General features: G+C 71.0%; 62 protein-coding genes, 1 tRNA gene and 1 pseudogene (1 of these 64 running past the window's edge). 44 read left to right on the top strand and 20 right to left on the bottom strand.

The features are described from left to right. Window positions 1-152: 152 nt before the first annotated feature. Window positions 153-692, bottom strand: coding sequence for a peptide-methionine (S)-S-oxide reductase MsrA (gene msrA / locus AMR74_RS11955; RefSeq protein ID WP_053772284.1), 540 nt, complete (start codon window positions 690-692; stop codon window positions 153-155). Window positions 693-1,151: 459 nt separating this feature from the next. On the opposite strand from msrA, the gene ribH reads away from it, so the two are divergent. From ribH to AMR74_RS11875, 16 genes and pseudogenes are all read left to right on the top strand, one after another. Beyond that, window positions 1,152-1,556: a 6,7-dimethyl-8-ribityllumazine synthase gene (gene ribH / locus AMR74_RS11950; RefSeq protein WP_053772283.1), complete on the top strand. Its 405-nt coding sequence runs from the start codon at window positions 1,152-1,154 to the stop codon at window positions 1,554-1,556. Between the two features lie 25 nt (window positions 1,557-1,581). Beyond that, the gene (locus tag AMR74_RS11945) at window positions 1,582-2,736 is read left to right on the top strand and encodes a pyridoxal phosphate-dependent aminotransferase (RefSeq protein WP_053772282.1); all 1,155 of its coding nucleotides are present in this window, start codon (window positions 1,582-1,584) and stop codon (window positions 2,734-2,736) included. Window positions 2,737-2,866: 130 nt separating this feature from the next. After that, window positions 2,867-3,370, top strand: a complete 504-nt coding sequence (locus tag AMR74_RS11940; protein ID WP_053772281.1) for a universal stress protein — start codon at window positions 2,867-2,869, stop codon at window positions 3,368-3,370. 98 nt (window positions 3,371-3,468) lie between these two features. Continuing rightward, window positions 3,469-3,897 (top strand): DUF5788 family protein, encoded by a 429-nt coding sequence (locus tag AMR74_RS11935; protein WP_053772280.1) that lies wholly within the window; start codon window positions 3,469-3,471, stop codon window positions 3,895-3,897. Between the two features lie 78 nt (window positions 3,898-3,975). Next, window positions 3,976-4,278, top strand: coding sequence for an Asp-tRNA(Asn)/Glu-tRNA(Gln) amidotransferase subunit GatC (gene gatC / locus AMR74_RS11930; protein WP_053772279.1), 303 nt, complete (start codon window positions 3,976-3,978; stop codon window positions 4,276-4,278). Next, window positions 4,278-5,582: an Asp-tRNA(Asn)/Glu-tRNA(Gln) amidotransferase subunit GatA gene (gene gatA / locus AMR74_RS11925; protein ID WP_053772278.1), complete on the top strand. Its 1,305-nt coding sequence runs from the start codon at window positions 4,278-4,280 to the stop codon at window positions 5,580-5,582. Before gatC ends, gatA begins: the two co-directional genes overlap by 1 nt. Continuing rightward, the gene (locus AMR74_RS11920; RefSeq protein ID WP_053772277.1) at window positions 5,579-6,085 is read left to right on the top strand and encodes a DUF5797 family protein; all 507 of its coding nucleotides are present in this window, start codon (window positions 5,579-5,581) and stop codon (window positions 6,083-6,085) included. Before gatA ends, AMR74_RS11920 begins: the two co-directional genes overlap by 4 nt. A gap of 77 nt (window positions 6,086-6,162) precedes the next feature. After that, window positions 6,163-6,609, top strand: a complete 447-nt coding sequence (locus AMR74_RS11915; protein WP_053772276.1) for an SHOCT domain-containing protein — start codon at window positions 6,163-6,165, stop codon at window positions 6,607-6,609. Window positions 6,610-6,703: 94 nt separating this feature from the next. Then, a complete protein-coding gene (locus AMR74_RS11910) occupies window positions 6,704-6,949 on the top strand; it encodes a YhbY family RNA-binding protein (RefSeq protein WP_053772372.1) in 246 nt (81 codons plus the stop codon). Then, window positions 6,946-7,768, top strand: a pseudogene (locus AMR74_RS11905) (mechanosensitive ion channel family protein). Before AMR74_RS11910 ends, AMR74_RS11905 begins: the two are co-directional and overlap by 4 nt. A gap of 65 nt (window positions 7,769-7,833) precedes the next feature. Continuing rightward, window positions 7,834-9,171 carry a Trk system potassium transporter TrkA gene (gene trkA, locus AMR74_RS11900; RefSeq protein WP_053772275.1) on the top strand — a complete coding sequence of 446 codons (1,338 nt, stop codon included), beginning with the start codon at window positions 7,834-7,836 and terminating at the stop codon, window positions 9,169-9,171. Between the two features lie 5 nt (window positions 9,172-9,176). Beyond that, window positions 9,177-10,679 carry a TrkH family potassium uptake protein gene (locus AMR74_RS11895; protein ID WP_053772274.1) on the top strand — a complete coding sequence of 501 codons (1,503 nt, stop codon included), beginning with the start codon at window positions 9,177-9,179 and terminating at the stop codon, window positions 10,677-10,679. A 114-nt stretch (window positions 10,680-10,793) separates the two neighbouring features. Continuing rightward, window positions 10,794-12,329, top strand: coding sequence for a TrkH family potassium uptake protein (locus AMR74_RS11890; protein ID WP_053772273.1), 1,536 nt, complete (start codon window positions 10,794-10,796; stop codon window positions 12,327-12,329). A gap of 174 nt (window positions 12,330-12,503) precedes the next feature. Then, a complete protein-coding gene (locus tag AMR74_RS11885) occupies window positions 12,504-12,944 on the top strand; it encodes a universal stress protein (RefSeq protein ID WP_053772272.1) in 441 nt (146 codons plus the stop codon). A gap of 57 nt (window positions 12,945-13,001) precedes the next feature. After that, complete coding sequence (locus AMR74_RS11880) at window positions 13,002-13,874, top strand: universal stress protein (protein WP_240471158.1); 873 nt, start codon at window positions 13,002-13,004, stop codon at window positions 13,872-13,874. Window positions 13,875-13,967: 93 nt separating this feature from the next. Beyond that, on the top strand, window positions 13,968-15,668 hold the full coding sequence (locus AMR74_RS11875) for an acyl-CoA mutase large subunit family protein (protein WP_053772271.1): 1,701 nt from the start codon (window positions 13,968-13,970) through the stop codon (window positions 15,666-15,668). 62 nt (window positions 15,669-15,730) lie between these two features. Here the strand turns inward: AMR74_RS11875 and AMR74_RS11870 are convergent, their stop codons facing one another. Beyond that, on the bottom strand, window positions 15,731-15,967 hold the full coding sequence (locus AMR74_RS11870) for a hypothetical protein (RefSeq protein WP_053772270.1): 237 nt from the start codon (window positions 15,965-15,967) through the stop codon (window positions 15,731-15,733). A gap of 151 nt (window positions 15,968-16,118) precedes the next feature. Here AMR74_RS11870 and AMR74_RS11865 point away from each other — a divergent pair, with 151 nt between their 5' ends. The 4 genes from AMR74_RS11865 (at window position 16,119) to AMR74_RS11850 (ending at window position 18,857) form a co-directional block, all read left to right on the top strand. Then, window positions 16,119-16,883: a 4-phosphopantoate--beta-alanine ligase gene (locus AMR74_RS11865; protein ID WP_053772269.1), complete on the top strand. Its 765-nt coding sequence runs from the start codon at window positions 16,119-16,121 to the stop codon at window positions 16,881-16,883. A gap of 55 nt (window positions 16,884-16,938) precedes the next feature. Further along, on the top strand, window positions 16,939-17,388 hold the full coding sequence (locus AMR74_RS11860) for an Lrp/AsnC family transcriptional regulator (protein ID WP_053772268.1): 450 nt from the start codon (window positions 16,939-16,941) through the stop codon (window positions 17,386-17,388). A 90-nt stretch (window positions 17,389-17,478) separates the two neighbouring features. Further along, on the top strand, window positions 17,479-18,633 hold the full coding sequence (locus AMR74_RS11855) for a DUF63 family protein (RefSeq protein ID WP_053772267.1): 1,155 nt from the start codon (window positions 17,479-17,481) through the stop codon (window positions 18,631-18,633). Window positions 18,634-18,674: 41 nt separating this feature from the next. Beyond that, entirely contained in the window at window positions 18,675-18,857 is a 183-nt protein-coding gene (locus AMR74_RS11850) for a hypothetical protein (RefSeq protein ID WP_053772266.1), read from the top strand. Window positions 18,858-18,926: 69 nt separating this feature from the next. Here AMR74_RS11850 and AMR74_RS11845 read toward each other — a convergent pair whose 3' ends face one another. Beyond that, window positions 18,927-19,145, bottom strand: a complete 219-nt coding sequence (locus tag AMR74_RS11845) for a hypothetical protein (protein WP_053772265.1) — start codon at window positions 19,143-19,145, stop codon at window positions 18,927-18,929. A gap of 662 nt (window positions 19,146-19,807) precedes the next feature. Between AMR74_RS11845 and coaBC the strand changes: the two genes are divergently transcribed. The 10 genes from coaBC to AMR74_RS11795 all read left to right on the top strand — a co-directional run bounded on the left by coaBC (window position 19,808) and on the right by AMR74_RS11795 (window position 30,431). Beyond that, a complete protein-coding gene (gene coaBC, locus AMR74_RS11840) occupies window positions 19,808-20,977 on the top strand; it encodes a bifunctional phosphopantothenoylcysteine decarboxylase/phosphopantothenate--cysteine ligase CoaBC (protein ID WP_053772264.1) in 1,170 nt (389 codons plus the stop codon). Window positions 20,978-21,173: 196 nt separating this feature from the next. Next, the gene (locus AMR74_RS11835) at window positions 21,174-22,418 is read left to right on the top strand and encodes a monovalent cation/H+ antiporter subunit E (RefSeq protein ID WP_082356873.1); all 1,245 of its coding nucleotides are present in this window, start codon (window positions 21,174-21,176) and stop codon (window positions 22,416-22,418) included. Beyond that, a complete protein-coding gene (locus tag AMR74_RS11830) occupies window positions 22,415-22,720 on the top strand; it encodes a cation:proton antiporter (protein ID WP_053772262.1) in 306 nt (101 codons plus the stop codon). The genes AMR74_RS11835 and AMR74_RS11830 overlap by 4 nt, the downstream gene beginning before the upstream one ends. Then, on the top strand, window positions 22,717-23,049 hold the full coding sequence (gene mnhG, locus AMR74_RS11825; protein WP_053772261.1) for a monovalent cation/H(+) antiporter subunit G: 333 nt from the start codon (window positions 22,717-22,719) through the stop codon (window positions 23,047-23,049). Before AMR74_RS11830 ends, mnhG begins: the two co-directional genes overlap by 4 nt. After that, window positions 23,046-23,636: a DUF4040 domain-containing protein gene (locus tag AMR74_RS11820; protein WP_053772260.1), complete on the top strand. Its 591-nt coding sequence runs from the start codon at window positions 23,046-23,048 to the stop codon at window positions 23,634-23,636. The genes mnhG and AMR74_RS11820 overlap by 4 nt, the downstream gene beginning before the upstream one ends. Beyond that, a complete protein-coding gene (locus tag AMR74_RS11815; protein WP_053772259.1) occupies window positions 23,633-24,343 on the top strand; it encodes an MnhB domain-containing protein in 711 nt (236 codons plus the stop codon). The genes AMR74_RS11820 and AMR74_RS11815 overlap by 4 nt, the downstream gene beginning before the upstream one ends. Further along, window positions 24,343-24,855 (top strand): cation:proton antiporter subunit C, encoded by a 513-nt coding sequence (locus tag AMR74_RS11810; RefSeq protein ID WP_053772258.1) that lies wholly within the window; start codon window positions 24,343-24,345, stop codon window positions 24,853-24,855. Before AMR74_RS11815 ends, AMR74_RS11810 begins: the two co-directional genes overlap by 1 nt. After that, window positions 24,848-26,476 (top strand): proton-conducting transporter transmembrane domain-containing protein, encoded by a 1,629-nt coding sequence (locus AMR74_RS11805; protein WP_053772257.1) that lies wholly within the window; start codon window positions 24,848-24,850, stop codon window positions 26,474-26,476. The genes AMR74_RS11810 and AMR74_RS11805 overlap by 8 nt, the downstream gene beginning before the upstream one ends. Beyond that, entirely contained in the window at window positions 26,473-28,635 is a 2,163-nt protein-coding gene (locus AMR74_RS11800; protein WP_053772256.1) for a proton-conducting transporter transmembrane domain-containing protein, read from the top strand. The genes AMR74_RS11805 and AMR74_RS11800 overlap by 4 nt, the downstream gene beginning before the upstream one ends. Further along, complete coding sequence (locus AMR74_RS11795) at window positions 28,632-30,431, top strand: Na(+)/H(+) antiporter subunit D (RefSeq protein ID WP_053772255.1); 1,800 nt, start codon at window positions 28,632-28,634, stop codon at window positions 30,429-30,431. The genes AMR74_RS11800 and AMR74_RS11795 overlap by 4 nt, the downstream gene beginning before the upstream one ends. A 24-nt stretch (window positions 30,432-30,455) precedes the next feature. Here AMR74_RS11795 and AMR74_RS11790 read toward each other — a convergent pair whose 3' ends face one another. The 3 genes from AMR74_RS11790 to AMR74_RS11780 form a co-directional block, all read right to left on the bottom strand. Further along, complete coding sequence (locus AMR74_RS11790) at window positions 30,456-30,815, bottom strand: hypothetical protein (protein WP_053772254.1); 360 nt, start codon at window positions 30,813-30,815, stop codon at window positions 30,456-30,458. Window positions 30,816-30,914: 99 nt separating this feature from the next. Continuing rightward, a complete protein-coding gene (locus AMR74_RS11785; protein ID WP_004598213.1) occupies window positions 30,915-31,268 on the bottom strand; it encodes a helix-turn-helix transcriptional regulator in 354 nt (117 codons plus the stop codon). Window positions 31,269-31,342: 74 nt separating this feature from the next. Beyond that, the gene (locus AMR74_RS11780) at window positions 31,343-32,176 is read right to left on the bottom strand and encodes an NRDE family protein (protein ID WP_053772253.1); all 834 of its coding nucleotides are present in this window, start codon (window positions 32,174-32,176) and stop codon (window positions 31,343-31,345) included. Between the two features lie 107 nt (window positions 32,177-32,283). On the opposite strand from AMR74_RS11780, the gene AMR74_RS11775 reads away from it, so the two are divergent. From AMR74_RS11775 to AMR74_RS11755, 5 genes are all read left to right on the top strand, one after another. After that, window positions 32,284-33,354 (top strand): glucose 1-dehydrogenase, encoded by a 1,071-nt coding sequence (locus AMR74_RS11775; RefSeq protein WP_053772252.1) that lies wholly within the window; start codon window positions 32,284-32,286, stop codon window positions 33,352-33,354. Then, on the top strand, window positions 33,341-33,973 hold the full coding sequence (gene gfcR, locus AMR74_RS11770; protein ID WP_053772251.1) for a transcriptional regulator GfcR: 633 nt from the start codon (window positions 33,341-33,343) through the stop codon (window positions 33,971-33,973). The genes AMR74_RS11775 and gfcR overlap by 14 nt, the downstream gene beginning before the upstream one ends. A gap of 73 nt (window positions 33,974-34,046) precedes the next feature. Further along, on the top strand, window positions 34,047-34,391 hold the full coding sequence (locus AMR74_RS11765; RefSeq protein ID WP_053772250.1) for a glutaredoxin family protein: 345 nt from the start codon (window positions 34,047-34,049) through the stop codon (window positions 34,389-34,391). A gap of 198 nt (window positions 34,392-34,589) precedes the next feature. Next, entirely contained in the window at window positions 34,590-35,159 is a 570-nt protein-coding gene (locus AMR74_RS11760) for a DUF7110 family protein (RefSeq protein ID WP_053772249.1), read from the top strand. Window positions 35,160-35,254: 95 nt separating this feature from the next. Further along, window positions 35,255-35,968, top strand: coding sequence for a diphthine--ammonia ligase (locus AMR74_RS11755; RefSeq protein WP_053772248.1), 714 nt, complete (start codon window positions 35,255-35,257; stop codon window positions 35,966-35,968). Between the two features lie 19 nt (window positions 35,969-35,987). Here AMR74_RS11755 and AMR74_RS11750 read toward each other — a convergent pair whose 3' ends face one another. Next, window positions 35,988-37,241, bottom strand: coding sequence for a Glu/Leu/Phe/Val family dehydrogenase (locus AMR74_RS11750; protein ID WP_053772247.1), 1,254 nt, complete (start codon window positions 37,239-37,241; stop codon window positions 35,988-35,990). A gap of 70 nt (window positions 37,242-37,311) precedes the next feature. Beyond that, on the bottom strand, window positions 37,312-38,187 hold the full coding sequence (locus AMR74_RS11745; protein ID WP_053772246.1) for an HpcH/HpaI aldolase/citrate lyase family protein: 876 nt from the start codon (window positions 38,185-38,187) through the stop codon (window positions 37,312-37,314). Window positions 38,188-38,274: 87 nt separating this feature from the next. Here AMR74_RS11745 and AMR74_RS11740 point away from each other — a divergent pair, with 87 nt between their 5' ends. Then, window positions 38,275-38,760: a MaoC family dehydratase gene (locus AMR74_RS11740; RefSeq protein ID WP_053772245.1), complete on the top strand. Its 486-nt coding sequence runs from the start codon at window positions 38,275-38,277 to the stop codon at window positions 38,758-38,760. A gap of 15 nt (window positions 38,761-38,775) precedes the next feature. Here the strand turns inward: AMR74_RS11740 and cyaB are convergent, their stop codons facing one another. Further along, window positions 38,776-39,342: a class IV adenylate cyclase gene (cyaB, locus tag AMR74_RS11735; protein WP_053772244.1), complete on the bottom strand. Its 567-nt coding sequence runs from the start codon at window positions 39,340-39,342 to the stop codon at window positions 38,776-38,778. 175 nt (window positions 39,343-39,517) lie between these two features. Here cyaB and AMR74_RS11730 point away from each other — a divergent pair, with 175 nt between their 5' ends. Beyond that, complete coding sequence (locus tag AMR74_RS11730) at window positions 39,518-40,453, top strand: FKBP-type peptidyl-prolyl cis-trans isomerase (protein ID WP_053772243.1); 936 nt, start codon at window positions 39,518-39,520, stop codon at window positions 40,451-40,453. A gap of 139 nt (window positions 40,454-40,592) precedes the next feature. Next, complete coding sequence (locus AMR74_RS11725; RefSeq protein ID WP_053772242.1) at window positions 40,593-40,853, top strand: hypothetical protein; 261 nt, start codon at window positions 40,593-40,595, stop codon at window positions 40,851-40,853. 24 nt (window positions 40,854-40,877) lie between these two features. Here AMR74_RS11725 and AMR74_RS11720 read toward each other — a convergent pair whose 3' ends face one another. From AMR74_RS11720 to AMR74_RS11705, 4 genes are all read right to left on the bottom strand, one after another. Then, window positions 40,878-41,498 (bottom strand): RAD55 family ATPase, encoded by a 621-nt coding sequence (locus AMR74_RS11720; RefSeq protein ID WP_053772241.1) that lies wholly within the window; start codon window positions 41,496-41,498, stop codon window positions 40,878-40,880. Between the two features lie 104 nt (window positions 41,499-41,602). Then, window positions 41,603-42,301 carry a nucleotide-binding protein gene (locus AMR74_RS11715; RefSeq protein ID WP_053772240.1) on the bottom strand — a complete coding sequence of 233 codons (699 nt, stop codon included), beginning with the start codon at window positions 42,299-42,301 and terminating at the stop codon, window positions 41,603-41,605. Between the two features lie 99 nt (window positions 42,302-42,400). Further along, window positions 42,401-42,775 (bottom strand): YlbF family regulator, encoded by a 375-nt coding sequence (locus AMR74_RS11710; RefSeq protein WP_053772239.1) that lies wholly within the window; start codon window positions 42,773-42,775, stop codon window positions 42,401-42,403. Window positions 42,776-42,844: 69 nt separating this feature from the next. Then, a complete protein-coding gene (locus tag AMR74_RS11705; RefSeq protein ID WP_053772238.1) occupies window positions 42,845-43,504 on the bottom strand; it encodes an alpha/beta hydrolase in 660 nt (219 codons plus the stop codon). Between the two features lie 105 nt (window positions 43,505-43,609). Here AMR74_RS11705 and AMR74_RS11700 point away from each other — a divergent pair, with 105 nt between their 5' ends. Both AMR74_RS11700 and dph2 read left to right on the top strand, forming a co-directional pair. Beyond that, window positions 43,610-44,311, top strand: a complete 702-nt coding sequence (locus tag AMR74_RS11700) for a hypothetical protein (protein WP_053772237.1) — start codon at window positions 43,610-43,612, stop codon at window positions 44,309-44,311. A gap of 93 nt (window positions 44,312-44,404) precedes the next feature. Beyond that, on the top strand, window positions 44,405-45,448 hold the full coding sequence (gene dph2 / locus AMR74_RS11695) for a diphthamide biosynthesis enzyme Dph2 (protein ID WP_053772236.1): 1,044 nt from the start codon (window positions 44,405-44,407) through the stop codon (window positions 45,446-45,448). A 41-nt stretch (window positions 45,449-45,489) separates the two neighbouring features. Here the strand turns inward: dph2 and AMR74_RS11690 are convergent, their stop codons facing one another. The 3 genes from AMR74_RS11690 to AMR74_RS11680 all read right to left on the bottom strand — a co-directional run bounded on the left by AMR74_RS11690 (window position 45,490) and on the right by AMR74_RS11680 (window position 46,616). Then, window positions 45,490-45,705, bottom strand: coding sequence for a hypothetical protein (locus AMR74_RS11690; protein WP_053772235.1), 216 nt, complete (start codon window positions 45,703-45,705; stop codon window positions 45,490-45,492). Continuing rightward, a complete protein-coding gene (locus AMR74_RS11685; protein ID WP_053772234.1) occupies window positions 45,702-45,902 on the bottom strand; it encodes a hypothetical protein in 201 nt (66 codons plus the stop codon). The genes AMR74_RS11690 and AMR74_RS11685 overlap by 4 nt, the downstream gene beginning before the upstream one ends. A gap of 264 nt (window positions 45,903-46,166) precedes the next feature. Next, complete coding sequence (locus AMR74_RS11680) at window positions 46,167-46,616, bottom strand: TIGR00725 family protein (RefSeq protein ID WP_053772233.1); 450 nt, start codon at window positions 46,614-46,616, stop codon at window positions 46,167-46,169. Between the two features lie 138 nt (window positions 46,617-46,754). On the opposite strand from AMR74_RS11680, the gene AMR74_RS11675 reads away from it, so the two are divergent. The 3 genes from AMR74_RS11675 (at window position 46,755) to AMR74_RS19140 (ending at window position 50,127) form a co-directional block, all read left to right on the top strand. Further along, complete coding sequence (locus tag AMR74_RS11675; protein WP_053772232.1) at window positions 46,755-47,411, top strand: HAD family hydrolase; 657 nt, start codon at window positions 46,755-46,757, stop codon at window positions 47,409-47,411. Window positions 47,412-47,520: 109 nt separating this feature from the next. After that, complete coding sequence (locus AMR74_RS11670) at window positions 47,521-49,887, top strand: ATP-dependent DNA helicase (RefSeq protein WP_053772231.1); 2,367 nt, start codon at window positions 47,521-47,523, stop codon at window positions 49,885-49,887. An 87-nt stretch (window positions 49,888-49,974) separates the two neighbouring features. Continuing rightward, on the top strand, window positions 49,975-50,127 hold the full coding sequence (locus tag AMR74_RS19140) for a hypothetical protein (protein WP_167551912.1): 153 nt from the start codon (window positions 49,975-49,977) through the stop codon (window positions 50,125-50,127). Window positions 50,128-50,137: 10 nt separating this feature from the next. Here the strand turns inward: AMR74_RS19140 and AMR74_RS11665 are convergent, their stop codons facing one another. The 4 genes from AMR74_RS11665 to AMR74_RS11650 form a co-directional block, all read right to left on the bottom strand. After that, window positions 50,138-51,313 (bottom strand): M24 family metallopeptidase, encoded by a 1,176-nt coding sequence (locus tag AMR74_RS11665; RefSeq protein ID WP_053772230.1) that lies wholly within the window; start codon window positions 51,311-51,313, stop codon window positions 50,138-50,140. 92 nt (window positions 51,314-51,405) lie between these two features. Beyond that, window positions 51,406-52,017 (bottom strand): translation initiation factor IF-2 subunit beta, encoded by a 612-nt coding sequence (locus AMR74_RS11660; protein WP_053772229.1) that lies wholly within the window; start codon window positions 52,015-52,017, stop codon window positions 51,406-51,408. A gap of 224 nt (window positions 52,018-52,241) precedes the next feature. Continuing rightward, a tRNA-Met gene (locus tag AMR74_RS11655) sits at window positions 52,242-52,316 on the bottom strand. Window positions 52,317-52,496: 180 nt separating this feature from the next. Then, complete coding sequence (locus AMR74_RS11650; protein WP_053772228.1) at window positions 52,497-52,733, bottom strand: hypothetical protein; 237 nt, start codon at window positions 52,731-52,733, stop codon at window positions 52,497-52,499. A gap of 99 nt (window positions 52,734-52,832) precedes the next feature. Between AMR74_RS11650 and AMR74_RS11645 the strand changes: the two genes are divergently transcribed. Beyond that, a protein-coding gene (locus AMR74_RS11645) for a long-chain-fatty-acid--CoA ligase (protein WP_053772227.1) crosses the window boundary here: on the top strand, window positions 52,833-53,608 show its start. The gene runs 841 nt beyond the window's last position; only the first 776 of its 1,617 coding nucleotides appear in the window; the start codon lies at window positions 52,833-52,835; its stop codon lies beyond the right edge, outside the window.

Below are 53,608 nucleotides of genomic sequence, written 5' to 3'. Positions count from 1 at the left end.
ACGAGGGAGCGAACGCAGTGAGCGACCGAGTGAAGCGCGCAACGAGCCGCGCGAGTCCTCGCGACTGGGGCTTCGGCGGTGTTCACCGGCGGTCCGCGTTCAGCTATTTATAAGTGAGCGACTGGATCTTCGGCGGTGTTCCGTCCCGTCACTTACGCCTTCACCTTCTCGCGGAAGCGCTCGCGGACCTTCTCTACCTTCGGCTGCGCGTGCATCGTACAGTAGGCGTCGGCCGGGTTCTTCTCGAAGTAGTCCTGGTGTTTCTCCTCGGCGCGGTAGAACGTCTCCAGCCGCTCGAGTTCGGTGACGACGTCGTCGTCGTAGCCGCCCTCCTCGTCGAGCGCCGCGATGTACTCCTCGGCGAGCCGGCGCTGCTCGTCGTCGTGATACAACACGATCGACCGGTACTGGCTCCCCACGTCCGGCCCCTGTCGGTTCAGCTGGGTCGGGTCGTGGACGGTGAAGAAGATCTCGAGGATCTCCTCGTAAGAGAGCGCCTCGGGGTCGTACTCGACCTGAACGACCTCGGCGTGGCCGGTGTTGCCGGTACACACCTCCCGATAGCTCGGGTCCTCGACGTGGCCGCCGGCGTAGCCGGAGGTGACGCGCTCGACGCCGTCGAGTTCCTTGAACGCCGCCTCGACGCACCAGAAGCAGCCGCCGCCGACCGTCGCGGTCTCGGTGTCGGTCATGGACTCGTGTTGGCGTCGGAGACGTATTAATGGCGCGTGGCCGGAAAGCCGAGACTCGACTCGTTCGTTTATTCATAACCGATCGCTGCTAACTCGTCGGGGAACACCTCGAAGCCCCAGTCGGGAGGCGGACGCACGCTCGCTGCGCTCCTCGGTCGCTCACTCTGTTCGCTCCCTGTGGTGCTTGCGTCGCCTGCGCCCGCCTCCCGACTGCCCCTTCGAGCCCCACCCGACCGCACCGCAACCGCACCTCACACCTCCCCAGCCTCGTCGGCCTCCCTGCGGTCGGCCGACTCCCTCGCGCGTGCTGCTCGGCCGCGGTGCGACCTCGCAGGCACGCGCCACCGCAGGTCGATTCATGACCGATCAGTCGACCGCCCCAGTCCGTCCCGAACGCGTTCGCCCGGCAACCCTGCGGTCGAACGGTAGACCTTTGCCGTCGCCCGCTCCACGTCGCGTATGGTCTCGCTGGGACTGGTGGTGGCGCGGTTCAACGACTCCGTCACGGAGCCGATGGCCGAGGCCGCCCGCGAGGCGGCCGCCGACCGCGACGCCGTCGTCGTCGACGAACTGAGCGTGCCGGGCGCGTACGACAGCCCGCTGGCCGCCGACCGGCTGGCGCGCCGAGACGACGTCGACGCCGTCGCGGTCGTCGGCGCCATCGTCACCGGCGACACGGACCACGACCGCGTCATCGCGAACGCGACCGCCGAGAAGCTCACCGACGTGAGCCTCGACCGGGACACGCCGGTCACCTTCGGCGTGAGCGGCCCGGGGATGTCCGGCGCGGAGGCGCGCGAGCGGATCGACAAGGGGGCGGACGCGGCCGCGGCCGCGATCGACCTCGCGACGGAACTCGACTGACGGACACGACGATCACACACGACACATGAGCGACGCATACGACTTCTCGGAGCGGATCGGACGCGTAGAGCCCAGCGCGACGCTGGCGATATCGAACCTGGCGGCGGAGAAGGAGGCCGAGGGCGCGGACATCGTCGACCTCTCGGTCGGCGAGCCCGACTTCGACACCCCGGCGAACGTCGTCGCGGCCGGGAAGGCGGCCCTCGACGCGGGCCACACGGGGTACACCTCCTCGAACGGCGTGCCCGAGCTGAAGGCGGCGATCGCGGAGAAGCTCCGCGGCAACGGGATCGAGGCCGACGCCGACGAGGTGATCGTCACCCCCGGCGGCAAGCAGGCGCTGTACGAGACGTTCCAGACGCTGATCGACGAGGGCGACGAGGTCGTCCTGCTCGACCCGGCGTGGGTCTCCTACGAGGCGATGGCGAAGCTCGCCGGCGCCGACCTCTCGCGCGTCGACCTCGCGCCGCACGGCTTCCAGCTGGAGCCCGCCCTCGACGAGCTCGCCGAGACCGTCTCGGACGACACCGAGCTGCTCGTCGTCAACACCCCGTCGAACCCCACGGGCGCGGTGTTCTCGAAGGCGGCCCTGGAGGGCGTCCGCGACCTCGCCGTGGAGCACGACGTGGCCGTCATCTCGGACGAGATCTACGAGCGCATCGTCTACGACGCCGACCACGTCTCGCTCGCGAGCCTCGACGGGATGGCCGACCGCACGGTGACGATCAACGGCTTCTCGAAGGCGTACTCGATGACCGGCTGGCGGCTCGGCTACCTCCACGCCACCGACGAGTTCGTCGGCGAGGCGGGGAAGCTCCACTCCCACTCCGTCTCCTGTGCCACGAACTTCGTCCAGCGCGCGGGGATCGAGGCCTTGGAGAACACCGAGGCGTCGGTCGAGGAGATGCGCGACGCCTTCGCCGACCGCCGGGACCTCCTCGTGGACCTGTTCGACGAGCACGGCGTCGACGTCGACGTCGGCGACGGCGCGTTCTACATGATGATCCCCGTCGCGGACGACGACCAGGCGTGGTGCGAGGCGGCGATCGAGCAGGCGGCCGTCGCCTGCGTCCCCGGCAGCGCGTTCAACGCCCCCGGCTACGCCCGCATCTCTTACGCCGCGAGCGAGGAGCGACTGCGCGAGGCGGTCGACCGCCTCGTCTCGAACGACCTGCTGTAACCCCGCCAGCCCGCCCGCGGACGCCGCGGTCTCACCCGCTCGCCGACCGGACGAACTCGCGGATCGGCCGCGAACGGGGGCTGCGATGCGTTTTTCACCCCGCTCCTCGAAGTTTCAACTTGGTGGTACGATGTACGACAGGATACTGTACCCGACCGACGGGAGCGCCGGATCGGAGGCGGCGGCGGCGCACGTGGGGGCGCTCGCGTCGCAGTTCGGCGCGAGCGTGGACGTGTTACACGTGATCGACACCCGCGAGGGCGGGCTTGGCCTGAGCGGGGCGTTCCTCGACGACGACCCGCAGGCGATGAGCGGGCGGTCGCCCGACGAGGGCTACATCGGACGGCACGGGCGCGGGCCCGACCCCGAGGAGGTCGAGGCCGGGCTCACCGACCACGCCGAGGCGCTCATCCAGGCCTCGACCGGCGAGGTCGACCTGACGACCGCGGTCGAGTCGGGGACGCCCCACTCGGTGATACTGCGCTACGCCGACGAGGCCGACGCCGACCTCGTGGTGATGGGGACGCACGGCCGGACCGGCGTCGAGCGGTACCTGCTCGGCAGCGTCGCGGAGAAGGTCGTCCGGCTCTCGGACGTGCCGGTGATGACGGTGCGGGCGGACGAGGACGAGTGAGGCGGCGGACCGGACGACCGAAGCGGACGCGGGACGCCGGCGGGCCGATCCGACCGGCGGCCGATGATTTTTCCCGGCTCCGTCGCCCACGCGAACCCATGAGCGACCCGGAGCGAACGGCGATCGACGACGGCGTTCGCGAGGCCCTCCTCGACCGCGTGAACAGCCCCAGCGCGACCGTCGGCGCGAGCGTGCCCGACGAGGTCGAGATAGACGGGAGCGCCGTCGACCTGTCGGCGTTCATCGTCGAGACCCGGAAGGTCGACGCGGTCCCGCCCGCGCTCGACCGGAAGGTGACTGCGGCGCGCGAGTCGCTCAGGGCCGAGCGGGCGCGGCGCGTCGAGCGGCTGGAGAGCGACCCCCTCGGCCGCGAGACCGCCGAGGCGCTCGCCGACGAGGTCGTCGGCATCGACCGCGCGCTCAACGCCTTGGAGGGCATCCACCGGCCGGGGTTCGCCGACGAGCACCACGCCGACACGCTGGCGGGCCACGAGCGCTGGCTCGCGTTCGTCGATCAGGTCCGGTGATTCCGGGTCCCGCCACGACCCGGCGTCGCCGGCCCCCTTCCGAAACCCTTACTCGCCGCCCGCGTGGTACGTTCGGGTATGAGCGACACCGCAGCGTCGGACGACGGCGAGGCCGCCGTCGACGCCGAGGAGGTCAGACACGTCGCCGATCTCGCGCGGGTGCGGCTCGCCGACGAGGAGGTCGACGAGTTCGCGGCGCAGTTCGGCGACATCTTGGAGTACTTCGCCGCGCTCGACGAGGTCCCGGAGACGGAGCGCGAGGAGGAGCTCGTCAACGTGATGCGCCCGGACGAGGTCCGCGAGGGGCTCTCCCAGGAGGAGGCGCTCGCGAACGCCGAGGAGACGGAGGACGGCTTCTTCGTCGGCCCGAAGGTGTCGTAATGGCGGCCGATATCAACGCCTTCGTCACGGAGGCGACGATCGAGGGCGACGCGGACGCCGACGGCCCGCTGGCGGGCAAAACCGTCGCCGTGAAGGACAACATCTCCACCGAAGGGATCCGGACGACCTGCGGCTCGGAGATGCTGGCGGACTACGTCCCGCCCTACTCCGCGACCGTCGTCGACCGCCTGACCGAGGCGGGCGCGACGGTCGTCGGCAAGACGAACATGGACGAGTTCGGGATGGGGACGACGACCGAGACCTCCGCGTTCGGCCCCACTCGGAACCCGGTGGACACCGACCGCGTCCCGGGCGGCTCCTCCGGCGGCTCGGCGGCCGCGGTCGCGGCGGGCGAGGCCGACGTGGCCCTCGGCTCCGACACCGGCGGCTCGGTGCGCTGTCCGGCCGCCTTCTGCGGCGTCGTCGGGATCAAGCCCACCTACGGGCTCGTCTCCCGGCACGGCCTGATCGCGTACGCGAACTCCCTCGAACAGATCGGCCCGATCGCGGACACCGTCGAGGAGGCGGCGGCCGTCCTCGACGCTATCGCGGGCGACGACCCCAACGACGGCACGACCCGCGACCTGCGCGAGGTCGAGGGCGTCGACCCCGACGCGAGCTACGCCGCGGCCGCGGACGGCGACGTCGCGGGCCTGACGGTCGGCGTGCCCACGGAGCTGTTCGAGGGCGCCGACGAGCGCGTCGTCGAGACGGTCGAGGCCGCGATCGACGACCTGGAGGCGCAGGGCGCGGAGACGACCGAGATCTCGCTCCCCTCCGTCGAGCACGCGGTCCAGGCCTACTACGTGATCGCGATGGCGGAGGCCTCCTCGAACCTCGCGCGCTTCGACGGCGTCCGGTACGGCCACCGGAGCGACGCCGACGGCAACTGGAACGAGTCGTTCGCGGAGACCCGCGAGGAGGGGTTCGGCGCGGAGGTCAAGCGGCGGATCCTGCTCGGCACGTACGCGCTCTCGGCCGGCTACCACGACAAGTACTACGAGAAGGCGCAGGACGCCCGCGCGTGGGTCCGTCGGGACTTCGAGGACGCCTTCGACGACGTCGACGTGGTCGCGTCGCCGACGATGCCGGTCCTCCCCTTCGAGCTCGGCGAGAGCCTCGACGACCCGCTGCGGATGTACCTCGCGGACGCGAACACGACGCCGGTCAACCTCGCGAACCTCCCCGCGATCTCCGTGCCCGCGGGCGAGGCGGACGGGCTCCCGGTCGGGCTCCAGCTCGTCGGCCCGAAGTTCGGCGAGGAGGCCATCGTCCGCGCCGCGAGCGCGGTCGAGGTGCGATGAGCCTCACCGACGAGGAACGCGACCGGCTCGCCGACGTGGTCCGCCTCCAGCCGACGAAGAACGGCGAGCTCCAGGACGCGTGGGAGATGGAGAGCGGCAGCGAGGTCCACGGCTACCTGGAGACCCACCTGAAGGAGTACTACTACCGCGACGACGACAGCCTGATCCGCGCCACGGCGGAGGCCAACGACCTCGTCGACGTCGAGCCGGGCGTCGAGCCCGACGCGGTCGCTCGCGGCGGCGTGCCGGAGACGATCCGCGTCCCCGAGCTGGAGTCGCGCGTGGTCGACGTGCTCGCCGGGCCCGACGAGCGCTCGCAGTCCGTCGTCAGCGTGCTCAACGCGCTCCGAGAGGCGTACGACGCCGACCCCGAGGTCGACGCGGTGCGGCGCGCGCTCCGCAGCCTCGAACGCAAGAACGTCGTCGAGGTCGTCTACCGCACCGTGCCGACGTTCCGGCTGGCGGTCGACCGCGACGAGATAACCGTCGAAATCGAGTCGTAGGCGTCCCGTCCCCCAGGCGGTCCGGTCGTCGCCGGTCGGCGATACGACTTTGTACCGCGACGGAGACCGTCACGGCGATGGCCGACGACGAGACCCTCCGCGACCGGCTCCGCCGCAACGCGAGCGGCATCGCCGCCACGACGGTCACCGGGACGTGGCTCGCCGCCCTCCTGCTCGGGTTCGACTGGTGGCTCGGGTTCATGCTGTTCGGCTACATCGTGATCGTTCCGGTCGTCTCGATGCTGTTCGACGAGGAGGGCGGAGAGTCCGACTTCGAGGAGTACGAGACCGATCCCCTGTGGGGCAGACACGGGGAGACGGCGGAGAGCGACGACGAGCCCGCCGACACCGCTGACGCCTTAGAGCGCCTGCGGACCCGCTACGCGAACGGCGACCTCACCGACGAGCAGTTCGAGCGGAAGCTCGACCGGCTGTTGGAGACCGAGACCCCCGAAGACGCCGCCGAGTGGGCCGAGCGGAACCGGGCCGCCGACCGGGAGCGCGACGTCGAACGCGAGCGGTGATCGGGGCGACGGCGTCGCGGCGGGCGGCGTCGCGGCGGCGAGCCCGGCGCGACCGAACCTCAAGCTTCAATGCGCGCGACCGACTCGACCGCGTATGAGCGACCAGGAACTGCGGAAGGAGGCGCACGACCTCGACGTCACCGTCTGGGTCGGGAAGCACGGCATCGACTCGGTCGTCGACGAGCTGGCCGACCAGCTGGACGACCGGAAGCTGGTGAAGGTGAAGTTCCTCCGCGCGGCCCGCGGGGGCACCACGACCGACGAGCTCGCCGAGGAGCTCGCCGACGCGGTCGGCGCCGACCTGATCGAGACGCGCGGGAACACGGCAGTGCTCCACTGACGAGCGCCGCCGCGGGGCCCTCCGGCGTCGTCGCGGTCGCGGGGACGCTCCGACCGTACCTCGGGCAGGTGACGGAACTCGTCGTCGACGCCGCCATCTTCCTCGTCGCCGTCGCGACGTACCTGCTCTAGGAGGCGGCCGTCACCCCCCGTGAAGCGGGTCTTCGACAGGCGGGGGCTCGACGAGCACGCCAAGCGCCCGCTCCAGAAGATCCTGGCGTTCCTCGTGTTGTTCGCCGGCGTCACGCTCGCGATCGGCTTCGCGCTCCGGGACGTGATCAAGAACGTCGTCGCTGGCGTGTTCAGCTACACCGACAAGCCGTTCCGCATCGGCGACCGGACCGAGCGGAACGGCAACTCGGGCGTCGTCGAGGACATCTCCTTCCGCGTCGCCCGCGTCCGCACGTTCGACAACGAGCTGCTCACGGTGCCGAACCACGCCCTGACGAGCGACGTGGTGAAGAACCCGGTCGCGAAGAAGGCGCTCCGCCTGAAGTGCGTCTTCGGGATCGCCCACGAGGACGACGTCGAGAAGGCGACCGACATCATCGTCGAGGAGGCCGAGGAGAGCGGCGCCATCCTCGAAGACCCGGCGCCGTCGGTCCGGCTCACCGAGCTGGCCGACTCCTACGTCGGGCTCCAGTCGCGGATCTGGATCGACGACTCCTCGCGGGCGGACTTCGTCAAGGCGCGCGCCGACTACGTGAAGGTCGTCAAGGCGCGCTCCGACGAGGAGGGGATCTCGATCCCCTTCCCGCAGCGGACCGTCTCTGGGCGCAACGAGTGGACGGACCCCGCGTCGTTCGGCGGGGACGACTGACGAAGCGGCCGCGCCCGGCGGGGCCGATAGTAACGAACTTGAGGGTCCGGTAACTGGGTGTGCCCATGTACGTGGTCGTCATCGGGGCCGGCGAGGTCGGGACGAGCATCGCCGCGAGTCTCGCGTCGGACCACGAGGTGGTCGTCGTGGACGTCGACCCGGACCGCGCGGAACAGCTCAAGTACGAACTCGACGTCCTCACCATCGCGGGCGACGGCACGTCCTCGGAGATCCAGTCGACCGCCGAGGTCCACCGCGCGGACATGGTCATCGCCTGTACCGACGACGACCAGACGAACCTCGTCGCCTGCGGCACCGCCAAGACGCTCGGGGACGGGTTCACGATCGCCCGCGTCAAGAGCACCGACTTCCTCCGCACGTGGGAGGGCAGCGAGGGGGCGTTCGGCGTCGACTTCATGGTGTGTACGGACCTGCTGACCGCGGAGAACATCGTCCGCGTCATCGGGCTCCCGGCGGCCGTCGACGTCGACCCGTTCGCCGGCGGCCTCGTCCAGATGGCCGAGTTCGAGATCGCCGAGGGGAGCCCCGTCGCCGGACAGACCGTCTCGGAGGCGGACCGCTTCGAGTCGCTCACGTTCGTCGGCCTGTTCCGGAACGGCGACATGGTCATCCCCCGCGGGGACACCGACATCGCCGTCGGCGACCGCGCGGTGGTGATCGGGAGCCCCGAGAGCGTCCAGTCGTTCGCGACCGACGTGGCGCCGGAGGCGACGCCCGACCGCGCCGACGAGATCGTGGTCGTCGGCGGCAGCGAGATCGGCTACCAGACCGCCCGGCTCTTGGAGGAGCGCGACTTCAGCCCGCGGCTGATAGAGCAGGACCCCGACCGCGCGCGGTGGCTCGCGGAGAACCTCCCGGAAACCGTCGTCATGGAGCACGACGCGACGGACACGGAGTTCCTCACCCGCGAGCACGTCGACGAGGCCGACATCGTCGTCACGGCGCTCCGCTCGGACGAGAAGAACCTGCTCATCTCCGTGCTCGCCAAGCGCCTCGGCGTCGACCGCGTGATCGCCGTCGTCGACAGCCCCGATTACGTCACCGTCTTCGAGGAGATCGGCATCGACATCGCCGTCAACCCCCGCACGGTGACCGCCGAGGAGATCACGCGGTTCACCTACGAGAGCGTCGCGGAGAACATCGCCGTGCTGGAGAACGACCAGGCGGAGGTCCTCGAACTCGAACTCACCGAGGGGTGCGGGCTCGTCGGCCGGCCGATCTCGGAGATCGTCGCCGACAGCGACGCGCGGTTCGTCATCGGCGCGATCACCCGGGACCGCCGGCTGGTCACGCCCCGCGGTGACACGGTGCTTCAGGCCGGCGACCACGTCATCCTCCTCGTGGAGGCCGACTCCGTGAGCGACATCGCCTCGATGGCCTGAGTCCCGTGAGCACCAGCATCCGCGTCGGGTGGCGGGCCAGCGTGGGACTCACCGGCGACGTCCTCGCCGCCCTCCCCGTCCCGCTCGCGTTCCCCCTCCTCATCGCGTTCTACTACGGCGAGTCGCCCGTCCCGTTCCTCGCGGCGATCGCGGTCTCGCTCGCGCTCGGCGCGGCGTTCCGGTCGACGCGGGACCCGGCGGCGGACCTCGGGCCGCGGGAGGCGTTCCTCGCGGTGGCGCTGATCTGGTTCCTCGTCGCCGCGGTCGGCGCGATCCCATTCGTCGTGGCCGGGGTCGGCACGGTCGCGCACCCGGTAAACGCCATGTTCGAGTCGATGAGCGGGCTGACGACGACGGGCGCGACCGTGCTGCGCGACTTCTCACTCCACTCGCGGTCCGTCATGATGTGGCGGCAGGTGATCCAGTGGCTCGGGGGGCTCGGCATCCTCATCCTCGCGACCGCGGTGCTCTCGGAGATCGGCGTCGGCGGGGCCCAGCTGATGGAGTCGGAGTCACAGACCCAGGACGTCAACAAGCTCACGCCGAAGATCTCTCGGACGGCGCAGCTGATCTGGGGGATCTACTTCGGGCTCACGGGGCTGGCGATCGTCGTCTACTTCCTGCTCGGCCTCGCCGTCGATCCGCAGATGGACCTGTACAACGCCGTCGCGCACGCGTTCACCTCGGTCGCCACGGCCGGCTTCTCGCCGGAGCCGCTCTCGGTCGGGGCGTTTCACCCCCTGATCCAGTGGGCGGTGGTCCCGTTCATGGTGATCGGCTCGACGAGCTTCGTCCTCATCTACTTCGCAATCAACGGCGAGCCGATGCGCCTCCTCCGCAACGAGGAGTTCCACTTCTACATCGGCGCGATGGGCACGCTCGCGTCGATCGTCGCCGTGGGTCTGTTCCTCGATCCTGGCACCACGTTCGGCGCCGAGGCGACGATACGCCACGCCGTCTTCAACGTCGCCTCCATCGTGACGACGACGGGGTACGCCAGCACCGACTACGTGCAGTGGGCGCCCGCGGCGAAGCACATGCTGTTCATGGGGATGTTCATCGGCGGCATGGTCGGATCGACGACGTGTTCGATCAAGTCGCTGCGATGGCTGGTGGCGCTGAAGTCGTTCCGGCGGAACCTCTACACCGCGATCCATCCCGAGTCCGTCCGGCCGGTCCGGATCTCGGGGAAGTCGATCGACGAGGCCGCGATCCGCGACATCTACGCGTACCTCCTCCTCAGTATCGTGCTGTTCTTCCTGCTCGCCGTGGTCATCGTCGTCGACGCCGAGCGAGGAAACGTCCGAGTCACCGAGTTCGAGGCGCTCGGCGCCGCGGCGACGACGTTCCTCAACATCGGGCCGGCGTTCGGCGACGCGGGGCCGTACGGCACCTTCGCGACGTTCCCGCTGAGCACGCGGGCCGTGATGGTCGTGCTGATGTGGATCGGCCGGATCGAGATCATCCCCGTCCTCGTGCTGTTCACGAAGGCGTTCTGGACCTCCTGACCGGCGCCGACCCGCTGCGGTCCGCCGTTCGCCGCCCGCGGCGGGTCCGCCCATCGACGGCTTCTTGTCGCGCCGGCCTGCTACGACGGGTATCGGAACCCCCGAGGAACACTCGTGACACGGACCATCGACGCGCGGGCGACGCTCAGCTACACCGGGAGCATCGTGAAGCTCCTCTCGGCGTCCATGGCCGTCCCCCTCGTCGTCGCGCTGATCTACGGCGAGGACGCGCTCGCGTTCGCGGCGTCGATGACGGTCGCTGTCGCGGTCGGGGCCGGGCTCGAACGGCTCGACGACGAGCCGGAGCTCGGCCCCCGGGACGCGCTGGCGGTCGTCTCGCTCGCGTGGCTCACTGCCGCGGTCGTCGGCGCGATCCCGTACGTGATCGCCGGCTACGGGACCCCCTCCGCGCTCGCGCACCCCGTGAACGCGCTGTTCGAGTCGATGAGCGGCTTCACGACGACGGGCGCGACCGCGACGGCGGAGATCAGCTTCGAGCGGCACTCCCACGCGGTGCTGATGTGGCGGCAGCTCACACAGTGGCTCGGCGGGATGGGGATCATCGTGCTGATGATCGCGATCCTGCCGCAGCTGGCGGTCAACGGCGCCCAGCTGATGGAGTCGGAGGCGCCGGGGCCGGGGCTCCAGAAGCTCACCCCCCGGATCGTCGAGACGGCCCGCGCGCTCTGGCTCATCTACCTCGCGTTCACCGTGGCGCTGATCGCGATACTGGCGCTGCTCGGTCGCACCGGGTACGCGCCGGAGATGGACCTGTACAACGCATTCGCCCACGGGTTCTCCACGCTCCCGACCGGCGGGTTCTCGCCGGAGGCGGAGAGCATCGGCGCGTTCTCGCCGGTGGTGCAGTGGGCGTTCGTCCCGTTCATGGTGATCGCCGGGGTGAACTTCGCGCTGTTCTGGTACGTGCTCAGGGACGACCCGCGGGAGATGTTCGAGAACACGGAGTTCCGGATCTACCTCGGGCTGGTGACCGCGTTCGCGGCCGTGCTCGCGGTCGGGCTGTTCTACGGCGGCGCGCCGGCCACCGACATCGGCGGCGTCACGGAGGGCGTCCCGGAGAACGCGCTCCGGCAGGGGGTGTTCCAGGTCGCGTCGCTGATGAACTCGACCGGCTTCGCGACCGCGGACTTCGCGGAGTGGGACACCCAGACCCAGTTCCTCCTGCTGTTCGCGATGTTCATCGGCGGCTCCGCCGGGTCGACCGGCGGCGGGATCAAGGTGATCCGCTGGCTCATCCTGCTGAAGACGCTCCGTCGCGAGCTGTACACGACGGCGAACCCGGACGTGGTCCGGCCGGTCCGGCTCGGCGGCGAGGTCGTCGACGAGGACGTGATCCGCGGGATCCTCGTGTTCACCCTGCTGTACTTCCTCGTGTTCGCGCTCTCGGCCGTCTTCATCGAGCTCGACACGGCGCGGATCGGCGAGCGGCTCACCGGCACGGAGGCGCTCGCGGCGTCGCTCGCGACGATCGGCAACATCGGGCCGGGGCTCGGCCCGCTCGGTCCGTTCGGGAGCTACGAGTTCCTGCCGAACACGACGAAGCTGCTGATGATCGGGCTGATGTGGATCGGGCGGCTGGAGATCGTCCCCGTGCTCGCGCTGTTCGTCGCCGGCGTCGACGAGCAGTAGACTCTCGGGGCGTCCGGGTGGACCGCGCGGTGTGTAGCCGGCGTACCTCGTGAACCGCGCTGCGGTCCCCGGCGCGCCTCCATGGGTGCGCGGTGCGTCACCGGCGAGCCGCACGACGCGACGCCCGAGGACGCGAGGTCACCTTCTTAAGCGCCGCCGGCCGTACTACCTCGCATGGACGGACCCGACGACACCGGCGGCCAGGACCTGCTCGGGCACGTGCTCCTCCCGGTCGCGAACGAGGAGGACGCGCTGCGAACGGCGCGGGCGCTCGACCCCTACGACCCCGCGCGGGTGACGGCGCTTCACGTCGTCGAGAAGGGGGACGGCGTCCCGGACAAGACCCCCGTCGAGCAGTCGGAGGAGCTCGCGGCCGAGTCGTACGCGGCGGTCAGAACGGTGTTCCCCGACGCCGCCGAGTACACGGCCTACGCCCGGGACGTGGTCGAGGCGATCTTCGACGCCGCGGACGAGGTGGACGCGAGCGCGATCGCCTACCAGCCGCGCGGGGGGAACCGCTTGGTCCAGCTCCTCTCCGGGGACCTGTCGGCCGAGATCGCGACCGACGCGCCGGTGCCCGTGATCGCGCTCCCCCGCGCCGACGCGGACGAATGAGCCGCCGTCGCGCCCGCGAGAGCGGGTCGTCGGCGCGCTGACGCGGGGGATCGACCGATGCCGCACAGCGACGACCGGCCGACGGGGAGCGGCGACGACCGCCCCGTCGTCATGGTCGCCCTCTCGAACCCGCGCACCGAGGCGGCGCTCGTCGCGCTCGCCGGCGCCGTGGCCGACCGCCGGGACGCCCGCCTCCTCGCGGTCCACGTCGTCACCGTCCCCGACCAGACCTCGCTGGAGAACGCGGCCGCGAACCGGGAGCGGCTCGACCGGTCCTCCGCCGAGCTGCTCTCGGCGGCCGTCGCCGACGCGGCGCCGTTCGACGCGCCGGTCGAGACGAAGACGATCCTCTCGCACCGCGGGATCGAGGAGGTGTTCGACGCCGCGCGGGCGACCGGCGCCGACGCCGTAGTGATGGGCTACGGCGGGGCGCGGTTCGCGGGCGGGCGCGTCGAGGGCTCGCTGGACGAGCTGGCCCGCGACCTCCCCTGCGACTTCCTCGTCTTCGACGGGCGGCGACTCGACCCCGCCGACGTGCTCGTGCCGACCGCCGGCGGCCCGTCGTCGGACCTCTCCGCCGAGGTCGCGCTCGCGCTCCGGGCGGCGGTCGGCGCCGAGGTCTCGCTGTTACACGTCGTCGAGGAGGGCGACGAGGCGGCGGGCCGCGAGTTCCTCGCCGGCTGGGCCGAGGGGCACGGCCTCGGGGACGCCGACCTGCGCGTCGAGACCGGCGACGTGGAGGCGGCGATCGGCCGCGTCGGCGAGGGGTACGACCTCGTGATCGTCGGCGCCACGGAGCGCGGCCTCCTCTCCCGGATCGTCCGCGGGTCGCTCGCGTTCGCGGCCGTCGAGGCCCTCGAGGTGCCGGTGCTGCTCGCGGAGCGTCCCACGCCGCGGTCGCTCCGCGACCGGCTGTTCGGGGGTCGCTGAGCGCGGTGAGGCAGTCGTCTCCGGGGTCGCTCGCGCCGCCGGCCCTCCAAAATATAATGAATATTTATACCCGACCGGCGGGTAACGGGCGGTATGTACGACGACGAGGAGCTCTCCGCGATCCGCGAGGCGAAGGAGTCGTGGGAGGCGGCAACGCTCGACCCCACCCTCGACCGCCACGGGGAGCGGAAGTCGCGGTTCGCGACCGTCTCGAACCGCGAGGTCGACCGCCTGTACACCCCAGAGGACGTCGCCGACCTCGACTACGACGAGGACCTCGGGTTCCCGGGCGAGGAGCCGTACACCCGCGGGGTCTACCCGACGATGTACCGCGGCCGCACGTGGACGATGCGCCAGTTCGCGGGGTTCGGCACCGCCGAGGAGACGAACGAGCGGTTCCGCTACCTGATCGACGAGGGGCAGACCGGCCTCTCGACCGCGTTCGACATGCCCTCGCTGATGGGGATCGACTCGGACGACAAGATGTCGCTCGGCGAGGTCGGCAAGGAGGGCGTCGCGGTCGACACGCTCCGCGACATGGAGGTGCTGTTCGACGGCATCGACCTCGCGGAGGTGTCGACCTCGTTCACGATCAACCCGAGCGCGCCGGTGATCTACGCGATGTACGTCGCGCTCGCCGACCGCCGCGGCGTCCCGCGCGAGGAGCTCCGCGGGACCCTCCAGAATGACATGCTCAAGGAGTTCATCGCGCAGAAGGAGTGGGTGATCCCGCCGGAGCCCTCCCTCGACCTGGTGACCGACACCATCGAGTTCGCGGTCGCGGAGACGCCCAAGTTCAAGCCCATCTCCGTGTCGGGCTACCACATCCGCGAGGCGGGGTCGACGGCGGTCCAGGAGCTGGCGTTCACGCTCGCCGACGGGTTCGCGTACGTCGAGGCGTGCCTCGACCGCGGGCTCGACGTCGACCAGTTCGCCCCGCAGCTCTCCTTCTTCTTCAATTCGCACAACTCGCTGTTCGAGGAGGTCGCGAAGTTCCGCGCCGCGCGCCGCATCTACGCGACCGTGATGGACGAGTGGTACGGCGCGGAGGCGGACGCCTCGAAGCAGCTGAAGTTCCACACCCAGACCGCGGGGCAGTCGCTGACGGCCCAGCAGCCGCTGAACAACGTCGCGCGCGTCACGATTCAGGCGCTGGCGGGCGTGCTGGGCGGCACCCAGAGCCTCCACACCAACTCCTTCGACGAGGCGCTCGCGCTCCCCTCCGAGCAAGCGGTCCGCGTCGCGCTCCGGACCCAGCAGATCATCGCCGAGGAGTCGGGCGCGGCCGACATCGTCGACCCGCTCGGCGGCTCCTTCGCGGTCGAGAGCCTCACCGACGAGACGGAGGCTGAGGCGATGGCTTACATCGAGGAGATCCGGGAGATGGGCGACGGCTCCGTGCGCGACGGCGTCCTCCGCGGCATCGATCAGGGGTACTTCCACCGCGAGATCCAGGAGTCGGCCTACGAGTACCAGGAGCGCGTCGACGACGGCGAGGAGACGGTCGTCGGCGTCAACGCCTACGAGATCGACGAGGACACTCGCCCGGACCTGCTGAAGGTCGACGAGACGACCCGCGAGCGGCAGCTCGACCGGCTGGAGTCGGTGAAGGCCGAGCGCGACGACGACGCGGTCGCGGCCTCGCTCGACGACCTCCGCGACGCGGTCGCGGCCGGCGAGAACGTCATGCCCGAGATCGTCACGGCCGTCAAGGCGTACGCGACGATGGGCGAGATCATGGAGGTGTTCGAGGCGGAACACGGCGCGTACCGCGAGCGGATCGGCGTCGCCTGACGGCGGAACTGGAGAACGAAACCGGACGGGTCGGTCGGCCGCGCGGCTCCGCGAACTGCGAACTACGCCGTCTCGACCGGACGCGCGGACTCCGCGCACCACGCGTTCCCTCGGCGCCCCGCCCGTCGGAGGTCGAGCTCGACGACCGAGCCGGCGTCGAGCGACGACAGCTCGGCCTCCACGTCGGGGTCGTCGTACTCGACGACGTACAGCGTCCCGTTGCGCGGGTATTCACGGAGCGTGATCGCCCCGTGGTCGTTACACGCTCTGACGACCGTGTACTTCCCAGTCCGATTCATCACGCGCGGCGTTTCGGTTTCCAGAAACTTAGTTGTGCCATCCGTTCGGCGCGGCGGGGGCGAGCGAGGCCGGCGAGCGGGCGAGTAGCAGCGGCCCGGCGGCGTCGACCGCGAACGGTCCATTTTAATCGATCCGTCGCCTCCCTCGGGTATGACGGAGACGGCGGTCCCCGAGGACCACCCGCGGTACGCGTCGCTCGTGACGCGCCACCGGATCGAGGCGGGCGTCGAGAAGGGGATCACCTCGAAGCAGGGGCTGATCGCGCAGGGGCGCGGCGAGGCGTTCGACTACCTCCTCGGCGAGCGCACGCTGCCGAGCGCCGACGCCGCCGCGCGCGCCGCGGCCGCGACGCTCCTGCTCGCCGAGCGCCCCGTGATCTCGGTGAACGGCAACGTCGCCGCCCTCGCGCCGAGCGAGACGGTCGACCTGGCCGCGGCGGTCGCCGCCGACCTCGAGGTGAACCTGTTCAACCACACCGACGAGCGGGTCCGGCGGATCGCCGACCACCTGCGCCAGCACGGCGCCGACGAGGTGAAGGGACTCGCCGGCGACGGCGAGATCCCCGGGCTCGACCACGCGCGCGGCGTCGTCGACGCCGACGGGATCGAGGCGGCCGACGTCGTCGTGGTGCCCTTGGAGGACGGCGACCGCGCCGCCGCGCTCGACGCGATGGGGAAGACGGAGATCGTGATCGACCTCAACCCCGGAAGCCGCTCGCCGCGCACGGCCGACGTGCCGATAATCGACAACCTGATTCGGGCCGTGCCGAACGTCGCGGCACACGCGCGCGACCTCGCGGACGCGACGCCCGAGGCGCTCCGCGGGATCGTCGACGAGTTCGACGCCGCCGCCGCGCTCGACGCGGCGGAGGCGGCGATCCGCGAGGGGTCGTTCGCGGACGCGGACGGCTCGTAGGCGGCGCGTTCCTCCCGCCGGAAAGCAAAAGCCTCCGCCCCCCGTACGTTCCCGTATGGAACTCGACGAGACGGACCGGGCGATCCTGCGAATCCTCCAGGAGGACGCGCGGACCCCGTTCTCGGAGGTCGCGCGGCGGATCGACATGTCGAGCGCGACCGTCCACGACCGGGTCAGCCGCCTCGAGGAGGCGGGCGTCATCCGCGGGTACCACGCCGACATCGACCCGAAGGCGGTCGGGTACGGCGTCGGCGCGTTCGTCGGCCTGCGCGTCGAGCAGGGCCGCGAGGAGGACGCGCTCGAACGCCTCCGCGGTATCGACGGCGTCCGCGAGATCCACCTCACCACCGGCGAGTGGGACGTCATCCTCCGCGTCGTCGCGGCCGACACCGACCGGCTCCGGGAGCTGATGTTCGAGCGGATCGCGGAGACCGAGGGGTTCTCGCGCTCGCAGACGATGGTCATCCTCGGCACCGACTACGAGCGGGCCGGGCCGCCGCTGTAGACCGGCGCGGCGGGGGCACCGCGGGGCGACCGCTCGACCGCGTCGCCCGCGACCGGAACCCTCAACTCGGGACCTCCCCCAACGGTGACCATGAGCACAGGCCTCGCGGACGGGTTCGACCCGTCGCCGGAGCGCGCGTGGGCGGCGGTCGTCGGCGGCGTCACGGCGCTGTTGGCGGTCGGATCCGTCGTCTTCCCCCGCGTCGTCTACGACCGGTTCCTCTGGCGCTACTTCTGGGGGCCGGTGGTCGCGGACGGCGAGGGCGCGCAGTGCGCGGTCCGCGACGCCGGCGGCACGGAGCTGCTCGACAGCACTGCGGCGTGCGAGGCGGCGCGGAGCGCCGGCGAAGTCGTCGCGGCGCCGGGGTACACGACCTTCTCGACGGTGAGCTACGTGGTGATCCTGCTGGCGATGCTGATCGGCGTCGTCTTCCTCCTCCGCCGGCTCGACATCGCGACGGAGCTCCGCTTCTTCTACGCGCTGTTCCCGTTCATGCTGTTCGGCGGGGCGATGCGAACGGTCGAGGACGCGGGCGTCGCCGCGACCGCCGCCGGCGTCGACCCGCTGATCGCGTTCCCGGCGAGCGCGGTGCTGATCAGCCCGTTCATCTACTTCACGGTGTTCCTGTTCACGCTCGCGTGCGTGCTGACGGCGTACGGCCTCGAACGCCGGGGCGTCGTCGACGACTACGCGCGGCCGCTGTTCGCGCTGGGGACCGCGGGGCTCGCGCTCGCGGTCGGCTACCTCGTGTACCTGGCGGCCACGACCGGCTACGTCACCTTCTATCCGCAGGTGCTCGTGCCCACGCTCGTCATCGCGACGGTCGCGACCGCGGCGACGTGGGCGCTGGCGACGCGTCGGATCGCGACGATCCGTCAGGGCACCGGCGCGGCGGGGATCGTGATCATCTGGGGGCACGCGATCGACGGCGTCGCGAACGTGATCGGGCTCAACTGGATGCCCGCGCTGACCGGCACCGCGAACCTCGTCCCGAAGCACGTCGTCAACGCGCTGATCGTCGACTGGACCGGGCGGCTGCTGCCGGAGTCGATCGTCTCCGTCACCGGCGACGCGTGGCCGTTCCTGCTCGTGAAGCTCGCGGCCGCGACGTTCGTCGTCTGGGTGTTCAACGGCGAGATGTACGAGGAGTCGCCGCGCTACACGCTGCTGCTGCTCATCACGGTGTTGGCCGTGGGGCTCGGGCCCGGCACGCGGGACATGCTGCGCGCGACGTTCGGTGTTTGAGGACCGGAAGAAATTCGTGTGTTCTAGCGGAATGACGACGCATGCCCTCCAAGATCGTCGATCATTCGGCTCGGACGCTCGCGGTCCAGACCGGCTTCTGGATCTTCGTCCCTGCTGCGGTCGCGAGCGCCGTCGGATACGGGAACTCCGTCACGTCGGCCGGTATCGGCATCGGTGGCGCGACTCTGATTAGCGCGGTCGTCTTGGAACTCGCCGAGCGGTAGGCACGCAGCGATTACGGGTTGACCGAGACGGGCCACACGTGGCGGATTTCGGCGGTGCGCGCGCTCCGGTCACTTCATCTCTTGTCGGATGTGCTTATCGACCTGTCTGAAGAGGAGGAGCGCCGTGATCAGTCCGGTTGACGCCGTGCTGACGACCCCGGAGAGTCCGCCGGTGCCGAGAACCGCTAGTAGAACGACTCCGACGAGCGCACTCTGTACGAACCAGATCACGCCCCGGACGTACCAGTCCACGTACCCGTGGAACCAGGTGGGACTCGTGGAGGGCATAGATAATAATGAAAATATGTCTGTGTAAATAATTTTCTCTACACCGTACGATTCGTGAATTCAGCAGTCGATCGCGACGGGGCGCGACCAGCTCTTCCGTCGTGGATCTCAACGGCGGCATTACCGTGATACCCCAGCCACTCAGCTATACACGGCGGTGCGTGGGACGACGGGCGACCGTCCCTGTAGCCCCGGAAGCTCGGCCTAATGCTGATTCCATTTATATACTAGCGGTCGCCACAAACGCCGCCGAAGCCCCAGTCGCGAGGCTGTACGACTCGGCTTATGAACCGCTGACTGACGTGAACACCACCGAAGCCCCAGTCGCGAGGCGGGCGCACGCTCGTTGCGCTCCTCCGTCGCTCGTTACACTCGCTCCTTGCGGTGCTTACATCGCCTGCGCCCGCCTCGCGACTGCCCCTTCGAGTCCCGCCCGACCGCACCCGCACAGCGCCTCGCGCCTCCCCAGCCTCGTCGGCCTCCCTACGGTCGGCCGACTCCCTCGCGCGTGCTGACTCGCGGCCGCCGGTGGCGGTCGCTCGCAGGCACGCGCCACCAAATCCCTTTATAAATGATTTTCTGGGGAACGCACTGGGGCCGGTTACCCGACCCCGCTCCGCAACGGCATCATATAAGCCGTCGCGGGGGGAACGGTCTCGGTAATGCTGGACGGGGTCAACGTCGCGCTCGGCGTCTCGGGGAGCATCGCGGCGGTGAAGGTCGTCGAACTCGCGCACGAACTGCGCCGACACGGCGCGAGCGTCCGCGCCGTCATGTCCCCGGCGGCGACGGACATCGTCCACCCGTGGGCGGTCGACTTCGCCACCGACGAGCCCGTCGTCACCGAGATCACCGGCGACGTGGAACACGTCGAGCTGTGCGGCCGCGAGGGGTGGGCCGATGTGCTGCTGCTTGCGCCCGCGACCGCCAACACCGCGGGGAAGGTCGCGGCCGCGGTCGACGACACGCCCGTAACGACGTGCGCGACGACCGCGCTCGGCGCGGACGTGCCGGTCGTGATGGCGCCCGCGATGCACGAGCCGATGTACGACCACCCCGGGGTGTTGGACGCCTTAGACCGTCTGGAGTCGTGGGACGTTCGCTTCGCCGACCCGCGGATCGAGGAGGGGAAGGCGAAGATCGCGGCCGAGGGCGACATCGTCACCGAGGTCGCGCGGGCGACGACGCCGCAGACGCTCGCCGGGACGCACGTCGTCGTCACCGCGGGCGCGACGAAGGAGCGGATCGACCCGATCCGCATCCTGACGAACCGCGCGTCCGGGAAGACCGGCCGGGCGGTCGCGCGGGCGCTGTACGTCCGCGGCGCGCGGGTGACGCTCGTCCAGGACGGGCCCGAGGTCCCGTACGCCGACGTGGTCGCGGTCGAGACGGCAGACGAGATGATGGCCGCCTGCCGGCGGACGGCGGCGACCGCGGACGCGCTGGTCTCCGCGGCCGCCATCTCCGACTTCACCGCCGACGCGGTCGGCGAGAAGATCCGGTCCGGGTCGCCGCTGTCGCTGGACCTAGAGCCCACCCCGAAGCTCATCGACTCGGTGCGCGAGGCGTACCCGGACCTCCCCATCGTCGGGTTCAAGGCCGAGACGTCGGGCGACGACGCGGCGATGGTCGCGGAGGCCGAGCGCATCCGGGACCGCGTCGGACTGGCGTTCGTCGTCGCGAACGACGCGAGCGTGATGGGCGACGACGAGACGCGCGTCCTGCTGGTCGGCGAGGCGGGCACCGAGCCCGCGGAGGCGGCGGGGTCGAAGGACGCGGTCGCCGGGCGCATCGCCGACCGGCTCGCGGCGACGCTCGACGCGTCGGCGTGAGCGGCGGCCGGCCCGGTTGCTCGCGTGAGCGCTCGCGACGCCCTCGCGCGGGCCGCGGGCCGTGCGGACCGGATCGCCCGCCTCCGGCAGGGTCACCGCGGATACAAACTGTTTTGGGGCGGTAGGGTAACCACACGGATAGAGTAACCCATGTGTAACGAGACGGTCACGCACGGCTCCGTGGGAGGTGTGGTGGGTGGCTGACGGCGACCCTCCGACCGGCCAGGTCACCGACGACGACGCGCCGACGGCCGACGCCACGGCCGCGGCGGCGGAGTCGGCGTCGGCCGGCGCGGTCATCGTTCCGGTCGAGCCGAGTTCCACGCTCCGCTCGACGGTCGCTCACGTCGCGGAGGCGGCCGCGGCCGACGGCGCCTCGGCGGTCCACTTCGTCGAGCTCGCCTCGTGGCGGAACGGCGACCCGGAGAGCGACGAGCGCGCCGCCGCGGCCGAGCGCGTGCTCGAACGGGTCACGTCGTGGGCGACCGCCGACCTCGACGACTCGGAGGCGGAAGCCGCCTCGGAGGTCGAAGTCGTCTCGGCGGTGCTCGGCGACGACGACTACTTGTTCGGCGCCGACGACTACGTCCGGGTCCTTGCGGAGTACGCCGAGGCCAACGGGGCCGACCGCGTCGTCTTGGACCCCGAGTACACACCGGTCGGGAACACGACGCTGCTCCAGCCGCTGGAGTTCGCGCTCTCGAACACCCCGCTGTCGGTCGAGACAGCCCCCGTCGACCGGCCGACGCGCCGCGAGCGGTTCCGGACCGAGGCCACGACCGGGCGGTTCGTGGCGCTGTTCGGCCTGTCGCTGGCGTTTTACCTCCTCCTCGGAGACCCGACCTACTGGTTCGACCTGGTGACCGGCCTCGCCACCGCCGCGGTCGTCTCGATCACCCTCTCGCGGGTGAGCCTCGACTCGAACCCGGCGATTCCGCGGACCCCGATGCGGATCGTCCGCGGGCTGATATACGTCCCCGTGCTGCTGTTCGAAATCGTGAAGGCGAACCTCGTCGTCGCCCGGGTCATCCTCGACCCCCGGCTCCCGATCGACCCGACGCTCAACCGGATGCGCGTGATCGTCGGGAGCGGGCTCCCGCTGATGACGCTCGCGAACTCGATCACGCTGACGCCCGGGACGCTCACCGTCCGGGCCCGCGACAGCGACCTCTACGTCCACTCGCTCCTCCCGTGGGCCCGCGAGGGGCTGTTCGACGGCTCCCTCGAACGGTGGACGCGGTTCGTCTACTACGGGCGCCGGTCGGCGCGGCTCCCGACGCCGCGCGAGCGCGACGACGTGGCGATCCTCCAGGGCGACGAGGCGACCGAGGAGCTGCCTATCGCCGCCGCGGACGGCGGCGCGGTCGAGGCGACCGAGGCGAGCGGTGAGGCCGAGTCGCCGGCCGACGCGACCGACGCCGACGGGGTGATCGACCGATGAGCCTCGTCGACGCGCCGCTCGCGGCCGGCTACACGCTCGGCGACTTCCTGCTCGTCGCGGCCGCCGGCTTCGCCGTCCTCGCGGTCGGCATGCTCTACCGCGCGGTCGTCGGGCCGACGATGCAAGACCGGGTGCTGGCGGTGAACGTCCTCGGGACGAACACCGTCGTCATCCTCGCCATCCTCGGCGCGGCGCTCGGCGAGCCGACGTTCCTCGACATCGCCTTAGTGTACGCGCTGCTCAACTTCCTGATGGCCATCGCCATCTCGAAGTTCACCGTCGAGCGGGGTGGTGTGCTGTGACTGCCGCGACGCTGGAGACGGCTCGCGTCTGGCTGATCGTGGCCCTCACCCTGTTCGGGCTGTTCTTCTCGTTCGTCTCGATGGTGGGCGTGCTCCGGCTGCCGGACGTCTACTCGCGGGCGCACACCGCTTCGCAGGCCGACACGCTGGGCGCGGGCTTCGGGCTCGCGGCCGTCGCGCTCACCGTCGGGCTGGCTGGGGCCGGCTTCAAGTCGGTGCTCCTGCTGTTCTTCATCTTCGTGACGAACCCGACCGCGGCCCACGCCATCGCCCGGGCCGCCTTCGAGGAGGGAATCGTGCCGTGGGTCGAGGGGGACGACCGCCGATGACGGGGGCGCTCGCGGCGGCCGGCCCCCTCGGCGCGCCCGTCGTCGCGCAGGTCACCGCCGTCGAGGCGAGCCTGTTCGTCTTCGTCGTGTTGACCGCGCTGTTCACCGCGCTGGCGCGCGACGTGCTCGCGGCGGTGATCATCTTCGGCGCGTACAGCCTCGGGATGGCCGCGCTGTACACGTTCTACCGCGCCCCCGACGTGGCGATGACGGAGGCCGCCATCTCCGCCGGCGTCACGACCGTGCTGCTGCTGCTCACGCTGGCGAAGACCACCCGAATCGACCACGAGGCGGCCTTCGAGTCCGTGAACCTGCCCGCGGCCGGCGCGGCCGGCCTGCTGTTCGCCGGGCTGATGCTCACGATGGCCGACATCCCGGCGGTCGGGTCCGCGGACGCGCCGATCTGGTCGAACCCGGACGTGACCCAGTGGTACATCGCGGAGACGTACGCGGAGACGGGCGTCGAGAACACGGTGATGGCCGTGCTGGCGGCGTTCCGCGGCTTCGACACGTTCGGCGAGGCCGTCGTCGTGTTCGCGGCCGGGATCGCCGCCCTCATCGTCCTCCACCGGGAGGTGTTCGCATGAGCGGCACAGACGCGGGTCCCGACGGGGACGCCGAGACCGACTCCGACGGCGGGTTCGGCCGCGACCGCCCGCCCCGAGAGGACGGCCGCCTCGACTCGGACAGCCGGCAGGGCACCCCGTACACGGAGAGCCAGGTGATCATGCCGACGGTGAAGATCGTCGCGCCGTTCGCGTTCACCTACGGCCTGTTCGTCACCTTCCACGGCGCCGGCTCGCCCGGCGGCGGGTTCCAGGGCGGCGCCATCGTGGCCGCCGTCGTGTTCATGATCGCGTTCGCGTTCGGCATCGAGGCCACCCGGCAGTGGCTCGCGAACACCGTCGTCGTCGCGCTCGCGGTCGGCGGCGCGCTCGTGTTCGCCGGCATCGGGCTGGTCCCGGTCGCGCTCGGCGGCGCGTTCCTCCAGTACGAGCTGCTCCCGATCCCGGACCCGGTCAAGTACGGGATGGAGGGCGTCGAGATCCTCGGGATCGGCACCATCGTCGCCGGCGTCCTCATGGGCCTGTTCTTCGTCCTCGCGAAGGGGTTCAGCGACGCCGGCGGGTTCGCCGACGCGGACGCCTTCGACGACGAGGTCGGCGGCGACGCGGCGGCCGAGGCGTCGCCCGACGCGGAGGGCGAGAGCCCCGGCTCGACCGCCCCGACAGACGACGGGGGGTCGGACCCGGGCGCCCCGGGGTCGGCCGTGACCGACGGGGGTGAGCGCTAGTGTCGCCCCCGCTCGGCGCCGGCGCTGCCGCCTCGACGCTCGCCTCGGCAACCGGCGCGGTCGAGGTGCTCGCGACGAGACACGCGTACGTCGCGTTCGCGGTGCTGCTGTGTATCGGGCTCTACATGATGATCGCGAACCCGAACCTGGTGAAGAAGATCATCGGTCTCAACCTGTTCCAAACGGCGATCTTCCTGCTGTTCATCGCCTCGGCGTACGTCGACGGCGGGTCGATCCCGATCGTCCCGACCGGCGGGCCGGAGGGCGGCCTCTACGTCAGCCCGCTCCCGCACGTCCTCGTGCTCACCGCCATCGTCGTGGGCGTGAGCCTCACCGCCGTCGGGCTCGCGCTGTGTATCCGGATCTACGACGAGTACGGGACGCTGCGGACCGACACGCTCCGCGGACTGCTCCGCGAGGAGGGGTCGATCCCGTCGCGGCGGTCGCCCGGTGCGTCGGGGGCGGACGGCGCGGTCGAGTCGCCCGAGACGGGGGGTGAGACGGATGACTGACGTCCTCCTCCCGCTCGCGATCGTCGTCCCCATCGTGGCGGCGACGCTGCCGCTGGCGCTCGGCCTGCGGTACGACCGCGTCGGCTGGCCGGTCGCCGCGGTCGGGACGACCGCCGTGGCGGGAATCTCGGCCGCGATCGCCGCGGAAGTGGTGCTGAACGGTCCGTTCGACCACGCGCTCGGCGGCTTCCTCCCGCCGGTCGGGATCGAGCTCGTCGCCGACCGGCTGTCGGTCGCGGTGCTGCTGCTCGTGGCCGCGGTCTCCGTCGCGACGCTCGCGTTCGCGCGGGCCGCCGGCCCCCACGGGAACCCCTTCTACAGCGCCTACCTCCTGCTGGTCGGGGGCCTCGCCGGGATGACGCTCACCGGGGACCTGTTCAACCTGTTCGTCTTCCTGGAGATCACCGGGCTGACGACGTACGCGCTCATCGCCTCCGACCGCACGGGGGCGAGCGCGTACGCCTCGCTGAAGTACCTCGTCGTCGGCACCGTCGGCGCCTCGCTGTACCTGCTCGGCGTCGGCTACGTCTTCCTCGCGACGGGGACGCTCAACATGCTCGACGTCCAGGCGCAGATCGTCGCGCAGGCCGGCTACGGCGACCCGCTGGTCCGCGCGAGCTACGCGTTCATCGCCACGGGGCTGGCGCTGAAGATCGCCATCTTCCCGGTCCACTCCTGGCAGCCGGACGCCTACCAGCGGGCGCCGGACTCGGTCACGACGATTGTCGCCGCGCTGGTCTCGACGACGAGCGCGTACGCGCTCATCCGCGTGACATACACCGTGTTCACGGTCGACTTCCTCGCGGCCAACCGGGGTATCGCGACCGCGCTGCTCGTCGTCTCGACGGTCTCGATCGTCGCGGGCTCCGCGCTCGCCGCGATGCAGTCGAACCTCAAGCGGATGTTCGCGTACTCCTCGGTCGCGCAGTTCGGCATGATCGGCGCGGCGGTGGCGCTGGCGAACGAGACGGCGCTGCTCGGCGGGATCGTCCACCTGATCGGCCACGCGATCATGAAGTTCGGCCTGTTCCTCGGGATCGGGCTGCTCGCGCTCGGCTACGGCACCCGGCGGATCGAGGACCTCGCGAGCGCCGCGCGCGCCGCCCCGTACACGTCCGGCGCGCTCGCCGTGCTCGGCCTCGCGCTCGTCGGCATCCCGCCGTCGATCGGCTTCCTCGGCAAGTGGTACATCGGCGTTGGTGCGGTCGACGCCGGCCTCGCCGGCGGCGGCGCGGTCGGGATCGCGGTCGCGGCGGCGATATTCGTCAGCACGCTGTTCACGCTGTCGTACGTCGCGCGGCTGCTCGAACGGTTCTACTTCGCCGGCGCCGGCCTCCCGGGCGACCACGGCGAGGTGCCCGGTGACGGCGCGGCCGCCGGCGGTGGCCGCGCGGGCGACTCCGCCGCGACAGACGGCGGCGAGGGCTCCGTCGCGAAGACCGCCGACGGCCTCCCGGCGCCCGTCGAGGGCGCGCCGCGGTCGTCGCTCGTCCCCGACCGGGTGCCGACGGCGCCGCTGCTCGCGCTCGCGCTGGCGGTCGTGGCGGCGGTCGGCCTCGGCTTCGGCGGCTTCTCGCTCGCGGAGTGGTTCGGCCCGTTCATCACGGAGGTGTTCGCATGACTGACGTTGTACTTCAGGACCCACGACCCCTGCTGGCGGTTCTCGTCTCGTTCGTCGCGGCGTTCCTCATCGTCGCGTCGCACCGCTCGCCGAACGTCCGCGAGGGGTGGACGCTCGTCGCGTCGCTCGCGAAGTTCGGCATCGTCGCCTCGATGCTGCCGGCGGTCCTCGACGGTCGGACCTTCGAGTGGTCGGCCGGCGCGTTCCTGCCCGGCGTCGGTGCGCCGATCGAGTTCGCCCTCCGGGCGGACGCGCTCGGCATGCTGTTCGCGTTCCTCGCCAGCGGGCTGTGGATAATCACCTCCTTCTATAGCATCGGCTACATGCGCGGCCTCGACGAGCCGAACCAGACCCGGTACTTCGCGGCGTTCGCGGTGTCGCTCGCCGCGACGATGGGCATCGCGTTCGCGGGCAACCTCGTGACGATATTCGTCTTCTACGAGCTGCTGTCGATCGCGACGTACCCGCTCGTCGCGCACGACGAGACGGCCGAGGCGCGCTCGGCCGGCCGCAAGTACCTCGCGTACACGATGTTCGGCGGCGGCGTGCTCGTCTTAGCCGGGACCGCGCTCGTCTACCTGCTCGCGGGCAGCGTCGACTTCACCGCGGGCGGCATCGCGGAGCTCGCGAACGCCGACCCCGGGCTGGCGATGCTCGCCTTCTTCCTGCTCGCGATCGGGTTCGGCGTGAAGGCCGGGATCATGCCGCTCCACCAGTGGCTCCCCGAGGCGATGGTGGCGCCGACGCCCGTCTCCGGGCTCCTCCACGCGGTCGCGGTCGTCAAGTCCGGCGCGTTCGGCGTCTCGCGCGTCGTCCTCGACGTGTTCGGCCCGGAGCTCGTCTTCGACCTCTCGCTGCCGCTCGGCTTCACGGCCGGCCTCGTGCTCTCGACTATCGGCGCGATCACGCTCACCGCGGCCTCGCTGATCGCCTTACGCAAGGACCACCTGAAGCGCCGGCTCGCCTACTCGACTATCAGCCAGCTGAGCTACATCATCCTCGGGCTCGGCCTCTTCGGGTGGTACGGGCTCGTGGGCGCGCTCCTCCACATCCCGGCGCACGCGTTCATGAAGCTCACCCTGTTCTTCTGTGCGGGCAACATCCACGTGTCCACCCACACGGACTACATCTCGCAGATGGCTGGGATCGGCAAGCGGATGCCCCTGACGATGGGGGCGTTCACGGTTGCCTCGCTCGGGATGGCGGGGATCCCGCTGCTCGCCGGCTTCGTCAGCAAGTACTACATGCTCATCGGCGGGGTGCGGATGGGGATGAACTTCACCCCGGTCGCGTACTACCTCGCCGGCGCGCTGCTGCTCTCCGGCGTGCTCAACGTCGCGTACTTCTGGCCCGTGATCTACACCGCCTTCTTCGAGGCGGAGGGCGCCCACGACGCGAAGCCCCTCGTGGACTTCCCGCTCGGCGGCGAGTCGCGGTCGATCGTCGCGGCGACGGACGGCGGCCGCGCGGGTGACGACGCGGACGATGGAAGCGACGAGGCGGACGAGGAGCACGACGACGCGGAGCCCGCCGGCGACGTGGACGACATCGTCGCGGACGCCGGGGGACCGGCGCCGGAGGACGCAGACGGACCCTCGTCCGCGCCCGACGGCGTCGACGACTCCGAGGTTCCGGACGCCGACCTCGACGACCTCCCGACCGACGAGGACGGGGTCGTCCGGCCGGACTTCGCGGCGACCGAGCGCGACTTCTCGGAGCCGGCCGAGCGCGTCGACACCGGCGACTACGCGGTCGACCAGCGGCCGTCCGACGCCGACGTGCCGTTCGGTCCCGGTCGGGGCGACGCGAGCCCGGCGGACGCGGACGTGGCGGACGTCGGTGACGCGGACGGGGTCAACGACGAGGGGCGCGACCCCGACGACCCGCACGGCGACCACGACGACGAGCCGCACGGCGGGCACGACGCCGACACGCACGACGACGGCCACCACGGCGGGCCGCCGCCGGGCGGCTGGGAGCACATCGCGGGGCTCGACGCGCTCCGCGGACGCGAGTCGACGTGGTTCACGCTCGGGCCGATCCTCGCCGCGATGACGCTCGCGGTGCTGCTCGGCGTGATCCCCTACGAGATGGGCTTCCTGGAGCTGATCGAGCTCATCGTCGACGCGCGGCTCCCCGAGGGGGTGGTCCGCCCGTGACCGCGCCCGTCGGCCTCCTGACCTCGATTCCGCCGTACGTCCTCGTCGCGTTCGCGGCGCTCGCGGTGCTGGCGCTGCCGCGGCGGGCGGGGCACGCGGTCGCGGCGCTGGCGACGGCGTTCACCTTCGTCCAGGCGGTGCTGCTGGGCGACGGCGGCACCGGCGCGCACCTCGCGACGCAGTTCCTCGGCTTCGAGGTCGTGTTCTTCAACGTCGACCAGTTCTCGCTGCTGATGGGCGTCGTCGTCGGCTTCCTCGCGACGGCGGCGGTGCTGTACGCCTACGGCAGCGAGGCGCCGACGTGGGTGACCGCGTTCGCGCTGACGTACGTCGCCTCGACGGTGGGGACGATCTACGCCGGCGACTGGCTCACGCTCATCTTCTTCTGGGAGCTGATGGCCGTCACCTCGACGCTGCTCGTCTGGCAGCACGGCGGGAAGGCGGTGCGGGCCGGCTACCGCTACGCGCTGTTCCACGGGACCGGCGGGACGATCCTGCTCGCGGCGGTGGTGGTTCACGGCGTGTCGATGCTCGGGAGCGTGCCGGCCGGTGAGATCTTCCTGTTCTCGGCGACGGCCGGGATCCACCCGGCCGCGACGGTGCTCGCCGCGGTCGGCATCGGGATCAACTGCGGGTTCATCTTCCTCCACAGCTGGCTGCCGGACACCTACCCGCGCCCGCACGTCGCGGCGTCGGTGTTCCTCTCGGTGTTCACGACCAAGACCGCCGCCTACGTGATGTACCGCGCGTTCCCTGAGGGCGGCATGTGGCTCGCCTACCTCGGCGGGTTCATGGCCGTCTACGGCGCGTTCTTCGCGCTGCTCCAGTACGACCCGCGCCGCCTGCTGTCGTACCACATTCAGGCGCAGCTCGGGTACATGCTCGCCGGCTTCGGGCTCGCGACCGCCGTCGGCGAGTTCGCGGTCGTCGGCGGCTTCGCGCACCTGTTCAACAACGTCCTCTACAAGAGCCTCCTGTTCATGGCGGTCGGCGTCGTGGTGTACCGGACCGGGGTCGAGGACATCCGCGAGATGGGCGGGCTCTGGCGGGTGATGCCCGTCACCTTCGTCGTCTACCTCGTCGGCGCCGCCTCGATTACGGCGGTGCCGGGGTTCAACGGCTTCATCTCGAAGGGGATGGTGCTCGACTCCGCCCACGAGGTCCACGAGTACGTCCTGCTCTTAGACAGCGGGCTGCTCTGGTGGCTGCTCGTCCTCGGCGGCGTGGGGACGTTCATGTCGTTCATCAAGCTGGGCTACTACGTGTTCTTCCACGGCTCGGCGACGCTGACCCCCGACGACGCCACGCCGTTCCAGACGGTCGGCATGGTGCTTGCCGCCGGGGCGTGCGTCTTCTTCGGCGTCTTCTACACCCAGCTGATCGAGGTGATGCCGTTCACCGACCTCATCCTCAGCGACGAGGTGTACTTCAAGCCGTACAGTCGGAGCCACCTGACCGAGAGCGCGGCGCTGCTGGTCGCCGGGTTCGTCGGCTTCTTCGCGCTGAAGCGCCCGCTCGGCTGGCTGGCCCACCGGATGCCGGACGTCGACCGCGTGCTGTTCCCGGCGGCGTTCTACGTCGGGCGCGGCTCGGTGTGGGGCGTCACCGAGCTGTGGGCCGCCGTCGACCGCGCGACGATGGCGCTCGCGGGCGCGACGATGCGGACCGCGACACGCCCGCGGGAGACGCTCGCGCGGGCCGGGATCGACACCGAGATCCGCTCCGGCATCGGTCGGAGCGTGCTGTTCCTGACGCTCGCGGCCGGAATCGCGCTGTTCGCCTTCCTGCTGGGCTGAGCCGGGGCGCGCCGCCCCGGCCGCTCACGTCGCCTCGTCGTCGAGCCGCCGCGCCTGCTCGCTGAGCGTGAGGAAGGCGACCGCGCCGAGGAACGCGACGACGAGTCCGACGACCGCGGCGTCGTCGCCGCCGGCGTAGTGACTGAAAAGGATCGGACTGGCGCTCAGGCCGAAGAGGCCGAGGCCGTACCCCGCTCGGTCCGCGCGGTCGTCGAACCGCGGCGCGGCCGCGAGCAGCGAGAGGTCGAACGCGACGTAGAAGTAGGCGGCGCCGGCGTAGACCGCCGCGGTCGCGAGCGACGCGGCGACGTCGGGCGCGATCTGGTACACGCCGGCCCCGACCAGGAGGCCGACGACGAGCGCAGGGAGGAGGGCGCGTCTCATCGAGTGACCGGTTAACGCGGGACATTAAAAAGGTCGGCGCAGCGGAGAGACAGAGAGAAGGGGGCCGCGGCGCGGCGAACGACGCGCCGGGAGTCGGCCTCAGTACTCCTCGTACGCGAGGTTCATCATCCACTGCGAGAAGGCGTCGGCCTGCGCGTCGACCTCCTCCTCGCCGATGAACGGGGAGAGCATGTCGTCGGCCATCAGTAGCGAAAAGTCGAGGTCGCGCGGCGCGGGCTCTAAGTAGTAGGTGTTGTGGCCGTCGTAGACGGTGTCTTCTCGCTGGATGACCCCGGCCTCCTCCAAGGACTCGGCGATGCGGCTCCCCTTCCGCGAGGAGACGTCGAGCTCCTTCCAGAAGTCGCTCTGGTGGATGCCGCCGGTCTCGCGGATGAGTTCGAGGCCGGCGCGCTCGTCCGCCGACAGGTCGGACTCGATTTCGGACGCGCTCATACTCTCTCACGCCCCCCGAATCGCTTAAAACTGGCTTTCCGATCGTCACGTCCCGCGGCCGCACAGGGGCCGTCTCACCGGCGGCCGGTCGCGAAGTCGGCCGGGAGCGGCACCGGTTCCGCTGCCGTCTCGCAGGGCGGTCCGTCGGCGTACGCCATCTCGGGTTCGTCGCCGGTCCGGATCCGGGTGAACGACCGAGTGCCGAACCCGTCGCCGTGGAGGCAGGCGCCGTACTCGTGGTCGGCGAGGACGCCGCTCGCGCGGTCGAGCCACGACGCGCCCGCCTCGCCCGGCTCCGGGACCAGGGCGGCCGCGATCCGTCTCGCGCTGTCGGCGCGCTCCTCGCCGAACGCCCGCCGCCGCTCGGGGACCGCGAACCGCTCCGCGCCGTTGACCACGCCGCCGACGTTGCCGACGACGTGGACGCCCGGATCGAGTCTGGTCACCGCGAGGGCGCCGTCGTACGCCAGCAGGAACGCCGCCCGCTCGTCCGCGAGGACGAGGTTGAAGCCGTCGTAGTCGCGCTCGTCGAGCTCGCGCTCGACCGCTCGCACCGCCGCCTCGGCCGAGGGGGCCGTCAGGCAGTCGCGGACGAGCAGCCCGCGCGAGCGGTCGCCCTCGCGGTCGGCGTCGAGCCACCGATTCGTGACGGCGACGACGAGGCCGCCCTCGGAGACCCCGATCCACGTCCCGCCGGCCTCCGCGTCGCGCGGAGCGACGTACCGGACGCGCCCGTCGGCGTCGCCGTTCGTTCCGCGGCCGCCGTCGCCCGCCTGGCCGCCGTCACCGCTCGTTCGGCCGCGAACCGCGGGGGGCTCGCTCGGGCGACCGAGCGTCTCGTCGCGGGTGGCGGCGAGCGCGACGGGGGCGTCGCCGAACGTCCGCCACGCCAGGGTCAGGGTACACACGGCGATCCGTACGCCGGACCGAGTGAAAACTCTCTCGGGGGGACTCGGAGCGCAGGTTTACTCGCAACAAAAGAAATCTTTTGGTGGCTGACCGCCTTGGTCGTGACATGAACGCGATAGCCGTCTACGAGGGAGCCGACGAACCGGTCGTGACAGAGAAGCCGCGACCGGAGCCCGCGCCGGGTGAGGCGCTCGTCCGGACCCTGCGGGTCGGCGTCGACGGGACGGACCACGAGGTCATCGCCGGCGGGCACGGCGGGGCGCCCGCGGGCGAGGACCACCTCGTGCTGGGCCACGAGGCCGTCGGCGTGGTCGAGGACCCCAACGACACCCCGTTCGAGGTCGGAGATGTCGTCGTTCCGACGGTCCGCCGGCCGCCGAACGGCGCCAACGAGTACTTCGCGCGCGGCGAGCCGGACATGGCGCCGGAGGGTGAGTACCACGAGCGCGGCATCGTCGGCGCGCACGGGTTCATGGCCGAGTACTTCACCAGCCCCGCGGAGTTCTTAGTCGAGATCCCGCCCGCGCTCGCCGAGTGGGGGTTCCTCGTCGAGCCGGTCTCGATCGCGGAGAAGGCGATCGACCACGCGTACGCCAGCCGGTCGGCGTTCCGCTGGGAGCCCGAGTCCGCGCTCGTCCTCGGCAACGGGTCGCTCGGCCTCCTGACCGTCGCGACCCTCGACGAGGAGTTCGAGCGGATCTACTGCCTCGGGCGGCGCGAGCGCCCGGACCCGACGATCGATATCATCGAGTCGCTGGGGGCGACGTATGTGAACTCCAACGAGACGCCGATCCCCGAGGTGCCCGGCGCGTACGAGCCCATGGACCTCGTCTTCGAGGCGACGGGGTACGCCCCGCACGCGTTCGAGACCATCGAGGCGCTCGCGCCAAACGGCGTCGGCGCGCTGCTCGGCGTCCCTGGCGACTGGGAGTTCGAGATCGACGGCGGGCGGCTCCACCGCGAGTTCGTCCTCCACAACAAGGCGCTGGTCGGCAGCGTCAACTCCGGATACGGTCACTTCGAGTCCGCCGTCGAGTCGCTCTCGGACCTCTCGGACGAGTTCTTGGGCGATCTCGTGACCGGCGTCCACGGGCTCGACGACTTCGAGGCCGCGTTCGCGGATGACGACACGACTATTAAAACGGCGGTCGAATTCGCCGCGTATGAAGAACGTTGACGACCTGATAGACAGCGCGGCCGAGCTCGCGGAGCGGGGGCTCTCGAAGGGCGAGATCGCTGACGAGCTGAACGTCTCCCGCGAGACGGCGAGCTGGCTCGTCGAGCGCGGCGGCGGCGCCGAGAGCGCGGAAGCGGCCGACGCGACCGCCTCCGCCGACATCCACGTCGACTGGTCGGCGCTCGGGCGCGACTCGACCCGCCTCGGCTACGCGGCGAGCGCGATGGCGGACCTCCTCGTCAAGCAGGGCGAGGCGGTCGACCTGACGGTCGGCATCGAGAAGGCGGGCGCGCCGCTCGCCACCGCGGTCGCGGACCGGCTCGACACCGACCTCGGCACGTACGCCCCCGCGAAACACCAGTGGGAGGAGGGGGACATCGACGAGCACGGCGGCGGCTTCTCGCGGAACTTCGCCGCGATCCGGAACCGCGACTGCTACGTCGTCGACGACATCATCACCTCGGGGACGACGATGCGGGAGTCGATCGACGCGATCCGCGAGCAGGGCGGCGAGCCCGTCGCGTGCGTCGTCTTGGTCGACAAGATGGGGTACGACGAGATAGACGGCGTCCCCGTGTACTCGCTCGTCGACGTGGTCCGCGTCGACCGCGACGAGTAGGCGCGCCGCCCGCGGCCCGCGCGCGGACGCCCCGTGCGGAACCCATTTGCCTCGCCGACGCGTACGAGATGTCATGACCTTCAGCCCCGGAACGGACGCCGACCCGGAAGCGATCGAGGAGCGCGTCGAGGCGACCATCGCCGACAACGACGTTGTGCTTTTCATGAAGGGGAACCGCCTGATGCCGCAGTGCGGCTACTCGCAGCGCGCCGTCGAACTGATCTCCCAGCACGTCGAGGAGTTCGAGACCGTCGACGTGCTGCCCGCGCTGCCGCAGTACCGCGAGGCGCTCGAGTCCCACAGCGGCTGGGAGACGATCCCGCAGACGTTCGTCGACGGCGAGTTCGTCGGCGGGAGCGACGTGCTCGCCGAGCTGGACGAGCGCGGCGAGCTCGCCGCGGAGCTGGGCGCCGAGTGAGCCGGGTTCCGCGTAACATTCGACTCGGTCCCGCGGCGATACCGGTGGGCCCGTCGCGGTGACCCCGTCCGATCGCCGCGCCGATCCGCACATCTCGAAGGGCAGTCCATATAAACCTACGGTGCCTACATAGGGCAGGTGCAGCCGTTGCCGCTGCCGCCGTGACCACCGGTTCGACCCCACTGCATCCCACAAACAATGACAGGCCGCGTGTTCCGACTTCATTCGACGCTCGAACTGCCCCTCGAAGACGTAGAGACGTACTTCGACGAAGACCCCGATCTGCCGGAGGAGATCGACGACATCGACATCACGCGTCGAAACAACACACTCATCATCAAGGCCCTGTCCGACGACGAGTCGATCAGCAAGTACACCCCCACGGCGCAGCTGAAGGCGTCGGTCACGGAGACCCGCGTCTGGGAGGAGGAGCCGCCCCGCGCCGGCGGCCCGCAGTGGATGGACGACGAGGAAGAGGAGATCCCCTCCGAGCTCGTCGAGTTCGCCTGCTTCAAGGGCGACCGCGAGACCGTCCTCCAGAACTCCGCGCTCCAGTACCCGATGTTCCTCGTGCTCCGCAAGATCGCGACCCTCTCAGAGAAGGGAACGCTGACCGCGATCACCGAAGAGGACGGCGACCTGGAGGCGACGCGGATCGTCGAGGGCGAGCCGCGCCCCGCCAGCATTGAGGTCGTCGAGAGCCCGCAGGGCACCGGCGAGGGGGACGGCGGCGTCAACTGGCGCGACAACGAGTTCATCTCGGACTGACGGCGCGTCAGACCCGCGAGACGCGGCCTCGCGGCGGCGCGTCCCAGCGCGGACCGACCGCCGACCCTTTATCGGCGCGACTCCCTCCCGGAGTCATGAGCAACTGGGTGAGCCTCTTCTCCGGCGGGAAGGACTCCTCGTGGGCGCTGTACCGCGCGCTGGAGGAGGGACTCGACGTCTCGCGGCTGCTGACCGTCCACCCCGCCGGCGACTCGTACATGTACCACACGCCGGCGACGGAGCTCGCGGCGCTCGCGGCCGAGAGCGTCGGGATCGACCTCGTCGAGGTGTCACCCGACGACTTCGGCGCGGACGACGTTGATGACGCGGGCGCGCAAGGCGACGCCGAGCTGGAGCCGATGGAGGCGGCGCTCCGCGAGCTCGCGGCCGACGACGACATCGACCTCGCGGGCGTCACCGCGGGCGCGGTCGAGAGCGAGTTCCAGACGAACCGGATTCAGGCGATGTGCGACCGGCTCGGGATCGACCTGTTCGCGCCGCTGTGGCAGCGGGACCCGGTCGAGCTCGCGGAGGCGATGTTCGACGCCGGCTTCGAGATCCGGATCGTTCAGGTGGCGGCGTACGGGCTCGACGAGTCGTGGCTCGGGCGGCGCTTCGACGCGGACGCGCTCGACGACCTGCTCGCGCTCCGCGAGGAGTACGGGGTCCACCCGCTGGGCGAGGGCGGCGAGTTCGAGACGTACGTCGTCGACGGCCCGCACATGGACCGGCGCATCGCCCTCACCTACGACGCGGTGTGGGAGGGCGACCGGGGGCACGTCGAGATCCGGGACGCGTCGCTGGAGTGAGGGCGGGGGGCGGCGACCGCTACGGCCAGTTACCGGCCTGGTCGTACGCGTCCACGATCCGTCCGATGCCGACGACGTACGCCGCGGTGCGGAGGGTGTCGACCTCGTTCGACTCGTAGGTGTCGACCAACGTGTCGAAGGCATCCGTGATCACTCGTTCGAGCTCGTCGTTGACGCGCTCCTCGGTCCAGCTGAACCGCTGTCGGTTCTGGACCCACTCGAAGTAAGAGACGGTGACGCCGCCCGCGTTCGCGAGGATGTCGGGGACGACGTGGACGTCGCGCCCGGCGAGCACGTCGTCGGCCCCGGGCGTGAGCGGCCCGTTCGCCGCCTCGACGATCAAGTCGGCGGCGACGTCCGTCGCGAGGTCCTCGTCGACCGCGTTCTCCAGCGCGGCCGGGACGAGGCAGTCGACGTCGAGCGTGAGCAGCTCGTCGTTCGTGAGCGCGTCGGTACCCGGGTAGCCGGTGACCGACCCGGTCTCCGACTTGTGCGCCTTCACGTCGCGGGGGTCGAACCCGTCGGGATCCGAGACCGCGCCCGAGGAGTCGGAGACCGCGACCACGCTCGCGCCGAGGTCGTCGATCAGCGCGGCGGCGACGGAGCCGGCGTTGCCGTACCCCTGAACGGCGACGGTCGCGCCGTCGAGGTCCCGACCGAGCCAGTCGAACGCCTCGCGGACCGACAGCGCGACGGAGCGGCCGGTCGCCTCGACGCGGCCCTCGCTGCCGCCGGAGTCGAGCGCCTTCCCGGTGATGACGCCGGGCGCGGTGGTGTTCTCTAAGGTCTCGTAGGTGTCTTTGATCCAGTTCATCTCCCGCTGGCCGGTGTTGACGTCCGGCGCCGGGATGTCGCGGTCCTCGCCGATCAGGGGACGCAGCTCGGTCGCGAACGCCCGGGTGATGCGCTCTAACTCCCCTTCGGAGTAGTCGGCCGGATCGATGGCGATCCCGCCCTTCCCGCCGCCGTAGGGCACGTCGACGACCGCGCACTTGTACGCCATCCAGCCGGACAGCGCCTTCACCTCGTCGCGGGTGACGCCCGGGTGATAGCGGATGCCGCCCTTGTACGGGCCGCGGTCGCCGTTGAACTGCGAGCGGTAGGCGCGCACCGTCTCCAGCGAGCCGTCGTCGCGCTCGAACGTGAGGTTCGTCTCCAGCACTCGCTCCGGATTCTTCAGGCGCTCGATGACGCCCGGGGCGGCGTCGACGACCGCCGCGGCGTCGTCCACCTGCTCTCGCAGACTCTCGAACGGGTTCGCCTCAGAAGACATACCTGTACGTGCTGATGGACGGGGGTTAATTGTGACGGACGGCCCGGAAAATCCCCGCAGCGGGCGGACGCTACCGGTCGGCGTCGGGCGCGCGGTCCAGGATCCGCTCCGCCTGCGCGATGAGCGGCGCGTCGATCATCTCGCCGTCGACCTGGAAGACGGCCCTCCCCTCCCGCTCCGCCTCGTCGCGCGCGTCGAGGACCCGTTCGGCCCACTCCACGTCCTCGGGGTCCGGGGAGAACGCCTCGGTGATCGGGCCCACCTGCGCGGGATGGATGGCGAGCTTCCCGTCGTAGCCGAGTCGCCGCGCGAACGCCGCGTCCTCGCGGAGCCCCGCCTCGTCGGAGAAGTCCGTGAACACCGTGTCGAGCGCGTCGACGCCCGCCGCGCTCGCGGCGAGGACGACGTGTTCCCGGGCGTACAACACCTCGGTCCCCTCGTCGGTCCGGGTCGCGCCCACGTCTGCGGCGAGGTCCTCGGCGCCGAAGACGAGCGTGTCGGTCGCGTTCGCGGCCGCGACCGACTGCGCCGAGAGCACGCCGCCGGCGGTCTCGACGAGCGCGAACACGGCGGGGTCGCGCCCGCGCTCGGCGCACAGCGCGGCGACGCGTTCGACCCGGTCGGCGGCCTCGACCTTCGGGAGCATCACCGCGTCGAGGCGGACGCCGTCCGGTCCGCTCTCCCTCGACTCGCCCTCGCCGGTCCCCAGCACCCCGTCGAGGTCGGCCGCGGGCGACTCGGCGGTCAGCCGGACGCAGACCTCGGCGTCCGGGTCGAACGCGGGGTCCGCGAGCACGTCGCGGACCGCCGCCCTCGCCTCGTCCTTCCGACCGGGAGCGACGGCGTCTTCGAGGTCGAAGCAGATCACGTCGGCGCCGGCCCCGGGCGCCTTCCGCATGAGGTCGGGGCTGTCGCCGGGCGAGAACAGCAGGCTTCGGCGTGGCATGTGCGGAGGTCCGTGGGCGCACGGCTAAAAGCCGCCGGCCGAGCCGAGAGCGGTACCGATTTCACGGCGCCGGCCGAGCGGGCGGCCATGCCCGGACTGTACTACGAGGAGTTCGCGGTCGGCGAGACGATAGACCACGCGAAGCGGCGGACCATCAGCGAGGCGGACAACCAGCGCTTTTGCGACATGACGATGAACCAGCAGCCGCTCCACCTCGACGCCGACTTCGCCGCCGAGACGCAGTTCGGCGAGCGCCTGGTGAACGGCCTGTACACCATGTCGCTCGCGGTCGGCCTCTCCATCCCGGAGACGACCGACGGGACCATCGTCGCGAACCTGTCGTACGACGAGGTGGAACACCCGAACCCCGTCTTCCACGGCGACACGATCCGCGCGCGGTCGACGGTCACCGACAAGCGGGAGACGAGCGACGGCGAGCGCGGCGTCGTCACGATGCGCGTGGAGGCGTTCAAGATCGTCGACGGGGACGACGACGTCCTCGTCTGCGAGTTCGAGCGGACCGTCCTCTCGGAGAAGCGGCCGGCGGACGACGGGAGAAACGGGGACGACTGACGCGGTCCTTCGGCCTCAGTCGTCCGCCGCGGCCAACAGCAGCCCGAGGTACGAGGTCCGGACCTGCTCGGCCGCGTCGAGGCCGAGCCGGTCGAGCGCCGCGACCGCCGCCTCGCGCGCCGCGTCGACCTCGGCCTCCGTCTCTACTGCCCGCTCGATCTCGACGTACTCGTCGAGGCCCGTCACGGCGTCGAGCGTCACGGTGAAGCCGTCGTACGACCAGAACTCGCGCCGCTTCTCGACGGTCGCCGCCGGCTCGAACCCGACCCCCGAGAGGACCGCGTCGAGGGCCTCGCCGTCGTCGACGCCGGTCTCGTGTTCGGCGCGCGTCTTCGAGGCGTCGTCGAGGAGCGGCCCCTTGTAGGTGACCGTCGCCGTCTCCTCGTCGGTCGCCGCGCCGTCCGAGAGCGGGACCTCGCGGCGGATCCGGAGCGCCTCGTCGGTCTCGGCGAACTCGCGGTGCGGCGCGTCGTAGTAGGTGTCCCGCTGCCGGCGGGCGTCGACGCGCTCGGCGCCGGCCTCCCGGAGGCGCTCCCGCGTCGCGTCCAGGTCGGCCGGGACCTTGATCTCGACCTCGTACATGCCCGAGGGTGCGGCCGGGGCGTTCATAAGCGGCGCGGGACTCCGCGGCGGTCCGGGACGGCACCGCCGGCCGTTGGGGGGGCGCGTCGTCCGCCGAACCGCCGCTGTCTCCCGTTCGCCGGCGGGCTTCGGGCCGAACCGTGCTTCTTAAGGGTGTAACAGGTGACCTTCAGGTATGAGCGATCAGGAGCAAGCGGACGCGGCCGAGGAGGCCGAGGAGACCGAGACCGAGACTGACGCCGACGGACTCGAAGACGGCGACTTCGTCCGCGTCGCGTACACGATCCGCACGGCCGACGACGACCGCGTCATCGACACGACCGACAAGGAGACGGCCGAGGACGCCGAGATCGACGTCGACGAGTACGAGTTCGAGCCCCGCATCATCGCGCTCGGCGCCGGCCACGTGTTCCCCTCCGTCGAGGAGGCGTTCATCGGCGGCACCGTCGGCGACGAAGGCACGGTCGACGTCCCCGCCGAGGACGCCTTCGGCGAGTACGACCCCGACGAGGTCGAGACGGTCAAGGCCGACAAGATCCCGGAGGACAGCCGCTACCCCGGCGCGCAGGTCCAGATCGACAACCAGCAGGGCCACCTCGAGACGATCATCGGCGGGCGCGCCCGCGTCGACTTCAACCACCCGCTGGCCGGCGAGGACCTCGAGTACGAGTACGAGATCCTCGAAGTTATCGACGACCGCGAGGAGCAGGCGTCCGGCATGCTCGGCATGTACCTCCAGGAGGCGCCCGAGGTCCGCATCGAGACGGAGACCGAGGAGGAAGAGACCGTCACCGAGGACGACGACGGCGAGGAGACCGTCGAGACCGAGGAGGTCGAGAAGGACGTCCTCTACGTCACGGCGACGCAGGCGATGCAGATGAACCAGCAGTGGATGTTCCAGAAACAGCAGATCGCGCAGGACCTCATGGACCGCCTCGACCTCGACCGCGTGGTCATCGAGGAGGTCATCGAGGGCGGCGGCATGGGCGGTCTCGGCGGCATGATGGGCGGCATGGGCGGCGCCGGCGCCGGCGACGTCGACATCGAGGAGGCGCTCGAGGACGTCGACGTCGACGCCGACGAGATCGTCGACGAGATCGACGAGGAGTAACGCGCTTCTGCCGGCCTCGGTTCGGCCGTTTTTTCTCTCGCCGAGCCGCGGCCCCGGCGCGCACGAGTCGGACGACCCGGCGGAGAGCGGGCGTCCGGCGAACGGATCCCTTTTGGCCGCCGCCGCGTCCACACCGAGTATGGAGATCGAACGGGCGCGCGAGGACGCGGTCGTCGCCGGGGTCGCGGGCGCGGCGACGGTCGCGGTCGCGCTGCTGTCGAGTTTCACCGGCGTCGTCTCCGTGGCGACGCTGCCGACGCTGGCGCCGCTCGCCGTCTACGCGCTGTACCTCTTCTCGCGGAAGGGCGGGCCGTACGGCGCGTTCGACACCGCGCGGAACTGGGCGGTCGCGGCGGCCCTCGCGGGCGTCCTCGTGGTCCTCGCGTCCGCGGCGCCGTAATCCGCGTCGGGGCGACCGACCGCGTCAGGCGATGTCGCGGCTCGTGTCGACCGCGACCGTGTCCGTGAGCTTCAGCTTCAGCGGCTCTTCGAGGGCCGCCCCGCCCCGGAACTTGGGGACGACGAGGCGGTTCGCGATCTCGGTGCCGGCGACGGTCGTGCGCAGGTCGAACACCACGTCCGCGACCTGCTCCGTGACCCGCCGCGTCCGCGGGTCCTCGCCGCCGCGGAGCGCGTGGAGCAGCGCGACACCGCCGGCGTCGTCGACCCGGGACCGCAGGTCGCCGAGGAACTCGGCGTACGCCGCCGGCGCCGCGCCGTCCTCCAGCGGCTCCACGGAGTCGACGATCAGCGTGCCGGCCTCGGGGAGGTCGCCGGTCAGCGCCGCGGCCTCGTCGAGGTCGCCGGCCTCCGTCGGGGCCTCGACGGTCGTCTCCTCGTCGCCGTCGCCACTCAGCGACGCCTCCACCGCGTCGGCGGAGCGGACGGTGGTCAGGTAGCGGCACCGGCGGACCCTGGCGAACCGGTCCAGGATGAGCTCGGACTGGCTGTCCGGGTTCGCCTTCAACACGACGACGCTACCGCTCGGGAGCCCCCCGCCGAACTGTCGGTCCAGCACCGAGATCCCAGTCGGAAGCGTCTCCATACGATCGCTGCCGCCCGTGGAGGCTTGGGTCTGTCGATGGCGGCCCTCTCGGCCGGTCGCGACCCCGTCGTCCGCCGTTCCGGCGTCGCCGGTGGGCGCGATCCTCACGCGACCTGCCATCCGCTCGCCGCCGCGGTCTCGCAGAGCCGCGAGGCGAGGTCGTCGTACGCGCTCCGGACGGCCGGGTCGGACAGCGGGGCGCCGCCGCCGTCCGGGACCGTCCCGAGGACGGGACAGCCGAGCAGGCTCGCCACTCGGTCGGGCACGCTCGCCTCCCCGATCACGACCGCGCCGACCGCCGGGCAGCCGAGCCGCCGGGCGATCGCCGCCGTCTTCGCGGCGTCGCGGAGCGCGGCGCGCCTGAGCGGCGTCGCGATCAGCGCGCGGTCCGCCGCCCGCAGGGGCGCGGCCACGTCCGGCGACGCGCCCGCCGGGCTGTCGAGCAGCACCGGCGCCCCGTCGGGCGTCGCCCCCGCGAGGGCGTCAAAGGTCGCGCCGGCGTCGACCGACCGCGGCGCGCCCGGCGCCGCGAGGACCGTCGGAGACGAGCGGTCCGGACGGAGCGGAGCCGCGTCGCGGACCGCGTCGAGAACGGTCCGTGCCCCCGTCCCGTCGACGTGGCCGCCGGCGTCGGCCGCCGGCGACTCCGTGCCGGTCTCCGCGGCCAACCGCGCGAGGTTCGGCAGGTCCCAGTCGGCGTCGGCCGCGACCACCGGCGCGCCGCGCCGCGAGAGCGCGCGGGCGAGCCCGAGGGTAGTTGTCGTCTTTCCGCTTCCGCCCTTCCCGCCGGCGACGGCTATCACGGCGATTGTGGGTCGGGATCCGGGATAAGGAGTCGGTCGGCGACGCGCCGCGGTGCGGTGAGTTCTCCGCCGCAGTCGCCGACGGGATCGATCCGCGTGTCAGTCCTGACAGCAGCCGCCGGCCTCGCCGCCGAAGTCGACCGCGAGCGGTTCCGAGATGGCCTCGTTGACCGCTTCCAGCGTGTCCTCCAGGTCGTCCTGCGCGTCGAGGTACTCGCTCATCACCGGCATCGAGTGGAGCTCGTCTTGCGCCTCCTGGACGCGCTGGAGCTCGGCGTTCGTCGCCTGCCCGGTCTGCCGGGCCTGCATGAACTCCGCGCGGAGCTGCTCGAACTCGTCGATTCGCTGCTGGACCTCCTCGTCGCGCTGGACCGCGGCTCTCGCCTCTTCGAAGCGCTCGTACTCCGGAGTTTCGGCGATCCGCTCGCCGAGCTCTCGGCCGAGGTCCTCGATGGAGACCTGTTCGACGCTCATACCGGAACGTCGTGGGCGAGCGGTTTGAACCTGCCGGAGCCGGGGCTCCGAGTCGGTTTCCCGCGTGCCCTACGCCGTCTGCGACCCGACGAACTCGACGACCGCTTCGAGCTCCTGCGGGCCGATGCCGTGCCCGCCCGGGAAGCTCCCGTGAGCGACGTCGGCGCCGACGGCTTCGAGCCGGTCGACCGCCGCCTGCGTCCGCGACTCGGGGATCACGCGGTCGCCGGCGCCCGCGCCGACGAAGACCGGCTTGCCGTCGATCCCCGCCGGATCGAGGTCGGCGTGCGACTCCGCGAGGTAGCCGTGGAGCGCGACGACCCAGGCGTAGCGGTCGGGCGCTTCGAGGAGGAGCGAGAGGCTCGTGATCGCGCCTTGGCTGAACCCGACCAGGCCGATCCGGTCGGCGTCGAGCCCGTACGCGTCCACGGCGCCCTCGACGCTCTCGACGATCAGATCGAGGCTCCGGCGGAAGTCCTCTGCGTCCGGCTGGCTCGACTCCAGGCCGCCCGCCGAGAGGTCGAGCTCGTACCACGTGTACCCGCCCTGGAGCGGGTCGGGCGCGCGGAGGCTGACGACGTGGCGGTCGCCCGGCAGCTCGGCGGCGACGGGGAGCAAGTCTTCCTCGTCGGCGCCGCGGCCGTGGAGGACGAAGACGGCGGGCGCGGGCTCGCCGTCGGCCTCGCCGTCCGGCGCGACGTGAACGTGTTCGAGCGGAACGTCGGTCATCGGTGCGCGGTTGGCGAGGGCGGCGGTTAGGTCCGTCGGCCGCGGCAGCGCGGCCCCCTCGGGCGCCACAGGATACTTGCCGGCTCCCGGAGTAGCTCCGGTCGCATGCGTCCCCGCGCCCTCCCACTGCTGGTCGCACTGCTCCTGTGCGCGACCGCGGCGGTCGCCGTCCCGGCCGTCGACGCCCGCGCCCCGCCGACGCCGGTGTGCGGCGTCTGCGACCTCGACCGGACCGCGCCGAGCGGCGAGCGCGTGGTCGCCGGCGAGAGCGAACTGACCGTCACGATTCACGCGAACGGCTCGACCACCTGGCGGGCGCGCGCCGACCTCGCGGCCGGCGCGGACGCGCTCGCGGCGAACGACAGCCTCCGTCGCGCGGTCGCGGCCGAGGCGGCCCGTGACGGCGTCGCGGAGCCGAGGGACCTCAGCGCCCGGCTCGACGGCGAGACGCTCGTCGTCGACTACCGCGACCCGAACGCGACGGAGCGACACCTCGGCGTCACGGTCTTCACCCCCTTGACGCCCGCCTCGCCCTCGACTCCGTTCGTCGTGGGCGGCGAGGGCGCGCGGTACCTCGCCGCCGACCGCCTCACCGTCCGCGGCGAGCCCGGGTGGACGGTCCGCGGCGACGCGCCCGAGCGCGAGTCCGACACCGAGTTAGTCTGGTCCCCTCGGGACGCCGCACGCGACGACGCCGGGCGGGCGCCGTTCGATGTCGACCGGGATCCGGTCGCGGTCGAGGCGGGCGCGGTCCTCCCCGGCCCGAGGGCGTGGATCGCCCGACTGCTCGCCGGCGACGGCCTCTGAACTCCCGGCGGGGCAGCGACGGTCGCGACCGCCCGGAACGACGCTCGGGGTCGAACGCGCCGTTTAACCGTCCTGCCGCACAATTCGCTCGACATGAGCGGCTCCACGGAGGGCGACCTGACGAAGACGGGGATGGCCCTCAAACACGACCGCGAGTGGGACTACGAACTCGACCGGATCCTCGAGGCCATCGAGGAACGCGACGCCTCGAAGGTCGGGCTACAGTTCCCCGAGGGACTGAAGCGCCGCGGCCCGAAGGTCGCCGACGACCTCCGCGAGGTCGCGCCCGACGACGTGACGTTCATGCTCTCCGGGCAGCCCTGCTACGGCGCCTGCGACCTCGACACGTACCTGATGCGGCGGACGGACGTGTTCGTCCACTTCGGCCACACGCCGATGAAGGAGTCCGACAGCATCGTTTACGTCCCCCTCTTCTCGAACGTCGACCCGTTCCCGATCATGGAGGACGCGCTGGCCGAGGAGCTGGCGCCGCCGGAGGAGGACGCCGACGTGGGGCTCGTCACGACGGCCCAGCACATGAACCGCTTCGAGGAGATGACCGACTGGTTAGAGGAGCGCGGCTACGAGGTCCACACCCGCCGGGGCGACGACCGCCTCACCAAGGAGGGGCAGGTGCTCGGCTGTAACTACGCCTCCGCGGACATCGACGCCGAGCAGGTGCTGTACGTCGGCGGCGGGAAGTTCCACCCGGTCGGGCTCGCGATGGAGCACCCGGACAAGCGCGTGATCATCGCCGACCCCGTCAACAACGCGGTGTCGATCGCCGAGCACGACCAGTTCCTCAAGCAGCGATACGCCGCGGTCCACAAGGCGATGGACGCCGAGAAGTGGGGCGTCATCTTCTGTACGAAGATCGGCCAGGGCCGCTGGGAGAAGGCCCAAGAGATCGTCGACAACAACGAGAACGCCTACCTGATCACCATGGACGAGGTGACGCCGGACCGCCTGCGCAACTTCGACATGGACGCGTTCGTCAACACCGGCTGTCCGCGGATCACGACGGACGACGGCCCGCGCTTCCACAAGCCGATGCTGACGCCCGGCGAGTACGAGGCCGCCATCGGCGAGAAGCCGCTCGACTCGATCGAGTTCGACACGTTCCACGACACCTGGTAGGCCGGCTCGCAAGCGTCTTTCGGCCTTTTTGGCAGCCCGGACTACGCCTCGTCCGGCGGGTTCACGAAGAGCCCGTCGACCACGAGGGCGCCGGCCGCGAGCGAGCCGCCGGCGACGGGGACCGTGTACCCGCGGGCGACGAGCGACGCGGCCGCGTACGCGGCGCAGAACGCGAGCGGGATGGCGAGCAGGAGGAGGTCGGCGCGCTCGATTTCGTCGAGAGCGCTCGACCCGGCCGACCGGTGCCGCCCGCTCATTCCATGTACCCCAGCTCGCGGAGCTTTTGCGCGATCTGTTTCGCCTCCGCCTCGGAGACGCCCTCGTCGGACTCCATCTCCTGGACGACGACGTGTTTCACGAACTCCTTGACCGAGCCGAACGGCTCGTCCTCGATGTACGCCTCCACGTCCGCGACGAACTCCTTCCGCAGCGAGATCGTGGTGTAGTCGCTCATTGCCGGATCCGTTTCGCCGCGGCCTGATAAATCTTAATTACATCTAATTACGAGAGTACGTGCCCGGAGTCGACTCCGCAGCCACGTTCGGTGACGGCTGAGACGGGTCCGACGTCGCCGAGCGCCGGTGCGCTCGTCGAGGCGTGGCGAACTGCGAGCGGTTCGGTCGGAGCCACCGGCGGTGCCGGAGCTGTACACCGCGGTTCCGCCCCGGACGTCTCTGATAACACACCCGACCGGCGGTCAGGCGTCGACCCTACCCCGTCAGTCCGTCCGCGCGGCCCGCTCGACGTACTCGACCGCCGCCGCGGGCGAGTCGACGGCTTCGACCCCGTCGACCGCGTGCGTGTCGAGCCCGGCCACGGGGCGCCCCTGCGCGAGCGCGAGCCCGATCTCGGAGAGCGTGCCGCCCGCGCCGTCGACCGCGACCGCGGCGTCGCCGTTCATTACGACGAGCGCGTTGCGAGCGTGGCCCATCCCCGTCGCGATCGGGGTCGTGACGTGCCGGTTCGCGTCCGCGCGGTCGTCCGTCGGGAGGATCCCGATCGTCTCGCCGCCGGCCGCGCGGGCCCCGCGGCAGACCGCCTCCATGACGCCGCCCAGCCCGCCGCAGACGACGACGTGGCCGCGCTCCGCGAGCCGTTCGCCGAGGGCCTCCGCGACCGCCGCGGTCTCCGGACCGACCGAGCTCCCGCCGATGACGCTGACGCGCATGCGGGGACCCACGCCCCGCGATCGGGTAAAACCGACCGGAGGACCCGTTCGATCGGCGCAGAGCGACCGCCTCGCGTCGATTCTCGCCGGTGAGACCGCCACTGAAACCCTTATCCCGCCTCACCGTGAATGGGTGCTATGACGTACGATACCGTCGTGTTCGACAACGACGGTGTCCTCGTGGGCCGCACGCGCTTCGACGTGCTCCGGGACGCGACCCGGGACGCGTTCGAAGAGTGCGGCGTCGAGGAGCCCGATCCGGACGACGTAGAGCAGATGACCATCGGTGCGACCCCCGGTAGCGTCGGCACCGTCTGTCAGACGTACGACCTCGATCCGGGGTCGTTCTGGCGGACGCGCGACGACGTGGTGTCGCGGGCGCAACAGCAGGAGGCCCGAGAAGGGCGCAAGACCCCGTACGACGACCTCGACGAGCTCCAGGACCTCGACGTCCAGATGGGGATCGTCTCGTCGAACCAGCAGGCGACCGTCGACTTCCTCGTCGACCACTTCGACGGTTTCGACCGCATGGGCGCCGCGTACGGCCGCGAGCCGACGATCCACTCGCTCCAACTCCGCAAGCCGAATCCCCACTACATCGACCAGGCGCTCGGCGACCTCGACGCCGACAACGCCCTGTTCGTCGGCGACAACGAGTCGGACGTGCGCGCCGCCGAGAACGCCGGCATCGACTCGGCGTTCATCCGCCGTCCCCACCGCCGCGACTGGGAGCTGAACGTCTGGCCGACCTGGGAGATAGAGCGGCTCTCCGACCTCCACGACATCGTAGAGTGAGGCCGCCCCGCCCCCGCGCCACCCTCACCCTCGACAGCGACGCGTCGCGGACCGCGCGCGCCGTGCCGCCGATGAAGCGTTTAACTCGGATGGCGCGTAACTCGCCCTCGTGACCGATTCGCCCCCGTGGGCCGACCTCTTCGGCCACTCCGAACCGTACCCCGAACAGGCAGACGGCATCGACGCCGCCGTCGAGGCCGCCGCCGACGGCGGCTTCCTCGCCCTCGAGGGCGCCTGCGGGACGGGGAAGACGATGCTCGCGCTCACCGCGGGCCTCGACCGCGTCCGCGACCCGGACTCCGACTTCGAGCGCGTCTTCGTCCTCACCAGCGTCAAACAGCAGCTGCGCCAGTTCGAGACGGACCTGCGGACGATAAACGACGACCTCCTCGACGGGTACGACCCGGTCTCCGGGCTCACCCTCGTCGGCAAGGCGGACGTCTGCCCGTACGCGAGAGAGAACCGCGGCGGGATCGACCGGGAGAACGTCTACGAGCGCTGCGAGGGGCTCCGCGAGCGAACCCGCAACCTCGTCGGCGACGGCGGCGCGACGACGACCTCGAACCTCGTGAGCGAGGCGCGCAGCCAGCAGGTCGGGCTCGTGGACTCGGGGGCCGACGCCGGCTCGCTCGCCGACGGGACCGCCGCCGACTACCTCTCCGTCGACGGCGAGCCCACTCCGTACCGCCCGGACACCGAGGAGTACGACGACGTCGAGTTCTGTCCGTTCTACGCCGGCTTCCTCGAGGACCTCCCCGACGACGGCGACCCCGCCGAGGCGGTCCCGTTCGACGTCACCGAGCTCGGCCACGTCGACGCCGACGAGCTGGTCCGGCTCGCCGCGGGCCACGGCTCCTGTCCGCACTCGGTGATGGGCGCGCTCGTCCCGGAGGTCGAGGTCGTGATAGGCAACTACTACCACGCGTTCGACCCCGTGACCACCGGGACGTTCACCGGCGCGCTCCTCGACGACTCCACCTTCGTCGTCTGCGACGAGGCCCACATGCTCGAACCGCGCGTCCGCGACCTCGTCAGCGACGCCGTCGCGGACGCGAGCCTCCGCGACGCCGAGAACGAGCTCACCCGCGTCGTCCAGCCGCTCTCGTTCGAGTCGGCGGGCGCGGAGTCCGAGGACGCGGCGCTCGTCCGAGGGGAACTGGCGGACGCGGACGTGACCGTCGAGGAGATCGAGGCCGTCCGCGAGTTCTACGCCGACCTCCGCGGCGAACTCGACCGCCGCGTGACCGCGCACCTCGACCGCGAGCGCCCGGACTGGCGGGCGTCGATACGCGACCTCGACGACGAGGCGATCCCGCTCCGCGACCCCGAGGAGCCGGGCGAAGACGAGATCACGGCGTGGGCGGACCGCGAGGGGTACGGCGAGCAGGTCTGGGCGCGCGCCGAGCAGGTGGGGGCTGTCGTCAAGCGCGTCCTCGACTCGCTGGAGGAGGAGGACAAGCAGCGCGCGGCCCCGGGCGTCGGCCGCACCCTCAACGCCTGGTACCGCGAGGGCCACACCGACTTCTTCCGGGCTATCGAGCTCGAACGGACGTTCGACGAGACGGAGCCGCCCGACTCGTGGCGCCGGGCGTACAACGCGCGGCTCGCGCTCCACAACTGCCTGCCGAGCGAGCCGATCGGCGACCGCCTCGCGGAGTTCGGCGGCGGCGTCCTCATGAGCGCGACGCTGGAGCCGATGGACCTCTTCCGGGAGGTGACCGGGCTCGACCATCTCGCGGAGCGCGGTCGCCCGGTCGTCGAGCGGACGTACGGCCTCTCGTTCCCCGCGGAGAACCGCGCGAGCCTCGCGGTCGACGCGCCGAAGTTCACCCACCAGAACCGCGGCGCGCCGGGCGAGGAGAACCCGACGCGGCTCGCCCACCTCGACGCGACGGCCGCGGTCGCGCGCCGCGACGGGAACGTCCTCGTGGGCACCCCGAGCTACGCCGAGGCGACGTGGATGGCCGAGTCGCTCTCGGCGCGGCTCGACAAGCCGGTCCTGCTCGACGAGTCCTCCGGCGACCGCGAGACGGAGTCGCTGAAGGACGACTTCTTCGCCGGCGAGGGGAAGGTGCTGGTGACGAGCCTCCGCGGCACGCTCACCGAGGGCGTCGACTACCGCGGCGACCGCCTCGCGGCCGCCGTCGTCTGCGGCGTCCCGATCATCAACACGGCGCGGCCGCAGACGCGAGCGGTCATCACCGCCTACGACCGCCGGTTCGAGTCCGGGTTCGAGACGGCGCTCACGGTCCCCGCCGTCCGGAAGGCCCGGCAAGCTGTCGGTCGCGTCATCCGCGGGCCCGACGAGCGGGGCGTCCGCGTCCTGCTCGACGCGCGCTACGCCCGCGACTCGTGGAACGGCGTCAGGGAGTTCCTCCCGGAACACGAGCGCGAGGAGTATCAGCCCGTCAGCCCGGACATGCTGGAGGTCGCCCTCGACCGGTTCGAGTCGCGTTCTTCGGCGACGCCCGAGTGACGCGGGCGCCCCTCGCCGCGTGGTAGGGACTTGCTATCGGGGTGGTACGCTGCTCGTAACTATGCTCCGGGGGAGAGTGTAGATGGTATGTACTCCCCGTTCGAAGCCGAGCGCTACCACGTCGTCTGCCGCGAGTGTCCCCTCGAACGCCTCTGTGACGCCTCGACGGACGCGGAGGCGCTCGGTCGGGACCACGTCGCCGACACCGGCCACCGGGTCGCCGTCGAGCGGATCGCCTGAGCGCCCGCGCTCAGACGACGTTCGAGTCGATGTCGCGCGGGTAGTTGGTGAGCCGCTCCGTTCCCGACTCGGTGATCGCGACCGTGTCCGAGTGCCGGTAGCCGTACTCGTCCGTGTAGAGCCCGGGCTCGATGGTGTAGACGTGTCCGGGCGCCATCACCGCGTCGTCGCCGTCGTACCGCTCGCCCCAGCCGCGGTCGATGTACGGCGGCTCGTGGGCGCCGAGGCCGATGTTGTGGCCGACGTGGTGCTGCGCGAGGTCGGTCACGCCCTGCTCCTCGAAGTACTCCCGGACGACCCGGTCGACCTCGGCGACCGGCACGCCCGGGCCCAGCGCGTCGATGGCGAGCGTCTGCGCCTCCAACATCAGCTCGAAGTAGTGCTCCTGCTCGTCGTCGTAGTCGCCGACGAACATCGTCCGCTCCAGCTCGGAGCGGTAGCCGTCGACGTTCGCCGTCGCGCCGGTGACGAGCACGTCCCCCTCGGCGAGCCGCTCGTTCGGCGTGTGGCCGTGCGGGAGCGCGGTCTCCTCGCCGGAGATGTAGCCGGCGTGGACCGGGCCGTCGCCGCGGACGCGGACGGCGTAGTTGTCCCCGAGCGCGTCGAGCATGGCGCGCGAGGCGTCGGTCGACGCCCGCTGCGAGACGGTCGCCGGGTGCGCGCCCGGCTCGGAGTAGTCGGCGAGGTAGCGGTGGCCGAGGTTCGCCCACTTCGCGGACTCGCGGATCAGGTCGACCTCGGCGTCGGACTTCGCCCAGCGCATCCGGTCGACCCACGACTGCGTCTCGACGTCGAGCGACTCGGAGAAGGCGGGGCCCTCGTACCCCATCACGCCCGGCGGCCCGTCCGCGTCCGCGGCGACGGCGTCCGCGCCCAGCCCGTCCAGCATCTCGACGGCGACCGAGACCGGTTCGCCGCCGGGGTAATCGAAGTAGTGATGGACGGCGTCGATCCGCGGGTTGGGCTCGACGCGCTCGACCTCCAGCCGCGGCACGGTGATCTCGACGCGGTCGTCGGTGACCGCGAGGACCACCGGCCGCTCCGTCTGGATGTGGTGGAAGCCGGTGAGGTACTCGATCGCCGTCGCGCCCACCCACGTCGCGGCGTCGGCGTCGGTCGCCGCGAGGCGGTCTCGGACCGCGGCGAGCCGGTCGTCGAAGGCCGACTCGGGGAGTTTCGTGGCCATGCCTCAAGATGTGCGAACGGGCCGATAAACGGTCGGGTAGCGGAACGGCGGCCCCGCGGGGACGCCCCCGGTGCGGCGGCCGAGCCGGCGGTTCAGTCCTCGCGGCGGGCGAACGCGAGGTTGCCGGAGACGTTCTTAATGTAGGCGGTCACGGTCTCGCCCTCCTGCGCGCCGGGGACGAAGATGGTGTACTCCCCGCGCTCGGCGACGCCGTCGCCCTTGCGGCCGGTGCCGACGATCTCGAGCTCGTACGTGTTGCCCGACTCGACGGCGTCCTCCTGCCGCTGGGTGTTGGAGGTGTTCTGCTTCGCCACCGGCCGGAAGGCCCCGCAGGCCTCACAGCGGAGCATCGGCGTCCGGTTCTCGGTCTCCAGTCGCGTGTCCGGGAGGCCGCACTCCGAGCAGGTGACGAACGACTCGATGTACGAGTCGATCGCGGCCTGGAAGTCGCGCTCGCGGAAGTTCCCGCTGTAGCGGGCGCGGCCGTCCTCGTACTGTCCGGCGGTGCCCAGCTCCTGCTGGATCTTCGAGTGGACGTGCTCGGGCTCGCGGCTCAGCGCGTCGGCGATCGCGGAGAGGTTCGTCAGGCGGGTGAACGCCCCGTCCTTCTGCCATTCCGGGTCCGGAACCGACAGCCGCTCGTCGGAGCCGCCCAGATCCGGTACCTCATCCATCGCGCGGTCGAGGCTCGATTCGTAATCCATACGCGTGAAAACGACAGCGCGACGGAAATCGCTTCCGGGTTCGGTGGCCGCGACTCCGAAGGGCGGAGCCAGCAGTAGGAAGGTGGCAGTCGGCCAGAAGTAGCGGGAGGTAGATTTGAACCACGGCCACTCCGTTCCCTGGTTCAAGCCTTCTCCGAGGCTATCTCGTCGACGACGGCGCTCGCGCCTCGCTACGCTCGGCGTTCACGGTCGTCGACAGAAAATAGCGGGAGGTAGATTTGAACTACCGATCTCCGGGTTATGAGCCCGGCGGAATCTCCTGGCTATCCCATCCCGCTACTGTAGCAAAATCGCGTGCGACTGTTAAGGGTTCTGATCCCGCCGCCGGTGTGCGATTCGTCCACGCGTCCACGGCGGTCGCGCGCCCTCGCGCCGGCCGCCGTGATCGATGCCCATCCCCGCTCCTGTCCCGCCCCTGTCCCACGCTTGCCCTGCTTGTTTCACTCATCTCCCGCCCGTCACGCCTCGGTCTCCTCCGCGTCGCCCTCCCGCGCCGCGACGGCCTTCGTGCGGATCCGGAGCGCGAGGACCGCGACGAGCGCCAGGCCGACGGTCACCCCGACGTCGGCGGGGTCGCCCGAGAGCGCCCGCTGCGCGGTGAGCCCCGCCATCAGCGCGAACGCGAACGCCAGCAGCCCGGCGATCGGAATCACGTACCCTTCGCCGAGCGGCGATCCGCCGGTCTCGTCGGTCATCTCCACACGCTGCGCGGCCGACCGTGAAAAGCCTCCCGCGACCGTCGCTCCCTTGCGGCGGCCGCAAATGATTTTACACATCATCGATAGTGATAGACGATGAACAAGCCGCTGTTGACGACGGACTTCTTAGACCGGGCGCGCCGCCACTACGCCGACGAGGAAGCGATCCTGGCGGTCGACGGGACGCGGTACACGTACGCGGAGCTCGGCGACCGCGCCGACCGATTCTCCGCCGCGCTTCAGGCTCGCGGCATCGAGAAGGGCGACCGGGTCGCCGTGCTGGACCCGAACACGCACTACCACCTGGAGGCCGCCTACGGCGCGATGCAGGTCGGCGCGATCCACGCGCCGCTGAACTACCGCCTCACGCCGGGCGACTTCTCGTACATGCTCTCGGACGCGGGCGTCGACGCCATCTACGCCGACGCCGAGTACGCCGCGAACGTCGAGGCGATCCGCGACGAGGTGCCGACCGAGACGTTCCTCACGAACGACGCCGACGCGGTCGAGGGCGACTGGGAGTCGTTCGACGCGGCGCTCGACGACGCCGACCCCGGCGCCTACGACCGCCCGGAGATGGACGAGGACGACGTGATCACGATCAACTACACCTCGGGGACCACCGGCGACCCGAAGGGCGTCTGTCGCACGCACCGCGCCGAGACGCTCCACGCGTACCTCATCTCGATCCACCAGGAGATCACCGACGACGACGTCTACCTCTGGACGCTGCCGATGTTCCACGTCAACGGCTGGGGCCACATCTACGCGATCACGGGGATGGGCGCCCGGCACGTCTGTACCCGCGGCGTCGACGTCGCGGAGACGTTCGAGCGGATCCGCGAGGAGGACGTGTCGTACTTCTGTGCCGC

Origin of the sequence: Halorubrum tropicale (assembly GCF_001280455.1) — an archaeon.
Lineage (GTDB): Archaea > Halobacteriota > Halobacteria > Halobacteriales > Haloferacaceae > Halorubrum > Halorubrum tropicale.
The sequence above is the reverse complement of the archived record's forward strand: the minus strand, read 5'-3'. Positions and strand labels throughout refer to the sequence as shown.

What these genes read in the sequence shown, in the direction of transcription:
- msrA (WP_053772284.1), bottom strand. Translation starts at nt 692, where the DNA reads ATGACCGACACCGAGACCGCGACGGTCGGCGGCGGCTGCTTCTGGTGC.
- ribH (WP_053772283.1), top strand. Translation starts at nt 1,152, where the DNA reads ATGGTCTCGCTGGGACTGGTGGTGGCGCGGTTCAACGACTCCGTCACG.
- AMR74_RS11945 (WP_053772282.1), top strand. Translation starts at nt 1,582, where the DNA reads ATGAGCGACGCATACGACTTCTCGGAGCGGATCGGACGCGTAGAGCCC.
- AMR74_RS11940 (WP_053772281.1), top strand. Translation starts at nt 2,867, where the DNA reads ATGTACGACAGGATACTGTACCCGACCGACGGGAGCGCCGGATCGGAG.
- AMR74_RS11935 (WP_053772280.1), top strand. Translation starts at nt 3,469, where the DNA reads ATGAGCGACCCGGAGCGAACGGCGATCGACGACGGCGTTCGCGAGGCC.
- gatC (WP_053772279.1), top strand. Translation starts at nt 3,976, where the DNA reads ATGAGCGACACCGCAGCGTCGGACGACGGCGAGGCCGCCGTCGACGCC.
- gatA (WP_053772278.1), top strand. Translation starts at nt 4,278, where the DNA reads ATGGCGGCCGATATCAACGCCTTCGTCACGGAGGCGACGATCGAGGGC.
- AMR74_RS11920 (WP_053772277.1), top strand. Translation starts at nt 5,579, where the DNA reads ATGAGCCTCACCGACGAGGAACGCGACCGGCTCGCCGACGTGGTCCGC.
- AMR74_RS11915 (WP_053772276.1), top strand. Translation starts at nt 6,163, where the DNA reads ATGGCCGACGACGAGACCCTCCGCGACCGGCTCCGCCGCAACGCGAGC.
- AMR74_RS11910 (WP_053772372.1), top strand. Translation starts at nt 6,704, where the DNA reads ATGAGCGACCAGGAACTGCGGAAGGAGGCGCACGACCTCGACGTCACC.
- trkA (WP_053772275.1), top strand. Translation starts at nt 7,834, where the DNA reads ATGTACGTGGTCGTCATCGGGGCCGGCGAGGTCGGGACGAGCATCGCC.
- AMR74_RS11885 (WP_053772272.1), top strand. Translation starts at nt 12,504, where the DNA reads ATGGACGGACCCGACGACACCGGCGGCCAGGACCTGCTCGGGCACGTG.
- AMR74_RS11880 (WP_240471158.1), top strand. Translation starts at nt 13,002, where the DNA reads ATGCCGCACAGCGACGACCGGCCGACGGGGAGCGGCGACGACCGCCCC.
- AMR74_RS11875 (WP_053772271.1), top strand. Translation starts at nt 13,968, where the DNA reads ATGTACGACGACGAGGAGCTCTCCGCGATCCGCGAGGCGAAGGAGTCG.
- AMR74_RS11870 (WP_053772270.1), bottom strand. Translation starts at nt 15,967, where the DNA reads ATGAATCGGACTGGGAAGTACACGGTCGTCAGAGCGTGTAACGACCAC.
- AMR74_RS11865 (WP_053772269.1), top strand. Translation starts at nt 16,119, where the DNA reads ATGACGGAGACGGCGGTCCCCGAGGACCACCCGCGGTACGCGTCGCTC.
- AMR74_RS11860 (WP_053772268.1), top strand. Translation starts at nt 16,939, where the DNA reads ATGGAACTCGACGAGACGGACCGGGCGATCCTGCGAATCCTCCAGGAG.
- AMR74_RS11855 (WP_053772267.1), top strand. Translation starts at nt 17,479, where the DNA reads ATGAGCACAGGCCTCGCGGACGGGTTCGACCCGTCGCCGGAGCGCGCG.
- AMR74_RS11850 (WP_053772266.1), top strand. Translation starts at nt 18,675, where the DNA reads ATGCCCTCCAAGATCGTCGATCATTCGGCTCGGACGCTCGCGGTCCAG.
- AMR74_RS11845 (WP_053772265.1), bottom strand. Translation starts at nt 19,145, where the DNA reads ATGCCCTCCACGAGTCCCACCTGGTTCCACGGGTACGTGGACTGGTAC.
- coaBC (WP_053772264.1), top strand. Translation starts at nt 19,808, where the DNA reads ATGCTGGACGGGGTCAACGTCGCGCTCGGCGTCTCGGGGAGCATCGCG.
- AMR74_RS11830 (WP_053772262.1), top strand. Translation starts at nt 22,415, where the DNA reads ATGAGCCTCGTCGACGCGCCGCTCGCGGCCGGCTACACGCTCGGCGAC.
- AMR74_RS11820 (WP_053772260.1), top strand. Translation starts at nt 23,046, where the DNA reads ATGACGGGGGCGCTCGCGGCGGCCGGCCCCCTCGGCGCGCCCGTCGTC.
- AMR74_RS11815 (WP_053772259.1), top strand. Translation starts at nt 23,633, where the DNA reads ATGAGCGGCACAGACGCGGGTCCCGACGGGGACGCCGAGACCGACTCC.
- AMR74_RS11805 (WP_053772257.1), top strand. Translation starts at nt 24,848, where the DNA reads ATGACTGACGTCCTCCTCCCGCTCGCGATCGTCGTCCCCATCGTGGCG.
- AMR74_RS11800 (WP_053772256.1), top strand. Translation starts at nt 26,473, where the DNA reads ATGACTGACGTTGTACTTCAGGACCCACGACCCCTGCTGGCGGTTCTC.
- AMR74_RS11790 (WP_053772254.1), bottom strand. Translation starts at nt 30,815, where the DNA reads ATGAGACGCGCCCTCCTCCCTGCGCTCGTCGTCGGCCTCCTGGTCGGG.
- AMR74_RS11785 (WP_004598213.1), bottom strand. Translation starts at nt 31,268, where the DNA reads ATGAGCGCGTCCGAAATCGAGTCCGACCTGTCGGCGGACGAGCGCGCC.
- AMR74_RS11775 (WP_053772252.1), top strand. Translation starts at nt 32,284, where the DNA reads ATGAACGCGATAGCCGTCTACGAGGGAGCCGACGAACCGGTCGTGACA.
- gfcR (WP_053772251.1), top strand. Translation starts at nt 33,341, where the DNA reads ATGAAGAACGTTGACGACCTGATAGACAGCGCGGCCGAGCTCGCGGAG.
- AMR74_RS11765 (WP_053772250.1), top strand. Translation starts at nt 34,047, where the DNA reads ATGACCTTCAGCCCCGGAACGGACGCCGACCCGGAAGCGATCGAGGAG.
- AMR74_RS11760 (WP_053772249.1), top strand. Translation starts at nt 34,590, where the DNA reads ATGACAGGCCGCGTGTTCCGACTTCATTCGACGCTCGAACTGCCCCTC.
- AMR74_RS11755 (WP_053772248.1), top strand. Translation starts at nt 35,255, where the DNA reads ATGAGCAACTGGGTGAGCCTCTTCTCCGGCGGGAAGGACTCCTCGTGG.
- AMR74_RS11750 (WP_053772247.1), bottom strand. Translation starts at nt 37,241, where the DNA reads ATGTCTTCTGAGGCGAACCCGTTCGAGAGTCTGCGAGAGCAGGTGGAC.
- AMR74_RS11745 (WP_053772246.1), bottom strand. Translation starts at nt 38,187, where the DNA reads ATGCCACGCCGAAGCCTGCTGTTCTCGCCCGGCGACAGCCCCGACCTC.
- AMR74_RS11740 (WP_053772245.1), top strand. Translation starts at nt 38,275, where the DNA reads ATGCCCGGACTGTACTACGAGGAGTTCGCGGTCGGCGAGACGATAGAC.
- cyaB (WP_053772244.1), bottom strand. Translation starts at nt 39,342, where the DNA reads ATGTACGAGGTCGAGATCAAGGTCCCGGCCGACCTGGACGCGACGCGG.
- AMR74_RS11730 (WP_053772243.1), top strand. Translation starts at nt 39,518, where the DNA reads ATGAGCGATCAGGAGCAAGCGGACGCGGCCGAGGAGGCCGAGGAGACC.
- AMR74_RS11725 (WP_053772242.1), top strand. Translation starts at nt 40,593, where the DNA reads ATGGAGATCGAACGGGCGCGCGAGGACGCGGTCGTCGCCGGGGTCGCG.
- AMR74_RS11720 (WP_053772241.1), bottom strand. Translation starts at nt 41,498, where the DNA reads ATGGAGACGCTTCCGACTGGGATCTCGGTGCTGGACCGACAGTTCGGC.
- AMR74_RS11710 (WP_053772239.1), bottom strand. Translation starts at nt 42,775, where the DNA reads ATGAGCGTCGAACAGGTCTCCATCGAGGACCTCGGCCGAGAGCTCGGC.
- AMR74_RS11705 (WP_053772238.1), bottom strand. Translation starts at nt 43,504, where the DNA reads ATGACCGACGTTCCGCTCGAACACGTTCACGTCGCGCCGGACGGCGAG.
- AMR74_RS11700 (WP_053772237.1), top strand. Translation starts at nt 43,610, where the DNA reads ATGCGTCCCCGCGCCCTCCCACTGCTGGTCGCACTGCTCCTGTGCGCG.
- dph2 (WP_053772236.1), top strand. Translation starts at nt 44,405, where the DNA reads ATGAGCGGCTCCACGGAGGGCGACCTGACGAAGACGGGGATGGCCCTC.
- AMR74_RS11690 (WP_053772235.1), bottom strand. Translation starts at nt 45,705, where the DNA reads ATGAGCGGGCGGCACCGGTCGGCCGGGTCGAGCGCTCTCGACGAAATC.
- AMR74_RS11685 (WP_053772234.1), bottom strand. Translation starts at nt 45,902, where the DNA reads ATGAGCGACTACACCACGATCTCGCTGCGGAAGGAGTTCGTCGCGGAC.
- AMR74_RS11680 (WP_053772233.1), bottom strand. Translation starts at nt 46,616, where the DNA reads ATGCGCGTCAGCGTCATCGGCGGGAGCTCGGTCGGTCCGGAGACCGCG.
- AMR74_RS11675 (WP_053772232.1), top strand. Translation starts at nt 46,755, where the DNA reads ATGACGTACGATACCGTCGTGTTCGACAACGACGGTGTCCTCGTGGGC.
- AMR74_RS19140 (WP_167551912.1), top strand. Translation starts at nt 49,975, where the DNA reads ATGTACTCCCCGTTCGAAGCCGAGCGCTACCACGTCGTCTGCCGCGAG.
- AMR74_RS11665 (WP_053772230.1), bottom strand. Translation starts at nt 51,313, where the DNA reads ATGGCCACGAAACTCCCCGAGTCGGCCTTCGACGACCGGCTCGCCGCG.
- AMR74_RS11660 (WP_053772229.1), bottom strand. Translation starts at nt 52,017, where the DNA reads ATGGATTACGAATCGAGCCTCGACCGCGCGATGGATGAGGTACCGGAT.
- AMR74_RS11650 (WP_053772228.1), bottom strand. Translation starts at nt 52,733, where the DNA reads ATGACCGACGAGACCGGCGGATCGCCGCTCGGCGAAGGGTACGTGATT.